Raw genomic sequence first — 55,968 nt, 5'->3', positions numbered from 1 at the left:
GATATCGCAACTGCCTTTTGAATTATATCTTCCGCATTTCTGACGTAGAGAACCCCATTCCCCTCCCCAAATTCCTTCATGATCCCCGGTAATTTCGTGGCAATCACCGGTCTCCCTGCTGCCATGTATTCATACATCTTGATGGGAACGATATTTCGCATGATCTCGTTATTACGCGCTGGAAGGATACAGATGTCAGCTGCAGAGAGGAAATCTGGTATCTGCGTGTAGGGTTGCCATCCGACGAGTATGATCTTTTCGGAGATATTTGCAGAATTCTTCAACCTCAGTAATTCCTCTTTCAGTTCACCTTCTCCCACTATGAGAAGTTTGAGGTGATAACTCTCGTCATGGTTCTGCATCATTGCTTGTGCGACTTCCTTCAGGCCGGAGAATTCGTACAACCATCCCATGAAGAAGAGAACGATGTCATCTGGAGCGATGCCGAGTTCTTTTCTTTTCTTTTCTCGATCTGCCTTGCTGAACCAATTGAGATCTATGCCTGCACGGATGACACATGTCTTCTCGGGAGCGGCTCCCATAACGACGGTGTATTCCCTGAGGGCCTCGTTGATGGAGAGAACGAGATCCGAATCCCTGTAGTTCATCTGTTCCACATATTTCGCAAAACTCTGAAGCCATTTCTGGGGAACCAGACGGAACAGTTCGTCGATGATATAGTAAACGAAAGGTATGTGATACTTTCTGCATTGCCTGATTGCGAGACAGGCATTGAGGATACCGAATCCCACGACGACATCGGGCCTGAATTCCTCGATCTGACGGATGATCTCCTTTCTGTGCGTGTAGAGTAGGGACAGATATTCGAGAACAGGCAACTGGATGATCCCCGGCCTTATAACCCTGATCTCTGCACCGGGAATGACCTTCGGAGTTGCTGTCATCTCCTTGCGCTCGGAGATGAGATGCCTGTCGTTATTTCTGCGCCACAGGATATCGAAATCTATCACGCGAACCTCATGACCTCTCTGTACAAGGCGTTCCATCAGGTGATGGCTCTGGTGAGGGCCTTTCGCGATCCAATTCGATTCCTGAACGACGAGAATCTTCATACTATATTCAGAATTCCGCGCTCTTCTCGATATTCTCCCAGTTCTTCACGAACCAGTCGTATGTCTCCTTCAGACCATCCTCGAATTTCATTTTTGGCTGGTATCCGATCAATCGTTGTCCCTTCGCGATGCAGGAGAGGAGATGCGTTTTTTTGTCCCAGTCGCGCCTCTCTTTGTAGACAATGCCCGCTTCGCTGCCGGTGAGCTTCAGGATGATATTTGCCATATCGATGACCCGGTGCTCTGTCCCTGAACCCAGATTGATCGCCTCGCCCACCGCTTCTTCTCTCACTCCCATTGCGAGCAGCCCTTCGACGATATCGCCCACGTAGGTCCAGTCTCTCGTCTCTGTTCCATCGCCTGTGATGGGAAGAGGCTCCCCTCTCATCGCCCAGTAGAAGAAATTGGGTATGACATTGCGGTACTTCCCGGGCACCTCCCCTGGACCATAGGAGTTGAAGAACCGTGCATTCACGATCGGCAGGTGGTAGAGGTTGTAGAAGTAATTGGTGTAAAGTTCGCCGAGCAGTTTCGTGACCTGATAGGGCGTGTGAAGGCGTATGGAGACATCGTGCTCTTCAAACGGCATCTTCGAGTCCAGACCGTAGACACCACAGCCGGAGGAGGAATAGACGAACCGCTTCACACCTACAAGCTGGGAGTACTGAAGTACTTTCAGAATTCCCAGACCATTCACCATCAGATCCGTCTCGGGGTTGTCGACCGAATTCTGATTTGCGAAATGCGCCGCGAGATGGAAGACGTATTGGGGTCTCTCCTTGAAGACGCGCTTCAGAGATTCTTCGTCGAGAATGTCTCCCTTGATAAAAATGATGTTCGGCGCTCTCGGAATATTCCACTCGTAGGAAGAGGTGAGGTTGTCGAGTATGATGACTTTCCTCGCATTCAATTCGGACAATCTTCGACAGAGATTTCCGCCGATCGCACCAGCTCCCCCTGTGACAAGTATAGTGCTGCCCTCGTATTCTTCGTATTCTGGATTCATCAATCATCCATCCCGTAATGTCTCTTCATCCATTCGACGGTTCTCCGGATGCCTTCTTCCGGGGGAACCTTTGGATCATGCTTTAAATCACGTATCGCCTTTGAACAATCGATGGTCTTCACCTTTGTGGTAAATGGTTCAGCATCTTGATAAGTGACCAATGAATCGTCACGGCCAACTGCAGAAAGCACGAGATCCGAATATTCCTTGATGTCCCTCTCCCATTCTGGCCTCCCTGCCACGTTATAGACCTCTCCCGGGATGAAATTGTCGAGGATATTCGCCCATGTCCGGCAGGAGTCCTCCACGTAATCGATGATGCGCCTGTGGCCCCTGTACACCGTATAGGGTTTGTTGAAAAGTGCATGGTAGATGAATTTCGGTATGAATCCCCTGTAAGGATTGTAGTGCTCGTGCGGCCCATAACAATTGACAGGTCTGACCCTGACCGTCTCTGTGCCGAACATCTTGGACGAGTTCATGCACATCAGCTCACCCGCCCATTTTGTGATCGCGTAGTCATTCATCTGATAGGTGTCGCGGATGGCGTTCTTCTCCATGACATCCTCTGTCATGATGCCGTCGTAGTCACCGTATACCTCCGCGCTGGAAAAGAAGATCATACGGAATTTGTGTTTCTCCTGCAAACGGAGCATGTGTTTCGTGCCGATGACATTCGTCTGCCAGAGATTCTCGTAGTAATCCTCACCGTTCCATCTGCCGTACTCGGCAGCTAGGTGATACACATAATCGAAGCTGTGGGATTCAAAGATCCGCTCCAGCTGACGGTAGTTCCTGACATCTGCCCGGATGTAATTCTCCCTGTGTGTATGGAAAATATCGCAGGCGATTACCTCGTGCCCCCTCGATTCGAGTTCTTTGATCAGATTCGTTCCGATGAATCCTGCGCCACCAGTAACTAGCACTTTTTTAGTGATCATTAAAATCGACTCCTTTTCCCTAGGAAAACGGACCATTTCGAATGATCTCGATGATTCTCTCACCCGCCTTTCCGTCCCCGAATGGGTTCTTCCAGTCACCTTTGATTTCGAGCATCCTTGCGACTCCGCCTTGAATCATGTAAGGATCAGTCCCGACAAGCATATTGCTCCCCACCTCGAGGGTCTCCTGCCTTTCGGTGTTCTCACGCAGGGTAACGCAGGGGACGCCGAGGATACAGGCCTCCTCCTGCACCCCTCCCGAGTCGGTCAGTATTAATTTTGCATGTTTCGCCAGCTGGAGGAATTCGAGATAGCCGAGAGGTTCGATCATGGTGATGCCATCAGGAGATATCCCGTAATTTAAGAGCATCTTTCTGGTGCGGGGGTGGACAGGATAGATGATGGGTATGTTGTACGCCTCGCGTATCAGGGAGAGCCCATCCATAATGCCTGCGAGTTTGTTTCTCTCGTCGACATTTTCCGCCCTGTGTGCGGTGACAAGGAAGTATTCTTTCTTTTTCAAACCAAATTGCGCCAAAGGATTTACCTTATGCTCCGATATTGCGAGGTTCTGGTGAACGGCATCGACGATGGTATTCCCTGTGATATGTATCTTCTCGCCGGATATGCCTTCATGTAAGAGGTTCTGTTCGGCTCTTTTTGTGGGGGCGAAAAGGAGATTGGAGACGTGATCGGCAACGATCCGGTTGATCTCCTCTGGCATCGTGCGATTGAAGGATCTAAGTCCCGCCTCGACATGGCCAACATGTATGTGGAGTTTCACGGCCGCGAGTGCAGCACCCATGACGGTGTTGGTATCTCCCTGGACGAGTACAACATCTGGTTGTTCTTTTTGGAGTGCCTCTTCAACGCATGTCATGATCTTCGCCGTCTGCTCTGCATGCGAACCTGAACCGACGTCGAGGTTGAATTTTGCCTCCGGCAATTCGAGCTCCTCAAAGAAAATCCGGTCCATCTCGTAGGAGTAATGCTGCCCGGTATGGAGGATGAAGTAATCGATGCCCCTGCGTTCGCACTCGCGGATCACGGGGGACATCTTGATGATCTCAGGCCTGGTGCCGAGGACGATCGCGATCATGCTTTGAATAGTATCTGAATCATTGTTTTTTCAACTGTGTTCTCACGGCGAAGGCGAGCGAGTTCGTGATGAAGGCAGATATACTAATCATGAGTTCCGGGAGGAGCATCATGATACCACCTACGAATACTCTCGGAGTGCTGGCATTGGGCCGGCGTATTGAGAAAAAAAGCAAAGTTCATGGAAAGACGCGGGTGCTCATTTTTGTATATCCGTCACGCCCTCCCCACCCTCACGACCTGCACGAGGCTGTTCAGGATGAGACCCGTCGTCACCAGCATCAGCCCGAGGATCAGGCACGTGATCCCCCCGATGAACAGGACAGAGTGGAATACGCCCCCCGCGTAAAGCTCCGTGACGGTATAGACCGAGAGCCCGGCACCAAGCAGGGTGAGAACAGCTCCTGGGATCCCAAAAAAGAGGAGGGGTCTCCGGTACCCGACGACCCCGATGATGTGACTGAGCACGTCGAGGCCGTGGGCGAGCGCGTGCTTCTTGTGGCCGTTCGCGACGGAGTAGTTCACGCCGATGGGCACCTCCTCGATGGAGAGCCCCCTCTCCGCGAAGTGGGCGAGCATGTCGGACTCGATGTTGTAGCCCTCGGAGTGGAAGTCGAGGTTGGCAAGCGCCCTCGGCCCGAGGACGCGGAACCCCGACTGGGAATCCGTGCAGCGGATCCCGCTCCTCGCCCACGTGGCAATGTCGAGCGCCTTCTGCCCGAGGACGCGGTACTTCGGGATCCTGTTGTTCCCCGAGAGGAACCGCGACCCGATGACCATGTCCGCGCGCCCGGAGAGGACGGGTTTTGCGAGCGAGGGGATCTCGGCGGGGTCGTGCTGGCCGTCGGCGTCGAGCATCACGACGGCCGAAGGGGAGTACGCGAGTGCTCGGGAGAAACCCGCCATGAGGGCCTGCGCCTTGCCGAGGTTGGTGGGGTTCCTGATGACCTCGGCCCCCGCGAGTTCCGCAATCCGTGCCGTTCTGTCCGTCGACCCGTCGTCCACGACGATCACGCGGTCGACGTGCGGGCGGGCCGCGAGGACCACCGTCCCGATCGTGAGCTCCTCGTTGTAGGCGGGGATGACGGCGACGAGGGGGGGGAAATGCCTCCCGGGGTGAGGGAGACCAGACGACCCGGTCTCGTCGTGTGAGGGAGCCACTTGGGAGTCCCTGTGGAGAGGGAGACGACGCATCGGCCCGGGTCGGGGCACGCGGGAGGGAACGACGACGCCCCTCGCGGTATTCATGCCGAGGGTCTCTTCGAACATTGAATAGTGGGCGAGGAGCGAGGAAACAGGGTCCTCTTCGATACGAATGTCGGGATCGTGGGGCGTGTCTGCCTTTTTCGCGTCTGGCTGCATTATCTCGTCCCCGGGGGCGGAATTCCGCGATCGAGGCGATCGGGGTACCCGGATTTCCGATCCGCCCGAGTACATCCGGTATTCTGTGGTGATGTATCAAAGCCAACAAATAAAAACCTTTCGCCCAATCCCTCGGTGAAAACGGAAAAATAGCGTTTCCGATCGGGAGATCCAGGTGTGTAACGGGAGGGATGAATCACTGGGGCGGGAAAAGAGGATTGACGGCCCTCAGAACTCATGTAATGCCTGGTCTCCCGGCGACGCCGGGGATTCCGGGCAGGGGAGGACACGGGCCCGGGGGAGCGGGGGATCGCGGTGACAGTGTGGTCTCCCCGGATCGCGGTCACCGGTACATCCTGCGCATCCCTCCCCGGAGGCGGGCGAATGGGAACCCCGGACTTTGCAGGCTGGCGGGGAGAGGAGTGCGCCATGGCTGTGGAAAGACGTGCGATCTCTCCCGCAATCAGGGGGACGGGCGCGGGAACAGGCCCCCCGCGCAGTGCCGGGCCTGACCATGTCCCTGGGTGCAGAATCGGAAATGGAATGGAATAAACGGCATTTCGGTCCACAGGAGGACGAGGGCGGGGACGAGGACGGGAACCGGAATGTGGAAGGACGAGAGAATCGCGGGGCTATCGGGGGTCCCGGGGTTTCACAGTTGCTCGGTTCGTCCTCCCCTCCGGGTCCCGCGCGGGGATCCCGGGAGCGAGGATTCCCTCGGAAAATGTGTATCCACTCCCAGGGATGACCAATTTTTTCGGATACACTCTTGTGTATTTTTTTGATTTGGAAGTTTCCGGCCCGTATTTTATACTGAGCGCGTGAATTCCATGGGGAGTGTGAATCAGGTGGATTATCATACAGGTTTATGATGGGGAAAATGGATGGAACTAGTGATAATTATTCACCGCGTTACCCTCGGAGGTGGTGAACAGTGCCAGGCCTCCAGGAACTGGTCAGAAAGAAACGTGATGACATATTAAAGCTCGCGGCACTCCATGGCGCAAGGAACGTGCGGTTGTTTGGGTCTGCCGGGCGGGGAGAGGACAGGGGGGGGAGTGATATCGACCTCCTCGTCGAATTCGAACCTGGCAGGAGCCTGTTGGACCACGTGGCACTTGTTCAGGACCTCGAAGAATTGCTCGGTTGTCACGTGGACGTGGTGACCGAGGGATCGCTGCACTGGTACATCAGGGAGAAGGTGAAAGGAGAAGCGAGGGCGCTGTGAAAGACGATCGGCTGTATCTGATCCACATCCTGGAGAGGATCAGGAGAGTTGAAGAGTACACCCGCGGAGGTCGCGAGGTGTTCTCCTCGTCACCCATGGTCCAGGACGCGGTGGTGAGAAATCTCGAGGTGATTGGCGAGGCAGTGAAGAATATCTCCCCCCGGCTGAAGGATGCGCATCCGGAAATACCATGGAGAAGAATCGCAGGGCTCCGTGATCTGCTGATTCATCGCTATATGGGTGTGGATCTTGAGGAAGTGTGGAATATCGTTGTGAAAGACCTGCCCGATTTGAAGGAGAGACTGGTAGCACTTGATCCATCCCTGCGCAGCATATGAATCTCTCCATTCCGTTCCGGGTATCTCCAAAGGGTATGCACGCGCACTCTTCCATCACCCTGCCTGAAAGGACAGTGCAAACATGGGGATTGTGACTCCTTTCTTGGGGGATTCCCTTTCCGGGATCACGGCGCGCGTCTTTGCCGGCGCGGTCTTTCGCCTGAATAATCGACTTCCCGCTCCATGTTTTCATGGAGTATTATTCCCCGACCCGCGGATCCCTGCGTTCATAATTGCGCCTTTCGCTGTGCCCCTCTCCACGATCGCTGTGCTACACTTCGGGAGGGAGCATTTCTTCACATCACGCTGCAGCGGCTGTGGTGAATAGCGGATATGGAAACAGCCAAGAGACCGCGAGGCCGTGGCAGGTGCCAATCCTCTTTAGTAGGATCGCGGCTGTGCCGATCCCCTTGTGGACCGTGGGAGGGAGGAGGAGAGTGAAGAATTTTTAATCATGGAGCCCGGGTCATGAAGCGGATACCTGTCCATGAGGCGACGATCCTGCGCGTCTCCCCGGGACTCGTCGAGCCGGTTTGGTTCAGAAGAGGGAATGGGGTGGGTTCGGAGGATTCCTGCAAATCCCCTCACCCCTGTGGGGATGATATGCCCGAAACATCGGTGTCCCTGCCGCGACGGGGACGTCATCGATCACCCCGGGGAATCCCCCGTCATGTCGCCCGGGATGGCCCGGAGAATGTGGGGGATGGAGGCATCCCGCAATAGGCTGGTCCACAGGTACGGGGCGACAGATGACCGGACAGCGTAGTGCCTCCTCGTCGAGGACTTCGGGGACTTCGGAGAGTTCCGGGACGAGATAGAAAAGTATCGCAGAACGGCGGGGTACTGACCGGGGTGTGTTTGAGGGAATTTCCGCGCCGGTCCGAGAGCGAATCGGTTCTTGAGGCGCATGCAAAACAACCTCTCTTAAACTCCTGGCGGTCTGCAACTCCTGGTCTGCGCAAGCCCCCCGCGCGGGGTGGGGACCGGTGGCGAAAAGGGCCTCACCTCCCCTGCCGGCGGGCGAGCACGGCGGCCGCGAATACCGCGAGTGCAGCGGCCGCGAGCGGGCCCTCCCTCGGGGGCGCGGGGGTCTCCGCGGGTGTCGGGGGCAGCGTGGGGGGAGACTGCGGCCCCGCGGGTGTGGCGGTCTCCACCGGCGCCGGTTCTGCCGCGGGAGACGGGGAAGTACGGTTCTCGGCGAACCCTTCAGCCCGCGCCTTCCCGTCCAGCGCCGGCGCGTACCCCGGCTGGATGAGGAGCGCGCGGTCGAAAGAGGCGGCCGCGGCGGCATAGTCACCGGTCGCGAGCAGCACCTCACCCCTCCGGACCCACGGGTCCGGGTCGGCCGGCTTTACCCGCGCGGCCTGCGCGAAGGAGGAGAGCGCGCTCTCGTGCAGCCCGAGGGCAGTCTCCGCGCTCCCCTTGCCCATCCACGCCGAAAACGACCCGGGGTCCGCGGCGACCGTCCGCTCGTACGCGGCGAGCGACTCGGTGTACCTGCCCTGCTGGAAGAGGCTCCTTGCCTCCCGGAGGAGGGATTCTGCGGGGGTCCCCGAGGCGCCGGTTGACGACGCTGAAGAGCTGTCGGTGCCTCCCGTATCCGGTCCTGCCCCTCCCGGAGTGTTCCCCCCGGAATCACCCCCGTCGGGGGTATCGCTCCCCTGATCCGGGGTGTCCGGTCCGTCGGAGACGCCGCCGCACCCGCAGTCGTCGGCAGTGGTCATCACCCCGCCGAGGAGGAGAACGACAAGGAGCACGGCACAGGCACGAGAGGGCATCATCAGAGGGATGTAGAATGGGGAGAATATAAAGAAATTCCCCCCTGTGCCTGGAAGACGGGAGATAGAAGGGAGGGCCACTGGCATGCATGGTTACGGGGGAATGAGCGCGTGGGAGAAGTAGCCCGGAACAGGGGTCATCTGCCCTTTCCCCCCTCTCCCACGAGTCCGTGGGGGATTTACCACAAGTGAGAGGAGAGGAGAAGGGTCTCCCGCGCACTCCCTCTCCCCGTCACTCGGTGTCCGGCGCGAATTTCGTCCCGTAGTGGATGGCGCCCGACTCCCCGTCTGCGGATATCCTGCGGAAGACGGGCCGGACACGCATCCCGATCCGCGCCTCCTCGGGCCTGCAGACGAGCTGCGCCGTCAGGCGCGGCCCCTCGTCGAGCTGGACGATCGCGAGCACGTACGGCGTCATCTGCTCGAACTGCTCGCTCGCCGTGCGGATCACCGTGTAGGTGACGACCGTCCCCTTCCCCGAGAACCTGTGCTCGCGGATCCTGCCCGCCCTCCGGCACTGGGGGCAGAGCGTCCGCGGCGGGTAGTAGTAACGCCCGCAGTTCTCGCACCGTGTCCCCACGAGGTTGTACCTCTGCGGGATCTTCCTCCAGAACCGTGCGACCGACGACACTCCTCACACCCCCAGGATGTGGACGGCGACCGTCGCGCCCGTCCCCCCGACGTTGTGCGTCATCCCGACCTCGGCCCCGTCCACCTGGCGCTTCCCGGCCTCGCCGCGGAGCTGCTGGACGACCTCCCAGACCTGCTTGATGCCCGTCGCACCGACGGGGTGGCCGCACGCTTTCAGACCTCCGGACGTGTTCACCGGCAGGTCTCCGTCAAGCGCGGTCATCCCCTCCCGCGTGAGCCTCCCGGCCTCTCCCTTCCTGCAGAACCCGAGATCCTCGATGGCGAGGATCTCCGCGATGGTGAAGCAGTCGTGGACCTCGACGAGGTCGATGTCGGCAGGCGTGAGTCCCGCCATCTGGAACGCTCTCTTCCCCGCGACGACCGTCGCGTCGAGCGTGCTGAGGTCGCGCCGGTCGTGGAGCGAGATCGTGTCGCTCGCCTGGGCACTCGCGAGGACGCGGACGGGGGTATCGGTGTACTCCCGCGCGCGATCGAGCGGTGCGAGCACGACCGCCGCGGCCCCGTCCGTGATCGGCGAGCAGTCAAAGAGGCGGAGCGGGTCCGCGACGAGCGGGGAGGAGAGGACCGTCTCGACCGTGATCTCCTGCGAGAACTGCGCGATCGGGTTCCTCGCCCCGTTGTAGTGGTTCTTCACGGCGACCATCGCGAGCTCTTCCCTCGTGAGGGGGTACTTGTGCATGTAGTCGTGTGCGATCATCGCGTAGAGGCCGGGGAACGTCGCTCCCACGAATCCCTCCCACTCCCTGTCGGCGGCCCCCGCGAGTGCATCCACGCTCGCCCCCGTCCCGACGTCCGTCATCTTCTCCACACCCGCCGCGACGACGATGTCCTCGATCCCCGACGCGACCGCGATGACTGCCTGGCGGAACGCGAGCCCGCCGGAGGCGCACGCCGCCTCGACCCTCGTGGAGGGGATGTGGGCCGTCGCGAGTCCGGAATAGTCCGCGATAAGCGCCCCGATGTGCTCCTGCTCGATGAACCTGCCCGCGCTCATGTTCCCGACGTACATCGCGCCGATCTCCTCGCCGGAGATCCCCGCGTCCTCGAGCGCGAGGGTGCCTGCCTGCACGAAGAGGTCCCGGAACGACGACCCCCACTTCTCGCCGAAGGGCGTGCACCCTATCCCGATGACTGCAACCTCCCTCATTTCTGCATCACGATCTTTCCCTTGTGCCGCGCGTACAGCGCGTAGTCGAGGTACACGGGGTTTGCGAGGAGCGCGCGGACCGATGGCGCCGCCCCCCTCCTGAAGGCGTCCGACTCTATCGCGTCGGTCACCTCGATGTCGAACGCGTCGCTGCCCGCGCCAGACCCGAACGACGCGACGAATATGGTGTCGCCGGGCCTCGCCTCGTCGAGGGTCGCGGCAAGCCCGATCATCGATGACCCGCTGTAGGTGTTGCCGAGTTCGGGGACGACGAGGCCGGGCCGGATCTGGTCCTGCGAGAATCCGAGCGTCTTTGCGATCCTCTGGGGGAACTTCGCGTTCGGCTGGTGGAAGACCGCGTACGTGTAGTCCCCCGGTCCCTTGCCCGTCTTCTCCATGAGGAGCCTGCTCGCACCCTCGATGTGCCGGAAGTACCCGGGTTCCCCCGTGAACCTCCCGCCGTGCCGCGGGTAGTCCTGCCCCTCCCTCCGCCAGAAATCGGGCGTGTCGGTGGTGAAGGAGCACGTCTCGTGGATGACTGCGACCGGGTCGCCGGCCCCAATCAGGAACGCGGCACCCCCCGCCGCGGCGGTGTACTCGAGGGCGTCGCTCGGTGCGCCCTGCGCGACGTCCGCGCCGATCGCGAACCCGTATTTTATCATCCCGCTCGCGACGAGGCCCATGCACGTCTGGATCGCGGCGGTCCCCGCCTTGCAGGCAAACTCGTAGTCCGCCGCGGTCATGACGGGCGTCGCGCCGATCGCCTCCCCGACGGTGCAGGCCGTGGGCTTGACGGCGTAGGGGTGCGACTCGCTGCCCACGTACACCGCGCCTATGTCAGCCGGGTCGATGTCCCTCCTCCGGAGGGCGTTGCGCGCGGCCTCGACCGCGATGGTGGCGGTGTCCTCGTCGAGGTCGGGGACAGACTTCGCGTGGACCCCGAGGCCCCCCTTGATCTCCTCAGCATTCGCCCCCCACACGCGGGCGATCTCCTCGACCTTTATCCGGAAACGCGGGATGTACACCCCGTACGTGACGATCCCTACCATTGTTCCTCCCGCAGCCTCTGCACGATCTGCTCGGCGTCCATCGTCGTGCAGAGGACCGTGATCCTGTCTTTCTCCGCCATCTTCGGGACGAGCGGGTGGACGAGTGCGGGTTCTATCCCCTGGAGGACGACCGCCCGGGGCTTGAATGGCGTCACACGGATCGCGACCATGGGCGACTTGCCCGACGTCACATCGGTGAAGATGAGTGCCCTCTCCGTGCTCCACCCATAGATCCTGTTGAACTCGTTCGAGGAGAGCTGCGTGATCGCGTTGATGCTGTTGATCACCGTGTACCCGTAGATCGACTGGGAGAGCGACCCGCAGACAGGCTGGCACCCTATCAGCTCTGCGAATCGCGTGAGGGGAACGGGGGAAGGGTAGTCGTGGATGTCGTAGATGACGTCGTCATCCACGTCGGAGTAGAGGATCTTTGCGAACTTCCGGATGTACTTCCCGCCGTTCGCCTCGTCGATCGCGAGGATCGTGTCCACGATCTTCCCGACGACCGCTGTCCCCGGGCTCTTGCGCCTCCCGCTCTCGTAGTCGCTTATCACGGAGGGGGAGACGTCGAGGTGCTCGGAGAGGACCGCCTGGGGGATGTTGAAGCTCATCCGCCACTTCTTCAGGGCCTTCCCCGGCGAGTCCGAGAGCGTGATCTCGCCCGCCATCTTCTCGGCGAGGCGATTCCGCAGGTCAGATTTCATGGCTCATTATGCGAACCGGAGGGTATTATAATTAACGAATAGACATTCGACATTTCACGAAATCTGCTGCGTGCCGCGGCGGCCGGATATCCATAAATAGTATGCATCTCAATCCTGATATGATGATCCTCCCCGAGGACCTCCAGTGCCTCAAGGCCATCGCGCGCATGGGCGGCTGCAGGGGACCGGTGCGCGTCTCGTCCCAGTCCCTCGGTGCAGCCCTCGGGATCAGTCCCCAGACGGCGTCGCGCCGGCTCCAGTCGCTCGAGAGGCAGAAGCTCGTCGAGAGGACGCTCACCCCCGAGGGACAGGACGTCGTGGTCACGCCGGCGGGAGAGGAAGTCCTCAGGAGGGAGTACGAGGAGTACTGCAGGATATTCGGCGGGGACCACGGGGGGTACACGCTCAGGGGCAGGGTGATCACGGGCCTCGGCGAGGGGAGGTACTACATGAGCCTCGAGCCGTACAGGGTGCAGTTCCGCCGCCATCTCGGGTTCGTCCCCTACCCGGGCACCCTGAACGTGAGGCTCGACCCGCGGTCCCTCCCGGTGCGCAAGAAGCTCGACGCCCTCGAGTGGATCCTCATCGAGGGGTTCGTCGCGGACGAGAGGACCTTTGGGCCTGCACGCTGCCTCCCCTGCAGGGTGAGGGGAACGGACTGCGCGATCGTCGTCCCGGGGAGGACCCACTACCCGGCCGACATCCTCGAGATCGTGGCGGCGGTAGGTCTCCGCGAGGCACTCGGCATAGAGGACGGGGACGAGATCGAAGTGGAGGTGGAGAAGTGATCCGAGACGCGCTGAGGGCGCTCCGGGAGGGGCAGTTCATCCTGCTCTATGATTTCGACGAGAGGGAAGGGGAGACGGACTTCGCGATTCGGGCCGACGCGGTCGGGCCCGCGCACGTCGCCCGGATGCGGAGGGACGGCGGCGGCCTCATTTGCACCGCGGTCCACCCGGACGCGGCCCGCGCGATGGGCCTCCCCTTCGCGTCAGACCTCCTCTCGCGCGACCCGCACCTCGCGCGCCTCAACGGCGAGGTGCCGTACGACCGGGAGAACCGGTCCTCCTTCTCGCTCTGGGTCAACCACAGGGACACGTACACGGGGATCACCGACAGGGACCGCGCGCTCACGATCAACGCGATCGCGTACCACGTGAAGAAGTCCCTCAACGGCGGGGGCGCCGATTTCTTCGCTGACTTTCGGTCCCCCGGGCACGTCGCGATCCTGCGGGCGGCAGACGGGCTCCTCTCGCGGCGGCGCGGGCAGACGGAACTCTCGATCGCGCTCGCCGTGATGGCAGGGATCCCGCCCGCGGTCACCATCTGCGAGATGCTCGACGACGCGACGGGGCTCGCGCTCGGCAAGGAGCCCGCGAGGGAGTACGCGAGGAGAAACGGGCTCGTGTTCGTGGAGGGGAGGGAAGTCCTCGAGGCGTGGGACGCGTACACCCGCGCGAAGGGGCGCACGGGACACTCTTAAATCTTCTTTTCCCCGGCTCCGCGCGGGAGGAAGCGGGCGGGGAGAGAACGGGAGAAAGGGGTCTTTCGGGAGACATAGGGGGCCGGTACCCATCCCGGTCACCCACAAGCCCCCTCGGGCCGGGATCCCGCGCGTGAGCCTCACTTGCCCGCGAGCTTCCGGAGGGTCTCCTCGGGGAGCATCTTCGCGATCGAGATCTTCGTCGGGCAGCGGCCTGGCTTGATCCCCGCGTTCTTGGCGGCTTCCTTCAGGGTCTTCAAGTCGATGTTCTTGATCAGCTCCTGGAGTTCCTCGTCTTTCATCCCACGATCACCAAGTGAATCGTATCCGTGGAAGGGGGATAATAAACATTGCCGCGGGGATCAGAGCCGGAGCTGGGCGAGGGCATCGTACACCATCCTCCTGAAGATGGCAGGGTCCATCCCGTACTCCTTCCGCGCCCTCTCCCCGTCCGCGGTCGAGGCTCCCCTCTCGATCCGGTCGAGCGTCGCCGCGGCGCAGTCGAGCACCCACTGGTCCCGGGTCTCCTTGTCGACCGGCGTGATCGACTCGCACCTCACCGAGACGAGGGCAGCGCCGTCGGGGGGCTGGTACACCGTGGGTTTCCCGACGACGGCGACGAAGGAGGGGACCTCGACGCGCGCCATCTGCTGCATGGCTTCCGGCTGGAAGCTCCCGGCCATCACGAAGAACGTCCCCGTGGGATCGACGACCCTCGCCCTGTAGAAGAGGTTCTGGTCCCCCTGCTTCTTCTTCTCGGTGAGTGTCCCGACGATGAAGACGCGGTTGCACCGCGCGCCTGTCGGGAGGAGGACGAATCCCGGGCTCTTCTCGTCCTGCCCGTCCTTGAAGTGGACCCTGCTCTCCCGCAACTCCGCGGCAAAGACCCTGCGGGCAGGCTCCCTCTCGAATCCCCCCTCCCTGCGCGGGGGAAATTGCGGGGCGGCCCCGTGGGCCATCAGGAACCCCCCGCCCTGTTGAGGAGGTCGGCCAGCCGTTCCGGCCGGTACCGGACCGGCGTGCAGGAGGAGACGAGGAGGCGCCCGTCGATATCGCGCCCCCTGCAGGAGAAGTAGCGGCCGAGGAGGGCGTCGCGGAACCGCAGGAAGATCTCGGTCATCCCGAGCGGGGTGTTCTCGGCGATCTCCCGCGCCTGGTCAAGCGTCATCCCCACGAGGGCCTCGGTCGCGGCCCGCGGGATGAGGATCTCCTTCGTCTCCTCGCCGTTGTCGAGCCACCCCTTAATCCTGAGGTCGTACTGGAAGTTCTGCTGGATCTCGTGGACAGGGCAGTAGTTCGTGGGGGAGAGGACCCGGCTGCACCCTTCCACGGGGCACCTCCTGATGAGCCCCGAGCCCTGCGCGATGTGGACGAGCGCGCCCTCGAAGGAGGTGTCCCCCACGCTCACCTCGATGTCACCCTCCTCGGGTACAACGGTCGCGGTGTTCAGGGTGAGGGAGAGCCTGCCACCGAACTCGTCGGCGACCGCGTAGAATATCGTGTAGACGACGCCGGGCGAGAGCCTCTCCCGCCCCTCCTCCTTCCACGTGACGAACCGGACAGAGCCTGTCTCGTCCGCGAGGATGCCGGACTGGAGGATCCGCTCGTGCGTCGTCTCCCACTCCTGGATCATCTTCCCGCGGACAGAAACGACGCCGGGGCGGATGGACGCGATGGGGGTCAGGACAGGCTTGATGATCCCTTTTTCCGGGATCTCGGTGACGGTCGTCCCGGTGGTGATCGTGAGGTTGGGGGCTCCCCTGTACTGGTCCACGACCGCGGACTCGATCCTGTACCACGCCCCTTCCCTCAAGGGGGGAGCGTTTGCCCGCGACCAGGCGACGAATCGGACGGCCGCTGTCTGGTCCGCGACGATCCCCGCCTGCGCGACCGAGGGGGATGGCGGGGCCGTGAGGGCCACGACCTTGCACTCGACGGTGACCCACTCGCCCGGCGCGAGGGCATCGAGTGTCCGCGGCTCGCCCGGCCCGCCGGGCAGGAGGCCCGGGATCGAGAATTCACGTGCGAGCTCGTTCGTGACAGTCCTCTCCGCCTCGTCGAGCGGGACACTGAATTCCTCCACGAGGCGGCGGAGCCTCGACTCTATCGCGGCTCTCTCCACGGCGTGCCCGCGGGATACCACTTTCTGGGAGATTCTCTCGACGGCCTGCGAAAAATTCATTCGTACATCTCCGGGTGATCGGTGGGCGGCGGAGGCAATTTAAACCATGCGGGCGGGTGGTGAAACTGGACGTGCAGGTGTTGCATATTTAATAGCCAGTGCCCCACAATATACACTGCATGGGAATCACCGCAGACAGCACGATCTACGACCTTTTGAAGGCGAAACCGGAATCCGCAGAGATCCTGTTCAAGTTCGGGATGGGGTGCGTCGGGTGCGCGATCGCGAGGGGAGAGACGATCAGGGAGGCCGCGATGGCCCACGGGATCCCCCTCGACGAGCTCCTCTCGGCGCTCGGTGTCGGGAAAGAGTAGGTCAGATCCTTTCCCTCGTTTTCTTTGCCTTCAGCTCCCGGAGCGAAGCCTCGGGGTGCGCGATCAGGTAGTCGGCGATCGCGGGCTCGTGGAGGAGGGTACAGTCACTGCAGCTCCAGACGGGGCCGTTCTTCGTCCCGCTCGTCACCCACTGCCCGAGGGTCTCGTCCCCGCAGGGATAGAACGGGCAGTAGCAGAAGTCGCACCTCTGCCCGGGGAAATGGCAGGGGTAGTACGGGCACTCCTCGGGCACCCACTCCGCCCAGTGGTCCCCCTGGTACCTGCTGTAGATGAAGAAGCGCGGTCTCTCCTTTCCCCCGCGCACTCCCCCCTCCCGCAGGGTCCTCGCCCCGAAGCGGACCGCCTCTGCGATCCGCGAGCCGAGCACGGAGGCGGGGGAGGCATCGGCATGGACGACGTCACCCTCGCAGGCGACGACGATGGTGTCGCGCGGGAGATCCCCGGGGCACCCCGCCTGGTACCGCTCGGCCGCGTGCGCCGCTGCCGCGGTCACCAGCGCGGAGAGGAGCGCAGCGTCGCTCAGCCCCTCCGACGAGTAGATCACGAGGGTGAGACCCCCGCCCGGCGCGGTCCCCGGCCCGGGGAACACGAAGGCCGCGAGAGAGTCGTAGTGGAGGATGCAGGAGCGGGAGACAGGCTCCCCTGAGAAGACCCCGAAGAACGCGGGGGGGAGCCCCTCCCTCCTCACGACCCCCTCGAGGACGCGGGGAAGGTCACCACACTCCCCCTCCCGTGGCGGCCCGTGCACGACGATGGTCGAAACATTCGAGAGTCCGCCGGGAATGCCCGTCCCCGCGGCGCGGAAGTGCCCGCGGAGGAAGAGGGTGCCGGAACGGATGTAGTACCTCATGGCGGGGAGCGCCCTGAACCGGCGCGAGGATCTTCATTTGGCAATGAAAGCGCGACCGCGGCCGCGGCAGCCGTCCGGCGGATCGGATGGAGGGGGGAGCTTGGCATCCTGATCAGGCTATACGTATTCGGCCTGCTTCAGAAATACCTTTGGGGATCTTCCGGAATCGAATTTCCCCCGCTCCGAGGGAAGGAATACCCCAAGGGGGATCTGGACACCGGAAATCCCCCCTCACCAATGGGCCGGCGGGCGTGCAGTCAGGGCGCGAGAACGGGATCGCGGGACCGGGGCAAAACGGTGTCCTTCACGCGACGGTGTACCGGACGCGGTCCCGCAGCTCCTGCTGCTTGCCCGCATTCCAGCCGGAAACCTCCTGCAGGTACCCCGTCACCCTACTGATTTGGACGACGTCGTGGCTCCCGCACTCCGGGCAGACGGGGGCATCGCAGAGCGGGCAGTACTCGATGCCCGAGACGATCTCGTGGGAGCAGTGGCAGTGGTCGAGGGGGCACATGATCTCGAGGTGGGAATCCCCGCAGACCGGGCAGGGGTTTTCGTCGACGACGAGGTGGCAGGTGTGGCACTTGTACCTCCGCTCGGCGGGGGGGATCTCCTGGAAGGACCTGTATGCCCGGGCAATTCTCAGTTGTTCCTCGCTCCATTGCATACATGACGGTTGTCCCGCCGCACATAAACGTTTGCGGGGGTCGGGGTTTGCCGCGGGATCCCGGGCGCGTCCCCCGTGGGGGGGGAATCACGCGGGGCGGACCGCTGGTCAGCGGAGGATGGTCCGGAGCCTCGCCGCCTCGGCGGCCGGGTCGGGGGACTGGTAGATCTGCCTTCCCACGATGAGCCCGTCGACGAGCGGGGCGACGGCCGAGGGGTCCCCTCCCTGGGCCCCCGCGCCCGGTGCCCAGACGAGGAGGCTGCCGACGATCTCCCGCAGGACCCTCACCCTCCCCGGCCGCGTCGCGGGCGCGATGATCCCGTCCGCGCCGAGGGAGACTGCGAGGCGCGAAATCCTCTCCGGGACGTCTCCAGAGAAGAACGCGAGTGCGCCGGGGTGGCTCATCTCGGCGACGACGAGGCACTTCCCCCCGTGGTCGCGCGCGGCCTCGACGCACGCGAGGACCGAGTCCTCGCCGCAGAACCCGTGGCATATGATCCCGTGGAATCCCGCGGAGAACGTGGCCTCGGCGATCAGCCGGTTCGTGTGGGGGATGTCGGCGACCTTGAAGTCGGCGACGAGGGGCAGCCCGAGGGGTGCGAGTTCCCGGGCAATGGAGAGCCCCGACCGGAGGACGAGGGGATAGCCGACCTTCACCGCGTCGATGTGCGGGGCGCAGGCCTCCGCGACCGCGACTGCCGCGGCAGGGTCGGTCACGTCGAGGGCAAGCACGAGGTCAGTCATACCCCGAGCCTCTCCCGTACCGCCGCGACGAGGAGGGGGAGCGTGATCGTCGCGTCCCCGTAGACGGTGACGGTCCTTGCGTCCGGCGCGACCTTCCCCCACGAGCGGGCCTCGTCGAGCGTCGCGCCCGAGAGCCCCCCGAGGTCGGGGCGGTCCCCCGTGAGCTGGACCGCGTACGAGAATCCCCGCGGCGCCATCAGCATCCCCTGGAGGATGAAGTTCTTCGGCACCCCTCCCCCGACGAGGAGCGCCCCCGCCGACTCGCACCCAAGGCAGATCGAGAGGAAATCCTTCATGTCCGAGAATCCGTCGAGGAGGGGGCGGGACGTCTGGGTGGAGAGCCAGTGCTGGAGGCCCACCATGGAGTCGGCGAGGGCGGGGCAGAAGACGGGGACGCCCCGCCGGGCCGCCGACGAGAGGATGCCCGAGGGGAGCTTGGACCCCACCTCCGCGAGGAACTGCCGGACGGGGAGGGGGGCGTCCGGGGAGAGGGAAGAAAACCTCTCCTGCATGAACTCCTCGAAACGGGCAAAGGCCTCGTTCGGGAGGAAGACGTCGTAGATCCTGTTGATCTCCGCCTCCCGGAGGGCAGTGTCGGCGCACGAGGCGGTCCCGTGGTAGTGCCTGCACCCGATGGCCTCGATGATGTCGTGGGTGATGTTTGCGCCCGTCATGACGAGCACGTCCACGAGGCCGCAGTCGACGAGGTCACTCACGATCCGGCCCATTCCGGCCGGGACCATGGCCCCCGCGAGACCGAAGAACAGCGTCACCCTCTCGTCCCTCGCCATCGCCTCGCAGATCTCGGCGGCACGCGCGAGGGCACCCCCGTTGTACGCCCCTGCCCTGCCCATCGCGGCGACGAGTTCCCCGACCGTCATGCCGGGCCGGATCACCACCTGCTCGACAGGATCCCCGCACTCCATCTGGAGGAGTGTATGGCGGGGACGGGAGATAGTCTTTGGCAGCACCGCGCTTCCGGGATTCTGCTCCGGGGCAAGCGCGCACCCGCGCGGGAAAAAAGAGTTGCAGCACTGTTCACTCGACGCGGAGGAAATCCTCCCGGACGCCCCTGCAGAGGGGCCGTGCGAGGTGGCGGCGGGCACACGGCGGGACCTCGTACCACCCGGGCGATACCCGGCGGGGGACGGTCACCTCCTCCGGTGCACCCTTCCTCCCCCCGCACTTCCGGCACTTGTACCCCTTGTCCCGGCCCGCGCTCGTCATCCGCTTCCCGCACCTCTCGCAGAGGGGCGGCCGGAGGAGACGGAGGGGCGGCGCGGCGACGACCTCGAGCTTCTCGAGGTTGAGGCTCCCCCCCTTGTAGCTGCCCGCGGCCCTCACCCTGTCTCCGGGGGCGAGCGCGCGGACGATCTCGCGGAATCCCTTCGTCGGCTCGTAGGCCATGCAGGAGAGGACCTCCCTCCCGTCGGTGAGAGGGAGGCAGACGTGCCCCCCGCGGATAGTGCGCGGGGGGGCGTGGACGGTCCCCCCCACAATGTAGGAATGGCCCTCCTCGAGCTGCCCGATCCTGCCCGGCACGATGTGGGCGTCGGTGCCCTGGTTCGTCACGAAGAGCTGCTCGCAGGCGGGGGCCTCGGAGATCACCTTCTCCCTCGCGAGCGCAAGCCACCCCGGCCGCTCCCCCCGTATCCCGTAGAGGACGGGGTCGGGCGTGTGGGGGACGCAGACGACCACATCGTTCTCCCTGTCGACGGTGTCCCACGTGTGGGGAAACGTCGCGGCGTCCGCGTCAAAGAGGCTCTGTCGGTCGACGGAGCGCGGCGTCCCGAACCGCGACCGCTTCCTGTAGACGAGGAGCTCGTAGGTGGAGTCATCGAAGTGGCTGCAGAGCGCTGCCGTCGCACCGATGAGGCCGCGCCCCTCCTTGTAGCCACGGTAGACGGCCCCCGAGGCCTCGAGGAGGGAGACCGCCTCGGGGAGCGTGCAGAAACCCCTCACGGCCTTTTGGTAAAAGTCCGGTGGCGGGACCTGCGCGCACGCGGCGACCCCGGGGTGGGTGCCCTCGTGGGACATCTCCGCGAGCTCTTCCACGGTCCCGCAGGCGAGGTGGAACGCGACGCGGAGCGACCCCTCGCACGCGAGGCACACCGCGGCGTTCCCCCGGGTCTTTTCCCGCACGTTGGGGTTCAGCCGCACGAGGCGCGTCTCGAGCACGCGGATCCCCGCGCGTGCGAGGCGCCGTGCGAGCACGGCGCAGAGGTACGTCGTGCACATCCCCTCCGGGGAATCCGTGTCGTCGATCCCGATCCGGAACATCCACCCACCTGAGTATTTTTATACATGGGAGCGAAAATCCATTCGTAGGTGGGATGTCGCAGGAACGACTCCTCTCGAGCATCACGACGGTCCTCATCATGGGGGGATTCCGGGTCTCGGAGAAGTTCAGCATGAGGCCGCGGAGCTTCGACATCGTGGCCCGGAAGAAGAACGTGATCCTCGTCATCAAGGCAGTCACCCACATCGACAGCGTGAGCGAGGAGATCGCCCGGGACCTCGACCACGTCGCGCGGTACCTGAAAGGGTCGCCCCTGATAGTCGGCGAGAGGGCGCGCGACGCCGAGCTCGAGAGGGGGGCGGTCTACATCCGCTACGGGATCTACGCGATCAGCGTCCCGACCCTCTACGACGCGTTCGTCGAGGGTATCCCCCCCCTCGTGTACGCGTCCCCCGGTGGGCTCTACGTGAACATCAACGGCGAGGTCCTCCGCGAGCTGCGAGAGAAGCGGAACCTCTCCCTCGGGGATCTCGGCTCGATGCTCGGCGTCTCGCGTAGGACGATCTCCAAGTACGAGAGCGGGATGGGTACGACGCTCGAGATAGCCCAGAAGATCGAGGAGATCTTCGATGCCCCGCTCGTGCAGGCGATCAACCTCCTCTCGTACAAGTCGATATTCCCCCCGGTCGAGGAGAGGCCGGAAGAGACGCCGATGGGGTTCCTCGAGAGGATAGGGGTGCGGCTGCACGCGATGCGCAGGGCCCCCTTCCAGGCACTCATTGAGATATCGGACGAGTCCATCCTCGCCGGGTACGGCTCGTCCCAGAAGGTCGTCAAGCGCGCGGCACTGATAGGGAACATATCGCAGGTAGCGGGGATGCACGCCATGTGCGTGCTCACCGACTACGAGAAACAGGGCAAGATCGGCAGGACCGTCCTCATCGGGGAACGGCGCCTGCGGCGCGTGAGGGACGGGGAAGAACTGATAGACCTCGTCTGCAAATAACAATTTTTATATAGAACCACAAACCAATTTTATCGCGACACGTGGTGAATACTATGGCACAGCAACTCGGAGGACAACCGATCCTGATCCTCAAGGAAGGGAGCTCGCGCACCCGCGGGCGCGATGCACAGGGCATGAACATCATGGCCGCAAAGGCGGTCGCGAGCGCCGTCAGGACGACGCTCGGCCCGAAGGGAATGGACAAGATGCTCGTGGACACCATCGGTGACGTCGTGATCACGAACGACGGCGTCACGATCCTCAAGGAGATGGACATCGAGCACCCGGCCGCCAAGATGATGGTCGAGATCGCGAAGACCCAGGACGACGAGGTCGGGGACGGCACCACGACGGCGGTCGTCATCGCGGGCGAGCTCCTCAAGAGGGCAGAGGACCTCCTCGAGCAGGATGTCCACCCCACGGTCATCGCGCACGGGTACAGGATGGCCGCGGAGAAAGCCCACGAGATCCTGCAGGAGATCGCGGTCACCATCAAGCCCGACGACACCGCGATGCTGAAGAAGATCGCCGAGACGGCGATGACGGGGAAGGGCGCCGAGGGGTCCCGCGACAAGATCTGCGACCTCGTCGTGAAGGCCGTCACGATGGTCGCCGACGAGGACGGCACCGTGGACAAGGACTACATCAAGGTCGAGAAGAAGGTCGGGGGCTCCATCGATGACTGCGAGATCATCGAGGGGATCGTCATCGACAAGGAGAGGGTCCACCCCGGCATGCCCAAGAAGGTGACAGACGCGAAGATCCTCCTCCTCAACGCGCCCGTCGAGTTCAAGAAGACAGAGGTCGATGCCGAGATCAACATCACGAGCCCCGACCAGCTCCAGGCGTTCCTCGACGAGGAGGAGCGGATGATCAAGAGCATCGTCGACAAGATCGTCGCCTCCGGGGCAAACGTCCTCTTCTGCCAGAAGGGGATCGATGACATCGCCCAGCACTACCTCGCGAAGGCGGGCATCCTCGCGGTCCGCCGCGTCAAGAAGAGCGACATGGAGAAGCTCGTGCGCGCGACCGGCGGGAGCATGGTCTCGAGCATCGACGCGATCTCGAAGGACGAGCTCGGGTACGCGGGCACCGTCGAGGAGCGGAAGGTCTCCGGTGAGGAGATGATCTTCGTCGAGGGCTGCAAGAATCCGAAGGCCGTCACTATCATGGTCCGCGGCGGGACCGAGCACGTCGTCGACGAGCTCGAGCGTGCCATCGAGGACGCGCTCCGCGTCGTCTCCGTCGTGTACGAGGACAAGAAGCTCGTCGCGGGTGGCGGCGCCCCCGAGATCGAGCTCTCCCTGCGGCTGCGCGACTACGCCGCGAGCGTCGGGGGCCGTGCCCAGCTCGCGATCGAGGCTTTCGCAAACGCGCTCGAGATCATCCCGCGGACGCTCGCCGAGAACGCGGGCCTCGACCCGATCGACATGCTCGTCGAGCTCCGCGCCGCGCACGAGAAGGGGAAGAAGACTTACGGCCTGAACGTGTTCGAGGGCAAGGCAGAGGACATGCTCAAGGCTGGTGTCGTCGAACCGCTCAAGGTCAAGACCCAGGCGATCGCGAGCGCCGCGGAGGCCGCGACGATGATCCTCCGGATCGATGACGTGATCGCCGCGTCCAAGGCTGCACCCCCGGCAGGCGGCCCGAAGGGTGGTCCCGGCGGCGAGTCGGGCGGTGCCGGCGGCGACATGGGCGAGTTCTGATCCGGAAACCCCCCAATCTCTACCCTTTTTTCGCTTCACTTCCCCGACCACCCCGGGGAGGATCCCTCGGGGAGAATTATATCCGCGGCTGCCGATACTCACACCATGCAGGACCGGTTCATCTTCACGCGCTACCGGACGACGTGCTACCACTGCGGGAAAGATGCCGACCAGGTCATCAAGGCAGTGCCGTACCAGGCCCAGGTCATCTGCGGGAACTGCGGTGCGACACGGATCTTCGTCCCCCGCATTCAGGACGTGAGCAGGCCGGGGAGTTACACGAGGATAGGGTGCTACGACCTCTGGACGCTCGTTGCGGACGCCCCCTGCAGGAACTGCGGGAAGGAGGGTCCCCACGACCTCGCCATAGGGTGCAACCACTTCACGGTCCGCTGCAGGAACTGCGGGTTCACGCACTTCTACAAGTTCAGCCTCGAGTACATCGCCCAGTGCCCTATCGAAGGGGAGGCGTGAGGGGGGAGGAGAATCCCTTTTTTTCGAAGGGGCCCGGCTACTTCTCTTCCCTCTCCATGGTGATGGCCTTCTTTGGGCACTCGTTCGCGCAGATGCCGCAGCCCTTGCAGAAGGCGTAGTCGATCTCGAGGTTCTCGTCTATCGCCGCGTCAGGGCAGTACATCGCGCAGATCCCGCAGGCATTGCACTTCTCCCGGTCGACCCGCGGGCGGAATACGCGCCAGGACCCTGTTTTGCCGCAGGCGCCGCTCACCGGCCGGCTGATTGCGAGGCGCTTCCTCTCCATCATGAGACCAGCTCCCTGTAGGCCGCCTCGGCGGCCGAGACGTTCCGCGGGTCGGGGAACATCTCGCGGATCGCCGACTTCGCCGATTCCATCGTGACGATCCCCATCCGCGCGAGCGCGCCGAGGACCGGCGTGTTGAGGATGGGACTCCCTGCGACCTCGAGCCCCTCGCGCAGCGCGATCCCGGTCAGGTCTACCGAGAACGTCCTGTAGTTCCCGAGGACACGGTGTTCCCTCGCGTTCACGAGGACGGAGCCCCCCTGCTTCAGCCCCTGGAGCACGTCGACGACGTCCATCACGGAGGGGTCGAGCACGATGACGAGGTCGGGCCTCCTGATCTGGCTCGCGACCCGGATGGGCGATTCGTCGATCCGGACGAACGAGACGACCGGAGCCCCGCGCCGTTCCGCCCCGTAGAACGGGAACGCCGTCGCGTACTTCCCGTCCCTGACCGCGGCGAGCGCGAGGAGGCGCGCGGCGGTGACACCTCCCTGCCCGCCCCGGGAGTGGATCCGGACCTCAAACATCGCCGGTCACCCCGAACCACGTCTCCTCGCCGGGCCGCCTGTCCCTCACGAATCCCGCGATGTCCTCGTAGCTGACCTCCTGCCCCCCGAGCCCCGCGATCACCGAGAACGGCCGCGCACCCGTCGTGGCAGCGATGCTCCGGGCGAGGATCCCCCCGAACCCGAACGAGTAATCGCGGTCGACCACCACGACGTCCCGGCCCGAGAGGTCGAGCCGCGGGAACGGCCGGAACCACCTCACCCGCATGCTCCCCGCGCGTACCCCCTCCTGCCGGAGGAGGTCGACTGCGACCTCTGCCTCCTTCCCGAGGGTCCCCATCGCGACGACGACGACCTCGGCGTCGTCGCACCTGTACTCCTCGACCATCCCGTACCTCCTCCCGAATCTCGCGAAGAACCGGTCCTCGGTCTCCCGTATCACCGCGACAGAGTCCCTCATGGACCGTTCGATGTCCCAGCGGAACTTGAAGTAGTCGTCGGGCCCCGTGAGGGTCCCGTAGCCCCCCGGGTTTCCGGGATCGATTTCGTGCGGGAGGCGGAGGGGAGGGATGAAGTCGCCGGCAGGGTTCATCTCGAGGGGCTGCATCGTGTGGGAGAGGAGGAAGCCGTCGAGGTTCACCATCACGGGGAGGAGGACGCGCTCGTCCTCCGCGATGCAGAACGCCATCAGGACCGCGTCGTACGCCTCCTGCACGGATCCCACGTAGACCTGCAGCCAGCCCGTGTCCCTCTCCTGGAGCGCGTCGGTGTGGTCGGCCCAGATGTTCCACCCAGGCCCCACGGCCCTGTTCACGTTCGCCATGACGATGGGGAGGCGTGCGCCCGCGGCCCAGTTGACCATCTCGTGCATGTAGTGGAGGCCGTGGGAGCTCGTCGCCGTGAACGCCCGTGCCCCGGTCACGCTCGCGCCGATGCAGGCTGCCATCGCCGAGTGCTCGCTCTCGACGGGGATGTACCTCGTGTCGAGTTCCCCGGACGAGACGTACTCGGCGATCTGCTCGACGATCTCGGTCTGGGGCGTGATGGGGTACGCGGCGACGACCGTCGGTCTCGCCTCCTTCACCGCGGCGGCGACGGCCTTGTTCCCGGTCGCGACGGTCAGCATGTCCCCTCTTCCTCCTTCTTGAGGCGCTCCGCGAGCGCCCTCGCGTCTGCCACCATCCGGGCGACAGCCTCGCTGCTGATCCCCCGGAACCTGCCCTGCGCGCGGAGGTACTCCTCGACGGGGAGGGGCCGGACCATCGCGGCCTTCGAGGGCCCGTTTATCGTTACCTTCCCCTGCTCGCGCTCGTACAGGATCCACATCCCCGTCCGGACGGCGAGCTTGCCCATCTCCACGGTCTTCTCCGCGGGGAACCGCCACCCCGGCGGGCACGGGGAGAGGATGTGGATGAACGTCGGCCCGCGGTAGGAGAGGGCCTTCTTCACCTTTGAGAAGAGGTCCTTTGGGTAGGCCGCGCAGGCGGTCGCCATGTAGGGGGGATCGTGGGCCGCCACTATCGCGTCGATGTCCTTCTTCTTCTGGGCCTTGCCCGCGGGAGTCGTCGTCGTCCGGGCACCGACGGGCGTTGCCCCCGAGCGCTGCATCCCCGTGTTCCCGTATGCCTCGTTGTCGTAGCAGATGTACAGGAAATCGGTGCCCCTCTCGAAGGCGCCCGAGAGCGCCTGGATCCCTATGTCGACGGTCCCGCCGTCGCCGGCGTAGACTATCACGTTCGTCTTCTTCCCCATCGCCCGGAGCGCCGCGCTCATCCCCGACGCGCACGCGGCGGCCGCGGCGAACGCCACGTTGTAGACGGGGACCTTGAACGCGGTGTTTGGATATATCCCCTGGATCACGCTCGTGCAGCACGCGGGCACGACGAGGATGGTGTCGGGCCCCGCGGCCTTCAGCACGTAGCGGAGCGCGAGGGAGTCGCTGCACCCGGCACACGCCGACGTGCACTTATGGAGGTATTCTTCCCGCGGGATCTCGGTCATCGGACTTCAGCCATTCAGGTTATCTGCCATGGATAATAAGGGTATTTTCACGAATCCGCGGCAGGAAAAGGGCTCTATCCCGGAAATGACACGGGAATGGGGAGAAAGTGCGTAACCCCGCGGGACTTATCCCGCGTCCCTAGGCCGCCTGCTTTGGGGCAACCGCGTGCCCGGCGGTGCCCCGCTCCTCTGGGGGCATCATCCCGAAAACTTCCGGGACGGTCCCCACGGCGACGATCTTGCCCCCTCTCATCCACGCGACCCTGTCGCAGATCTCCCTCACGAAGTTCATGTCGTGGGAGACCACGATGAAGGTCTGGTCCATCTCCTTGCGGGCGTGGAGGATGGAGTGCGCGACGTCCCTCTTCGTGAGCGGGTCCATCGTCCCCGTCGGCTCGTCGAGGATCACCATCCGCGGCTCGCGGATGAGGACCTGGGCGAGGGCCACCCTGTGTTTCTCCCCCGCCGAGAGCTGGTCGGGGTATCGCGAGAGGATCTCCTCCCCCCTCTCCTCGGAGAAACCGGCCATCGCGAGGGTCAGCTTCGCCTTCCGGACCGAGAGCTCCTTGGGGAATTCAAGCCCTATCGCGTCGGTGAGGTTGTCGAGGACTGTCCTGTGGGGGTAGAGGTCGTACTCCTGGTGGAGGAACCCGATGTATCCCCTCGCCCTCCCGCGGTTCTCGATCCCCGGCCTCGTCATGTCGATCCACTCGTCCCCGACGCGGAAGTTCATCTCGCCCTCTGTCGGCTCGACGAGCCCGGCGATGATGCGGGAGAGCGTCGTCTTGCCCGCCCCGCTCTTCCCCACGATCCCGAATATCTCCCCCTGTTTCACGCTGAAGGAGACACCGTTCACGGCCCGGATGAGCCCCCTGTCTGCGGACATGTACCGCTTGGCGATGTCCCGCGCGACGAGCACCTCCTCCCCGAACGCGGCGGGAGGTTCTGCCTCGTCCCCCTCCGAATCCTGCAGGAACCTCCCGATGACATCCTGCGGCGAGCCGATCTCCTCTACCCTTCCTTCGGAGAGGAGGATCGCGCGCGAGGCGGTGTCCTCGATGACGCCGGGGAAGTGGGAAGTGATCACCATGCCCATCCCCGTCTCTTGCGACGCGGAGCGGAGCATCCCGTGGACGATGTCCGCGGTCTGGGGGTCGAGCGTGCCCGTCGGCTCGTCGGCGAAGAGGAGGAGCGGTTCGCGCGCGAGTTGCCGGGCGAGGACGACCCTCTGCTTCTCGCCGCCCGAGAGGTCGCGCGCGATGTGCATCATCCGGTGGGAGAGGCGGACCCTGTCGAGGAGGTCCGCGGCCCGGGAGATCGCGCCATCGCCGTACCCGACGTCGTCGAGGGCACGCAGGACGTTCTCGATGACCCGGTCGTCCCCGTACAGGGCAAACGTCCTCTGGAACATGATGGCGGTGCGGCGCATGATGAGGCTCTTCTTCGCCTCGTTATCCGGGTTCCAGAAGTCGACGTCGGCACCCTCGAGGATGCTGCCGCACCGGGGGCATGCGGTGCCGGCATCGCTCTTTTTTCCGATGTAGGTGCAGCCGGGGCACTCGCTCACGTGGTATATTATCGATCCCCCGGTGGGGGGGTCCTCCACGCCCCGCAGGAGGTGGATGAGCACGCTCTTGCCCGCGCCGCTGCGCCCGATGATCCCGATGGTCTCGCCCTCGTAGATCTCGAAGGAGACGTCGTCGAGGATCTTCTTCCCCGAGTATTCCATTGAGAGGTTTCGGACAGAAACGAAAGGGTGTCTCATGGTATCCCCACAGGCAGTCATTCTCCCCCTGGTCCCCCGGCAGCACCCCGCGGGTCCATATTATGTCTCATAAGAGTAGAATAAGATAAACCTGTTGCATCGCGCCCGGCATGCCCACGGGAGCGCGGGTCAGAACTCGTTTTGGCCGCGGCAGCACCGCCGCGGGCAGGCCCCCTGCTCCATGCGGGGGCACCTTGCCAGCCGGAGGCGTTTCCCGGTCGTGAGCGCCTCGGCGACCTTCCTCCTCGCGGCGTGGAGGTCCCTCCACACCGTCCGCCGGGAGACACCGAGGAGGGATGCGGCCTCCTCCTGCTCGAGGCCCTCGAGGTCGATGAGCCTCAAGAGTTCCACCTCCTCGGGGAGGAGCGTGATGGCGACGTCCTCCCCTTCCGGCGCGCACTCCGGCGCGAAGCACCGGGACGCGCTCATCTCCCCGATTGCACGCGGCATCCTCGGTCTCCCCCGCCGGCGCGCCGGGCCGCCCGGGATGGCATCGGTCGACATGGTCCCGTGGTTCTTCTTTGGTCTCCGGGGATATGAGGTTAATCGGGAGGGGCCGGGCAGTGCCGGTCGCCCACATCGGGGGGAATTCGACGCCCCCGAGTGGGATCCCTCACGACCCCTCCACGTCCCTCATCATCCGGACGGTGTCGAGGTACCTCTCGGGGTCTTCCCCGAATATCTTCCGGCGGGACGACCGCGACCGCTGCCTCTCCCGCGCGACCCGGAGGGCGACCTGGAGGGGGACCGACCGGGGCCGCCGGTCTTTCTCTCGCGTGGACGGGGGAATGGGCGGGGGAGCACCGTCTCTCCGCCGGGAATCGTCTCCCATCACGTCACCTGCTCTGCTCGTCCCTGGGTGGACCGGTGCGGGCAGTCCCCTTCACCACGGGAACCCGCCGCACCTCCCCCTCCCGCAGCCCCGCGGGAGGCCCCCGCGGCCGCGCCCGTAGGTGAGGGGAGGACGCCCCTGTGCGGGGTACCCCGCGGGGCCCGCGGGGGCCGATTCCTGCGTGGGCCTCTCTTGCGGAGATGCCGCCTGCTCCTGCTGCTGCAAGGGAATGGGTGCCCACGCGGGCGGCCTGCCGGCAGGCGGCCAGCAGCGCCCCCTCCCCTACCCTGTCCCCGGTCCCCGTCCGAGGGGACCCGTTCCGTCAAGGCCTGGCATATCTCGCGTGCCTCCTGTGCACCTGCACTATTATTTCTCATATGAGCAAAAATACATAAATCTCGCGATCCCCGAACCGCCCTTCAGCCCTCGAATAGCTCGAGGGTGTACCCGCGCGGCTCGAGGATGCCGCGGCAGCGCGCGGCAAATTCCCTCTCCGGGAGGTTGGAGAGCGGCGCGATCTCCGCGCTCCAGAGGGACTGGAGGACCGGGTCGTCGGAGACGAGCGATGCCTTCCCCTTCACCCGCCCGGCTTCACGGCCCGCGGGACCGAGGATCCGCATCGTCACGCATTTGAATTCCCTGCAGATCCTCGGGCGGAACGGGTAGATCGTGCACGTGAAACGGTCATCCTCCCTCCGGAGGAAGGGGCACCACCCCTCCTCCCACGAGGGTGGTTCCCGCCGGGAGAAGAGGGGGACGAGGGAGGGGATGACCTGGACATGGAGGATCTCCCCCGTGACCTTCACGCGGGCGACGCAGGAGCGCGGGGACGTGCTCCGCACGACCTCGATGTGGCGGCCGAGGCTGACGCAGCACTTCCCGCAGCGCGTGCAGGGAAATGCGGTCATGGCAGTTCCCCCCGGGGCGCCTCCCCGCGTGGAACCCCCGCGTCCGCGAGGAGGCTCGCGGTGACGCGCGCCCGGACCCTCGCGGAGGAGTACTCTTCCCGGAGCAGGGAGAGGGCCTTCTTTCCGGGTCCGAGGGGGAGGAAGGGGAACCCGTACTCCACGTCCCAGAGGACGAGGCCCTCCGGGGGCGCGGGGGACAGCCGCGCGGATGGATCCCCACGGAGGCGCGACGCGACGAGATCCGTTCCCGCCTCGCCCGCGCCGACGAGGCGCAGTGCGGAGGCCATGTACCGCACCATGTGCCAGAGGAAGCTCTCCGCCCGGACCTCGAGGACGGCGGCCCCCGATTCCTCGAAGACCCGGGCCGAGAGGACCCTCCGGATGGGATCCCTCCCGTCAGGACGCGAGAAGAGGGTGAAGTCGTGGGTCCCCTCGAAGGAACGCGCGGCCAGGTCCATCGCGCAGGTGTCCAGGTCCTCCTCCCCGAAGAAGTACCTGTAGGTCCTGTGGAGCGCCCTGTGCCGGGGGTGGAATCCCGGGTCGACCTGCGCGTACCCCGTGACCCATAGGTCGCGGGGGAGGTGGTACCGGATGAGGGAAGTGGCCCTCCCCGGCAACGGCGTCGAGAGGGCGAAGACCTGGCACCGCGCGTGGACCCCCCTGTCCGTCCGCCCCGCTGCCTGGAACCGGGCAGTCCGCGGGTCGGAAAAGAGGGAGAGGCGGAGGCACGCCGCGATGAACTCCCCCTCGACCGTCCGCGCGTCGGGCTGCACCTGCGACCCTGCGAACCTGTCCCCGAGGTACCCGCAGCGGAACGCGAGCCTCGTCACCTCGGGATGATCCTGTGCGAGATCCTCTTCCATGTGTTCCGGAGAGATTGGCGGGTGTACGTCCGCAGGGGTGTCATCCTCCCGGTAACGACCGTTCTCCCGGCCCGGATCGCGCCGAGCACGGCCTCCACGGACCGGTCGCTCTCGACGAGCGTCCTCCCGAACCCCACGAACCGCGCGTTGTGCGCGTCCGATCCCCCCACGCTGGGTTTCCCGAGCCGGGCCGCGACCTTCCTTGCCTTCCTGTTCGCGGCACCGACGATGTAGCGGCTGTTGAAGACCTCGATTGCGTCCAGCTCGTGGACCCACGCCCCCATCCGCCTCCCCGCCCCGTGGCGCCAGAGGTGGAACGGGTGGGGGAGGACGACGAGCCCTCCCCGTTCCTTTGCAAGCGAGATGGTCTCCGCCATCCCGAGGCCCGGGGGGAGCGGCGCCGTGACCCCGAGGACGAGGAGGTGGCCCTCGCGCGTCGAGACCTCGGTCCCGGGGATCACGAGGATGCGCGTCGGGAGGGCGAGGGCATGGACCGCCCCGGCGACAGTGTCGTGGTCCGTGATCGCGATCGCATCGAGCCCGGCTGCCTCCGCCCTCCTGATGACCTCTTCCACGCTGCTCTCGCCGTCGCGCGAGTGACTGGTGTGGACGTGGAGGTCGCAGGCGAGCATTGTATCGTACCCTTTTTGACCTGCCTGATATTAAGGAGATTTATGCGAATCCTCCTGCCCACGGGCAGGGCGACCCGGGAGATGGTGGAGGAGGCCGCGAAGGGACTCAACGCCGGCATCGATGCGCGGGTCGTCGTCACGGGGGAGATCGCCTCGTTCCTCACGCCGGGCCAGCTGCGTGACCTCGTCGCGAGGGAGGAGCCGGACATGGTGATCGTCTCCGGGATGTGCGTCGCGTCGTTTCGCGGGGTGGAGGAGGAGACGGGGGTCCCGGTCTTCCTCGGTCCACGCCACGCCGCGGACCTCGCGGAGGTGCTCTCCCTCCTCCCGCACGTTGCGCTCTCCCGCACGGTTCCCGCCGACGAGTTCCTCGCGGGCAAGAGGAGGGAGGAGGCGGAAGCGAGGGTCGCCGCGGCGGAGGAAGCCTCCGACTTCTCCTTCATCGTGAGGGGGGTCAGGATCGGGGGCACGTCCCGGATGAAGGTCCTCGCGGAGATCATGGACGCCCACAGGGTCCCCGATATCCGGGCACGGGTCGAGGATTACTTCTCGCGCGGGGCAGACATCGTCGACCTCGGTTTCTCCTTCGACGCGACGCCGTCGGACGCGGAGAGGGTCTTCTCGGAGCTTGGGGATATTGAGGGCCCGCTCTCGGTGGACTCCATGGACCCCGGGATCATCCGCGCGGCCCTCGGGCGGGCGGACCTCGTCCTCAGCCTCCAGGAGTCGAACATCCCGCTCGTCGGGGGCGAGGTCGCGGACGCGGGCGCGGCGGCAGTCGTGGTCCCGGGCGAACGGGGACTCGCCGCGAACATCGGGGCAGCGCGGGACGCGGGAATCGAGTGCCTGCTCGCCGATCCCGTCCTCCCCCCCGCCGGCTCCGGCCTTGTCCGGGCCCTCTCCCGTTTCGCGGACCTCGACGTCCCCCTCTTCTTCGGGGCAGGCAACGTCGTCGAACTCCTCGACGCGGACTCGATCGGCCAGAACGCGCTCCTCGCCGCGATGGCCGCGGAAGTCGGGGCTGCCGTCATCTTCACGAGCGAGCACAGCGACAAGACGAGGGGGTCGATCGGAGAGGTCCGGAGGGCGACGGAGATGATGGTGCTCGCGAGGGACCGGCCGTACCCAAAGGACCTCGGGATCGACCTCCTCGTCCTCAAGGAGAAGCGGAGGAGGCGGGAGCCGCCCCTCGAGTACCGGGAGACCATACGTGCCGGGCCAGCACCCGCAGAGATCCAGTACGACCCGCGCGGGAACTTCCGGATCGGGATCGAGGGGAGGGAGATCGTGGCCGTCATCGAGGGGAGGGCCTACCGCGGGACGAGGTGGAACGACGTATTTCACGCGATCCTCTCGCGCGGCGACGTCTCCCTCCTCGACCACGCCGCGTACCTCGGCGCCGAGCTCTTCAAGGCAGAGCTCGCCATCCGGTTCGGCAGGAGCTATGAGCAGGACGGGCCGTTCTGACCATGGGCGGGTCCCGGGCCGGTCGTTTTTTGAGGCCGGCCGGCCCACCCATCTGGAGGGTTGCATGAAGGTGCAGGGGATCCGCAGGAAGCTGCTCGCACTCCTCCTCGAGCTCGGGAGGGAGAACCACCCCCAGGAATTCGCGGGGATCCTGCGCGAGGAGGGAGGGATCATCTCGGAGTTCACCCTCCTGCCCGGGACGGTGACGGGCGACGAGAGCGCGACCCTCCTCCTCGACATGATGCCGCTTGACACCCACGTCGCGGGGAGCGTCCACAGCCACCCTAACGGCGTCCTCTCCCCCTCCCTCGCGGACCTCTCGTTCTTCCCGCGGGCGGGGCGGTACCACATCATCGTGGGGTACCCCTACGACAGGCGGAGCTGGCGGTGCTACCGCGCGGACGGGACACCCTCGAGGCTGGAGGTCGTCCCATGAGGCGCGTCGTCGCGACCGGCACGTTCGATATCCTCCATCCCGGCCACCTGTACTACCTCGAAGAGTCCAAGCGGCTCGGCGACGAGCTCTACGTCATCGTCGCGAGGGACAGGAACGTGAGGCACAAGCCAAAGCCCGTCATCCCGGAGACGCAGAGGCTCAAGATGGTTGCCGCCCTGCGGGTGGTCGACCACGCGGTCCTCGGCGACCTCCACGACATGTTCCGCCCGATCATGGAGATTCGGCCCCACGTCATCACGTTCGGGTACGACCAGCACTTCGACGAGGAGAAGATCCGGCGGGAGCTCGAGGCGCGGGGGCTCTCCCCCCTCCTCGTCAGGATCGGGCAGTACAGGGGCGACCCGGTCTGCAGCTCGAGGGACATCGTGCGCACGATACGGGAAGGGACAGGGGAAAAAGGGTGACCCCCCGGCCCGGTCCCCCCTCCGTGCGTTTTCCAGCACGTTAAAATAAAATGAAGAAGATTGGGACACTATGGGTTTCTGCCCTCAAAGTCGCGAAGAGTGATCCGTATGCCAGAATTTGGGACAGCATTTTCCGTCAAGGCGAGCGACCGGAAGCTTTCGAGGTCCGAACTCGTCCGGGCAATCAGGCTGATGGTCGCGGCCGAGTACGAGGCAGTGCAGCTCTACACGCAGCTTGCGGAGTCCATCGATGACGAACTCTCCCGCGAGGTCCTCCTCGACATCGCGGACGAGGAGCGTGTCCATGCCGGCGAGTTCCTGAGGCTCCTCCAGGAACTCGCACCTGACGAGCCCGATTTCTACGCCCAGGGGGCCGCGGAGGTCGAGGCCGAGATCGCGAAGCTCGGCCAAGCGAAGGGGACTGCTGCAGGCGGGGAGAAGAGCGGGAACGCGCTCACGGTAGGGTCGCTGCGGGAGTGATGGGGCAATGTCCATGCATTACCTCGGGAGGGAGGATGCGCCGATCGGACCAGGGACCTGGAAGGTCCTCGACGGCGCGATGGTCGACGCGGCAAAGAGCGTCCTTGCCGGGCGCAGGCTCATCGGGATAGAGGGGCCGTACGGGCTCGGCCTCAAGGCAGTACCCCTGGAGGACTGCAGGGTGGACGAGTGCCTCGCGGTCAGCAGGTTCGTCCCCGTCCACATGATCTCGACGAGGTTCTCGCTCGGCCTGCGCGACATCATCGCCTACGAGGAGAACAGCCTCCCCTTCTCCGCGGCACCCGCCGCGCAGGCCGCAATCGAGTGTGCCCGCAGGGAAGACACCCTCATCTTCGAGGGCGCGGGCGAGACGCCCGGGCTCCTCACCCGCGGGGGAACAAACGAGATTGTACTCTCCTCGTGGAACACAGTGGGGAAGGCCGCAGACGACATCATCCAGGCGGTCATCGCCCTCGACGAGGCGGGGTACCACGGGCCCTACGCGCTCGCGCTCGCACCGTCCCGGTACAACCTCCTCTTCAGGAGGTACGTGCAGGGCCAGAGCACCGAACTCGAGCACATCAGGAGCATCGTGACTGACGGCGTCTTCAAGGCACCCGTGCTCAAGAGCGGCGGTGTCCTCCTCGCGACAGGGAAGAGGTACGCGTCAATCGTGATCGGACAGGACATGTCGATCGGGTTCGTCGGCCCGGCGGGGGACAGCCTCGAGTTCTCCATCACCGAGAGCCTCGCCCTCCTCCTCCGGGAACCCGCGTCCGTGTGCGTCCTCAAGGAGAAGAGGTAGGCCCGGCGGGATCCCCTCCTCCCGGTCCCCCCTTCTCCCCGTTTTTCCCCGCGACGAGGGCGAGGATCTCGCGCGTCGCCCCCTTGTCGAGGGGCTGGTTGTCGCTCCCGCACTTCGGCGAGAAGATGCAGGAGGGGCAGCCGTCGGTGCAGCGGCACCCCGCGACGAGAGCCTCGGCCGTCGCGAGGAGGGCCTCGCACATCCCAAATGCCTTCTCGGAGAGGCCGATTCCCCCCTCGTACCCGTCATACACGAAGACGGTGGGGTCCCCCGACATCCCCCCGCAGGGAACAGACAGCCCCCCGATGTCCCAGCGGTCGCACAGGACATGGAACGGCATCACGGCGATGAGGGCGTGCTCCATCCCGTGGAGCGCACCCGCGAGGTCGCCGGCGAGGGAGACCCTGGCGCACACCTCCGTGGGGATCTCGAGCCAGAACGCGCGCGTCGCGAACCGGGACGGGGGGAGGTCGAGCGGCTCGACGCCGATCACGCACTCCCTCTCGATCATCTTGTAGGCGGTGTAGTGTTCCGTCACCTCCACGTCCCCGAAGGAGAGGCGGGCGCCGGGGAGGTCCCGCGTGGCCCTCACCCCGAGGACCTTCACCTCCGCCGACCTGAGCGGGCGGGTATAGTAGTCTACGTCCACCGGCGTGACCCGGACGGTGCGCGATTCGAGGTCGAGCTCCTCCACGCGGTACTGCTCGCCCTGGTGGAGGAGGATCGCACCCCTGTGCGCCTCGCGGAAGGCCTGCGCGCGGTCGAGGGTCTCGAGGACACGCCCCCCGCAGACGACCGTGAAGGTCTCGCGGGAACCCCCGTCGAGCGAAACGAGGTCCGCAGCCCTCGCCCTCCCCGAGTATATCCACCCCCTCCGCGTCCTGCCGAGGAGGGACTGGGCGGAGAGCGTGGAGATGATCGCGGGGAGCGATGGCGAGAGGAGGTCTGCGTCCGCATCGGGATCGAGGGGGATCTCGGCCGCGGCGCAGAGGACCTGCCCGGAGAGGATGTAGGGATTCTCTAGGTCGATGATCGCGTGCTCGAGGGGTGCGCCGAAGAACGCGGCGGGATGGGACACGAAGTACTGGTCGAGGGGATTTGCGGACGCGACGAGGATCGCGAGTGCGTCCCGCCCGCCCCTCCCCGCCCTCCCCGCCTGCTGCCATGCCGCCATCATCGTGCCCGGGAACCCCGCGAGGATGACTGCGTCCAGTGTCCCGATGTCGATACCGAGCTCGAGGGCATTCGTCGAGACGACCCCCCTGATCGAGCCCGACTTGATGCCATCCTCGATCGCCCTCCGTTCCTCGGGGAGGTACCCGGCCCTGTAGGAGGCGATCCTCGGGCTGTCCCCGCTGCCCCGGGATCCGCCACCGTTCTCCCGTGCCCACGCGGCCACGAGTTCTGCCATGCGGCGCGACCCTGTGAAGCAGAGCGCCTGCAGCCCTTCTCCGACGCACCTCTCGAGGATCAGGGCCGCGTCGCGGTGCATGGACCGGTCCCCCGGCCACTCGCGGAACGGATTGTAGAGGGCAAACGTCCTGCGACCCGCGGGCGATCCGTCCTCCGCGATCTCGACGAACGGGACGCCGCAGAGTCTCCCCGCGAACTCCGCCGCGTTCGCGAGGGTCGCGGTGGATACCACGAAGAGGGGACGAGAGCCGTAAAACCTGCAGATCCTCCGCAGGCGGCGGATGAGGAGTGCCACGTGGGAGCCGAAGACCCCCCTGTACCTGTGCGCCTCGTCGATCACGACAGCGGTGAGGCCGGAGAAGAACCTGCTCCACTGGTGGTGCCAGGGAAGCACGTGGTGGAGTTCGTACGGGTTGGTGAGGATGATGCGGGATTCCTGCCGGATCTTCCCGCGCGCGGAAGCGGGCGTGTCCCCGTCGTAGACGGCGCTCACCGCCCCGGTCCGCAAGCCCTCCTCGAGCGCCCGGATCGACCGGTGCTGGTCGCGGGTAAGTGCCTTTGCCGGGTAGACGAAGAGGAAAGTGGACCGCGGATCCGAGAGGATCTTCTCGAAGACCGGGAGCGCGAATGCGAGGGTCTTTCCGGACGACGTGGGGGTGGTGATCACGAAGTTCTTGCCCCCGCGGAAGGCGCGGACGGCCTCGCACTGGTGGGTATAGAGGCGAATCCCGCGGGAATCGAGGAAGTCCCTGACGGGGGCCGGGAATGGCGGGTTCACTTCCCCGAAGGAGGGTTCCCTCGGGGGAATCTCCTCCACGTGGACCCACCCGTCCCGCAGGCGCGGGTCGCCGGAGAGGGCCAGGAGGACATCGCGGTGTGCGGTCATGGAGCCTCGAGGAGGGAGAAGAAGAGCATTGCCAGGGAGACGAGGTCCTGGCAGTTGTGTTCGACGACGGGCACGAGGGGTCCGGGGTTTGAGTGGGTCACGTACGCCTCGTAGAACTCCGGGACCATCATGGAGGGGATATCCTCCCAGCGGGTGATCCCGAGGAGGCCCCGCTCGAGGGTGGCGAGGCGGCAGTCAGGGTACCTCTCGGAAAACAGCCTCCGGACCGGGTGGAGGAGGTCGTAGTGGATGGGACAGGGTGAAAACGCCTCGCCGTACAGGGCGCACCTCTCCCGAAGGTAGGGAACGTCAAAGGACCTCCCGTTGTAGGTGACGAGGGCGCGGTATCCCTGCAGGGCCCCTCTCGCGGCGAGGAGCGCGGGAAGTTCCTCCTCCATCGAGCAGACGAGGTACTGGTCGGTGACGAGGCGGGACCCCTCCACGCGGGCAAGGCCCGCGAGGATGATGGGCCTCTGGAAGATCCCCAGCGTCTCGATGTCGAGGAAGAGGAAGTCGGCGGGGTCGAGGAGGCGGGCAGAGGAAAGGTGGCGCACGTGGGAAGAAGGGTACCACCTCGCGACGAGGGAGATGACCTCTCCTGTCGTCCCCTCCTCGAGGACGCGGAGGCACTCCCTCGCGGGGGCCGAGAACCTCCTGTGGTGGAGGAGGTCGGGGATCGTCCTGTAGCCCCTCGCCCGGAGGATCTCCCCCGTCCGCTTCCCTATCCCGCGGACGAGCGAGAGGTCGGAGAGCAGCGACCTGCGGAACGACTCCCTGTCCCACCGGGGGACGCGGAGGGCGTGGCCGCGGGTGATGCAGTACACCTCGCCCTCGGGTGTCCCGACGTGCCGGCCGGGGAAGACCTCCTCGAGGGTCCTGTCCGCGTACTGCCGGATGAGGCTCGCGCGGTACGCGAGTGCCGCGCGGTACTCGGACTCGGGGAGGGGCGAGCGCGAGAGAAATGCACGCGAGACCCTGTCGTTCCGGACGACGGAGTACTCGCGGGACGCTGCAGTCCGGTCACGCCAGAGCTGGGCCGCCGTCTCGAAGACCACGGTCATTGGTCCGACACGATAGCATCGGGGGTGGGCCACTTGAGCGCTCACCGCGCGGGGCGAAAGTGGGGAGGTGCGGAATCCTCAAGGGAGAGGGAGGGCAAGGAGTACATGCACTCTCCCGGCACGAAACATCCCGGTTGTCCGGCGGTGCACCGGGCATGAGAGAACAGGGAACGGGGCGGTGGGAGGGATGGCAGGAATCCGCGGGCTCCTGATCGATCTCGACGGCGTCATCTACACGGGTGACAGACCCATTACGGGGGCAGCAGAGACCATCTCGTGGCTGCAGGCGGAGGGGTACCCGTTCAGGTTCGTCTCGAATAGCACGAGGAGATCCGTGCGGGGAATCGCGGAAAAGCTCGCCGCGATGGGGATCCCCGCGGGGCCGGGGATGATCGTCACGCCGGCGGTCGCAGCCGCCGCCCTCGCGCGGCAGAGGGGCTGGTCCCGTGTCTTCCCCGTCACCACGGCCGAGGTCGCGGAGGACTTCCGCGCGGCCGGCATCGAGCCCTGCGGGGACTCGTGCGACTTCATCGCCGTGGGCGACTGCGGGGATTCTCTCACCTACTCCCTCCTCAACAGGGCATTCCGCCTCGCGCTCGACGGCGTGCCCATCCTCGCCCTCGAGAAGGACCGCTTCTTCCGCGATTCAGACGGCCTCTCTCTCTCCGCGGGGCCCTTCGTCGCGGCGCTCGAGTACGCGACGGGCAGGCAGGCCGAGCTCGTGGGGAAACCGAGCCCCCAGTACTTCCTCGGGGCCCTCTCCGCCATCGGGATCCCGCCAGGGGAGGCAGCGATGGTGGGGGACGACCCCGTCTCGGACGTGCAGGGCGCAATGGAGGCAGGAATGGCCGGGATCCTCGTGCTCACGGGGAAGTCCTCGTCCGGCGTGCTCGCATCGATCCGCAAACCCCCGACGGCAGTCCTCCCGTCCATCGCTGCGCTGCCGGGGTACCTCTCGGGACTTGAGGAGGGGTGAGACCGCGTGGGTGCACGCCTGGCCGTGCCCGTCCTCGCCGTGCTCGCGCTCGCGCTCGCCGCGGGAGGCTGCCTCGATGTCCTCCCGTGGGCACACCCCCCCGTGGTCTATCCCTCCATAAAGCCGGTCAAGGACGCGTCGCTCCCGCGGGTTCCCACGTACACGTTCCCCTTCCAGGATTTCTCCGTGAGGATCGAGGTGCCCGTGGACCCGGCCGTCTACGTGGGCGCAAAGGTCGCCGACAAGAGCGCCCGGGTCTACGACAGGAACGTCGGGGAAGCGGAGTGGAGGGCAGGGATCTACCGCGCGCTCATGGAGGATCCCGCGCAGGAAGGGTTCTTTTCCTCGCTCCTCTCCGCCCTCCGCGCCGTCAGGGACGCGCGTTCCCTCGACACCGACGAGTACCTCGAGCTCCTCGCGGTCTTCGTCCAGTCGATCCCTTACGAGACGGACAAGGCAGTCGACCCGCGGTTCCCCGTCGAGGTCTTCGTCGACGGGGCAGGCGACTGCGACGACAAGAGCCTCCTCCTCGCGTCGCTCCTCGCGCGCGAGGGGTACCGCGCGGCCCTCCTCTACTTCGGCCTCGAGGGCCACATGGCCGTCGGCGCGGGATGCGATGGGCCGGGGTACCGGGGGACGGGATACGCGTACATCGAGACGACGAACGTCACGTACGTCGGGGTACCCCCGCGGGAACTCGCGGGGGGCGTCCGCCTCGTCTCGGAACCGGAGGTCATCCCGGTGGGAACGGGAACCCTCGCCTACACCCGGTGCGGCGAGACGGGAGAACTCGCGCGCGCGATGGAGAAGCTCCGCGGCGACGCGGACGCGCTCAAGGCGAGGATATCCGCGCTCGAAGAGGATCTCTCCCGGAGGCGGGCCACGCTCGACGCGATGAGGCGGGAGATGGACGCCCTCCTGCGAGGGGGACACGTCGCGGAGTACAACTCACGAGTCCCCCGGTACAACGCGGGGGTGGAGGAGTACAACTCCCTACGGTCTTCCCTTTCCGGCGCAATCACGCGCTATAACCGTCTGGTGGAGCTGTACAACACGTTCGCGACCCGCCAGTACGACAGGGAGGGGATGTACCGCTACCTCAAGTCCCTCCGGGACGTGTAGGCGCTGGACGGGGTGGACGTTCACAACCGTTTAATCCCCGCTGCCCGAGATATACTGGTGGGATGCAAGGGAGGAGAGAGATGCTGGATATAGAAGACCTGCACGTGAGGATAGGGGACAGGGAGGTCCTCCGCGACATCAATCTCCACATCGGGGAGGGGGAGACACACGTCCTCATGGGACCGAACGGCTCGGGCAAGACGACACTCCTGCGGGCGATCATGGGGTTCTCGGGGCTCGAGGTGACGAGCGGGAGGATACGGTTCAAGGGCAAGGACATCACCCACCTCCCCATCCACGAGCGCGCGAAGATGGGAATCGGGATGCTCTTCCAGCGACCCCCCACCATCTCCGGCCTCAAGCTCGGCAAGCTCCTCGCGGTCACGTCGGGGGACAGGGCGGGGATGGTGAGCGAGTACGCGCGGTTCCTCAAGATGGACGGGTTCCTCGACCGCGCGATCAACCTCGGGTTCTCCGGGGGGGAGATAAAGAGGAGCGAGGTCCTCCAGCTCTTGGTCCAGCAGCCGGACTTCGTGATGCTGGACGAGCCGGAGAGCGGCGTCGACCTCGAGAACATCTCCCTGATAGGAAACGCGATCGCCCGCCTCCTCGAGAAGGACGTCCACATCGTGAACAGGAAGAAGAGCGGGCTCGTCATCACGCACACGGGCTACATCCTCGATTACCTCGACGCGGACTTCGGGCACGTGATGTGCGACGGGGAGTTCAAGTGCCACGGCAATCCCCGCGAGATCCTCAAGGTGATCAAGACATCCGGGTACAAGGAGTGCCTCGCATGCCAGAAGACGATGTAGGGCAGATGGCAGACCTCTCCCCCGAGGACCGGGAGAGACTCACCCTCACGGGGCTCGAGGTCGAGATGAAGAACCGGTCGGGGAGCTTCTTCCAGGTCGACCAGGAGATCAGGCAGTGGACCTCGCTCCACGAGGGGATCGAGATCCTCCCGATCGCAGAAGCCCTCCGGAAGTACGACTGGCTTTCCGATTACTCGTGGAACCTCGTGGAGAAGGACAAGGACCAGTACACGAGGTTCGTCGCGGCACAGGGGGATCCCCGCGGGTTCGTGGTGATCGCCCGGGAAGGGAGCAGGACGATATACCCCCTCCAGGCATGCCTCTTCCTCTCGCGGACGCCCGTCCAGCACGTGCACAACATCGTGATCGCGGAGGAGGGGGCAGAGCTCCACCTCATCTCGGGGTGCGCGAGCGCGTCGCACACGCGGACGGGATCGCACATCGGGGTCTCCGAGTTCTACGTGGGGAAGGGTGCGCGCGTCACCTCCACGATGATCCACAACTGGGGAGAGGAGATCAGCGTCTTTCCCCGGTCCGCCGCCCGCGTCGAGGAGGACGGCGTCTTCATCTCGAACTACGTCTGCATGCAGCCGGTAAAGAAGGTCCAGATGGCCCCCTACTTCGAGCTTTCGGGGAAGAACGCGGTCGGGAGATCGAGCAGCATCGTCGTCTGCACGCCGGGCTCGCACATGGACCTTGGGTCCGTCGCGCGCCTCTCTGCCGAGGGCTCGAGCGCCGAGCTCGTCACGCGGGCGATCACGACCGGGGGCACGATCATCTCCCGGGGGATGATCGAGGGGGCATCACGACACACGCGGGGGCACATCGAGTGCAGGGGCCTCATCCTCCGCGACGGCGTCATCCACGCGATCCCGGAGATCAAGGGCAACGTGGTGGACACGGAGCTCTCCCACGAGGCGGCGGTCGGGAAGATCGCCCGCGACGAGATCGAGTACCTCATGTCCCGCGGCCTCGACGAGGACGTCGCGACATCGACCATCATCAGGGGTTTCCTCGACGTGAGGATCGCGGGTCTCCCCCCCGTGCTCCAGGCCCAGATCGACGCGGCGATCGACTCGGCCGAGAAGAGCGGGTTCTAGGCGGGGAGAATCCCATGGTGCAGCCAGCCGCGGGAGGAGGCGCGCGCCGCGAGGCGGAATTAAGAGGAGAGGATGTCCCCGCGGGAGGCGGTGGGTGGAATGCCCGGTGACCGCCACGAGGCCGAGAGGGAGGCGATGGTCGCGCACCAGATCGCGGCCCGCGGCGTGCGCGACGCCCGCGTGCTCGAGGCGATGAGGAAGGTCCCGCGCCACCTCTTCGTCCCGAGGGAGTACGAGAGCGCGGCGTACGCGGACCACCCGCTCCCCATCGGGCACGGGCAGACGATCTCCCAGCCGTACATCGTTGCCCTCATGACGGAGCTCCTCTCCGTCTCGCCGGGCGACCGCGTCCTCGAGGTGGGATCCGGGAGCGGGTACCAGGCCGCGGTCCTCGCCACGATCGGGGCGGAAGTGTACACGGTCGAGAGGATCCCGGAAGTGGCGAGGATCGCCGAGGAGAACCTCCGGAGGGCAGGCATCGTGAACGTGAAGGTGATCGTGGCCGACGGGACCCTCGGTTACCCGCCGGCCGCCCCCTACGACGGGATCATCGTCACCGCGGCCGCCCCCTCGGTTCCCCCGCCGCTCCTCGACCAGCTCTCCGAGGGCGGGCGCCTCGTCGCCCCGGTCGGCGGCCGCGACGTCCAGGAGCTCGTCAGGATCGAGAAGAAGGGGGGGAAGACCACGCGCGTCTCCTACGGCGGGGTCGTCTTCGTCCCCCTCGTGGGGGAACACGGCTGGGAGGAGTAGGGGGTCTTTCCGGATGGCCTGGTACGACGTCACGCGCCCGCTGCGGGAGGGGATCGCGATCTACCCCGGGGACATCGAGCCCTCGTTCCACCCGCAGGACAGGGGATCCTACGTCCTCACGGCGATGCGCCTCTCCACGCACAGCGGCACCCACGTCGACGCCCCCTCGCACTACATCAGGGGGGCACCGGGCGTGGACGGGATCGATCCGGGGGCGCTCATCGGGGAGTGCCGCGTGGTCAGCGTCGGGGGGTCGGGGTCCCTGATCGAGGCACGCGACCTCGGTGGCGCGACCGGGGAGAGGCTCCTCCTCCGGACATGGTACTCGGGGGAAGAAGGGTTCCGCGAGGATTACCCGGGGCTCTCGCCCGCGTGCGCCCGCGCGCTCGCCGATGCAGGCGCAAGGTGCATCGGGATCGACTCCCCCTCCATCGAGCCATACTCCGGGGACGGGACGGTTCACCGGGCGCTCCTCTCGCGCGGGGTTGCCGTCATCGAGTTCCTTGACCTCTCGAGCGTCCGTCCCGGGGAGTACTGGATGGCCGCGCTCCCCCTGCGGCTCCCGGGGCTCGACGGCTCCCCGTGCAGGGTGATCCTGCGGGACGCTTGGGAGGCGGGATGACGAGAGACATCGTGAAGGACGCGGTGCGGAGACTCGAGGAGATCGTCCGCGGGTGCGGGTACGAGGACGGGAACATCGTCCTCTCCGTCAACCCGGACAGGAGAGTCTGCCAGTTCGAGAAGGGTGCCTGCATGGAGGCCGCGTTCGGGGGGAGGGTCGCGGAGTTCGTGACCTTCGAGCCGACGCGGGCGACAACGCGCCTCTCCTTCCTCTTCCCGGCGGCACTCGAGAAACCGGCCCACAGGGCCGCCGCCTGTGCCATCCTCAACGTGGTGGCGAGGTTCCTCTGCATCTCCCGGGTGGGGCGGTCCTGCGACCCCCGTTGCCACGCGGCGTGCATGGCAGAACTCGTCGCGCACGTGGGCGGGAGAAAAGCAGGCGGCCTCCACGTCCCGCCCCCCACACTCGCCGCGTTCCCGCGCCGCGCGGACGTTGCCGGCGAAGGGGAGATAGTCCTCGTCAACGGGGAAGGACTCATCTCGGAGGAGTTCGCGCGGCTCGCTGGCGAGGGTGGCGCGGGAAGGGTCCTCCTCGTGGGACCGTCCACCGCCGGCGTCGCGAGCCTCGAGAACCTCCCGCACTGGTGCCCCTACGGGAAGGGATAGGACCCATGTACCCCCGTTCCGACCGTTCCGCGATGGAGTTTGGCTCGTCGGGCATCCGCGCGGTCTTCGGCCGCGACCTCGTCGCGTGTGCCCTCGCCCTCGGGGGCGTGCTCGGCGGGGAGGCGGGGACGGTCCTCGTGGGACACGACACGCGGACGACCTCGCCCGCCCTCGCGCACGCGCTCGCGGCGGGGGTACTCTCCCGGGGCGCGCGCGTCGCGTCCGCGGGCATCGTCCCCACGCCTGCCGTCGGGTATTCCGTGCAAGGGGGGACCGTTGGCTGCATGGTGACGGCGTCCCACAATCCCCCCGAGTACAACGGGCTGAAGGTCTTTTTGCCCGGAGGCGCGGCACTCCCGCGGTCGCGGCAGGACGAGATCGGGGAACGCCTCGCGGAAGCATCGTTGCAGGGACCCGGGAGCATCTCCTCCCGGTTCGGGCGGGTAGCGAGGGCAGACATCCTCCCGGGCTACGTGGGGAAGATCGTGGACGAGGTGGAGTGCGGGAGGAGCGTGCGGGTGGTCCTCGACTGCGGCGGTGGCGCCGGGTCGGTCGCGAGCCCCGCGATCCTCAAAGGGATAGGGGCAGAGGTCCGCGCGATCAACTGCACTCCCACGGGGCGGTTCCCGCGGCCCTCCGAGCCATCCGGGGAGGCACTCCCCTACATCGGCGCGCTCGTCCGCCGGTGGGGCGCCGACGGGGCGATCGCCCACGACGGTGACGCCGACAGGATGGTTGCGTGGGACAGGAGGGGGAGGATCATCCCCGGCGATTCCCTGCTCGTCCTCTTCGCGAGGTACCTCGGGGCCCGCCGAGTGGTCACGACGGTGGACGCGAGCATGGTCGTCGAGGAGTGCGCGGAGGTGGTGCGGACACCGGTCGGGGACAGCTACGTCTCCGAGGCACTCCTCGCCGGGGGGGAGTTCGGCGGGGAGCCCTCCGGGGCGTGGATCTTCCCCCGGCACTCCCTCTGCCCCGACGGCCCTTACGCGGCGGCCCTCTTCTGCCAGATGGTATCCGAGTGGGACGTCGCGGCGGAGGTCGACGCGCTCCCCCGTTACCCCATCCTCCGGGAATCCGTCCCCTGCACGCGGGCGGGGGACGTGGTGCGGGCGCTCGGCGCCGCGGTCCCCACGGACGGGATCAGGGTCGAGAGGGACGAAGGTTGGTACCTCGTCAGGGCCTCGGGGACAGAGCCGAAGGTGAGGGTCACGGCAGAGGGAAAGACGCGGGAGGCCGCGAGGTCCCTCCTCGAGGAGGGCCTCGAGCGCGTGGTGAGGAAAAAAAGGGAGATATCCGGGGAGTGAGAGAGGTACACCGCATGCAGTGCGTCATCCTCGCCGCGGGGGAGGGCAAGAGGATGCGGCCGCTCACGGCCACCCGCCCGAAGGTCATGCTCCCGCTCGCGAACCGCCCCATGCTCGAGCACCTCGTGCGCGCCGCGCGCGACGCCGGGATATCCGAGGTCCTCCTCGTCGTGGGGTACATGGAGGAGGCGGTCCGGGAGCACTTCGGGGACGGGAGGGACCTCGGCGTCCGCATCGAGTACGCGGTCCAGCGGCACCAGCGGGGCACGGCGGACGCCCTCGAGACCGCCCGCGAGTGGGTGAGTGGCGATTTCCTCCTGATGAACGGCGACATGGTCCTCTCCCACGAGGACATATCTCGGGTCGCGGCGTCCGACCCGCCGTGCCTCGGCGTTGCCCCCTCGGACCACCCGGAGGACTACGGGGCCGTCGTGCTCGAGGGGGACCGCGTCGCGCGCCTCGAGGAGAAGTCTCCCCGCCCCGCGGGGAACCTCGTGAACGCCGGCATCTACCACTTCGACGACGATATATTCTCCGTCCTCGAGGGCGTCGGGGTCTCGCCGCGGGGCGAGCGTGAGCTCACGGACGCACTCTCCGGGTACATCGCGGCGCGGGCACTCCGGGCAGAGAGGGTGGACTCGTGGCTCGACGTGGGCTACCCCTGGGACCTCCTTTCGGCGAACGAGAGGATGATGGGGGGAATCTCCCGCTCGGTCAGGGGCACACTGGAGGAGGGCGTGATCCTCCACGGCGCGGTCATCGTGGGGGAAGGGACCATCGTCAGGGCGGGCACGTGCATCGAGGGACCGTGCATCGTCGGGAGGGATTGCAGGATCGGCCCCCACGCGTACATCCGCGGGGCGACGGCCATAGGCGACGGGTGCCACGTCGGCCACGCGACCGAGGTGAAGAACTCGATCATCCTTCCGGGGACGAACCTCCCGCACTTCAACTACCTCGGTGACTCGGTCGTCGGGAGCGGCTGCAACATCGGCGCGGGGACGAAGGTCGCAAACCTCCGGCACGACCGCGCGGAGGTCCGGGTCGGCGGCATCCCCACGAAGAGGAAGAAACACGGTGCGATCATCGGGGACAACGTGATGATCGGCATCAACTGCTCCCTCAACGTGGGGACGGTGATAGGAACGGGTGCATCCATCGGCCCGCACTGCCTCGTCGAGGGGTATATCGCGCCGGGGACAAGGATAAGGTAGGTGCAGGCATGCAGGCAGTCATACTCGCGGCGGGCGAGGGGAGGAGGCTCCGGCCACTCACGCGGAGCCGCCCAAAGGCCCTCATCCCGGTCGGAAACGTGCCCATCATCGACTACGTGGTGGAGGCGCTCCTCTCGTGCGGCATCCGCGACATCACGGTGGTCGTGGGGTACCGCAGGGAGAAGGTGACGAGCCACCTCGGGAAAGCCGGGTACCCGGTCAGGATCGTCGTACAGGAGAGGCAGATAGGGACGGCCCACGCGCTCCTGCAGGCAAGGGAACACATCACGGGGCCGTTCCTCGTCCTCCCGGGCGACAACTACATCGACGGTGCCTCCATCGCGCGCATCGTGGGCACGAAAAACGCGGTCCTCGTGAAGGACCACCCCTACCCCTCCAACTTCGGCGTCGTGGAGGTGAGGAGGGGACTCGTGACCCGGATCGTCGAGAAACCGCGGCAGGCACCCAGCTTCACCATCTCGACCGGCATATTCTCGTTCGATCCCGGCATCTTCGATTACATGGATACCCCAGACCTCACCGACGCGGTCGCGGCATTCATCGCGGCCGGGGGGAAGATCAAGGCCATCCGCGCCGTCGACTGGCAGGACGCGGTCTACCCCTGGGACCTCCTCCCGATGAACCGCCTCCTCGTCGGGAAGGGCCGCGCGGAGAAGGCGGGGGAGATCGCGGCGGGCTCGGTCCTCCAGGGGAACGTCCGCGTCGGTGCCGGGACACGGATCCACCCGGGGTGCACGATCGTGGGTCCCGCCGTCATAGGATCGGACTGCGAGATCGGCCCGCACGCCTGCATCATGCCCCACGTGAGCATCGGGGACCGAGTGCAGGTCGGCCCGTTCTCGCTCGTAGCGGACAGCATCGTCTTCGACGACGCGGTCATCGGGCCCCACTCCCTCGTCAGGGAATCGGTCATCGGCGAGGGTTGCCGCCTCGAAGACCACGTGAGCACGGTCCCGGACGCACCGCTCCTCGAGATCGGGGACGAACAGGCGAGGGGGAGGTTCGGGGCGGTCACAGGGGAGAAAGCGAGGATCGGCCCGTTCTCGATCCTGCGCGCTGCCATCGTGGGCAACGGCGCGACGGTGAGGGGCGGGAAGGAGGTATCGTCCACGGTCGCATTCGATGACGGGAGCACGGTGGTGTAGGGGTGTGCGGGATATTCGGGTACACCGGGGAGAAGAGGGCTGCCCCCCTCGTCATCGAGGGGCTGCGGCGGCTCGAGTACAGGGGGTATGACTCGTTCGGACTCGCGGTCCTCGATGACAACGGCATCTGGGTCTGGAAGAAGAAGGGGAAGATATCCCGGGAGCGACCCCCGGTCACGCGGCAGAAGGGCAGGACCGCGATAGGTCACACGCGCTGGGCGACCCACGGGGAACCGAGCGACCGGAATGCACACCCCCACACGGACTGCCGCGGGAAGATAGCCCTCGTGCACAACGGCATCATCGAGAACCACGCGTCGCTCCGGCGGGAACTCGAGGGGAGGGGGCACGTCTTCCGGTCCGAGACAGATACCGAGGTGATCGTGCACCTCGTCGAGGAGGAGTACCGGGGAGGGGACCTGCCGGCCGCGGTGAGGGCAGTCCTCCCGAGGCTGGAAGGGAGCTACGCAATCCTCGTGGTCGCGGATGGTTACGGGGGGATCGTCGCGGCGAGGAACGGGAGCCCGCTCGTCATTGGCCTTGCCGACCGCGCGTGCGTCGCCGCATCGGACGTGACGGCCCTCCTCGGTCACACCGACAGGGTCATCTTCCTCGAGGACGGGGACGTCGCCGCGATCCACCCTTCCGGCCCCGTCGTGTGGAACGGGACCGGGAAGGTCGAAAGATCGGTCCAGGTCGTGGACTGGTCCGCCGAGGAGGTGACGCTCGGGGGTTTCTCGCACTACATGCTCAAGGAGATATTCGAGCAGCCGTCGGTCTTCGCGGCCACCGCGCGCTCGGTCCTCTCCGCGGACCTCGGGGAGATCCTCGATGGCGTCACCGGGATCACGTTCGTCGCGTGCGGGACGTCGTACCATGCCTGCCTCCTCTGCCAGTACCTCGTCGAGGGATACGCCGGCATCCCCGTCCGTGCGGAGATCGCCTCGGAGTTCCGGTACCGGTCGCCACCCCCCGACGACCTCGTGGTGGCGGTGACGCAGTCGGGGGAGACGGCGGACACGCTCGCCGCGCTGAAGAGGGCGAGGATGCGCAACCACCCGACGCTCGCGGTGACCAACGTCCTCGGGAGCAGCGCGACGCGGATCGCAGACCACACCCTCTACATGCGGGCGGGTCCGGAGATCAGCGTCGCCGCGACGAAGTCGTTCACCGCGGAGGTCGCTGTCCTCCTCTCCCTCGCGGACCACCTGTGCGGGGGAATCCTGCGGCAATCGATCCTCTCCGGGCACACGGCAATCGAGGACGCGCTCCTCCAGGATCTCTCTCCCGCCGTGGAGGTATGCAGGAATGCACCCTCGATATTCTTCGTAGGGAGGGGACCGTTCTTCCCCCTCGCGCTCGAGGGGGCACTCAAGATGAAGGAGATCTCGTACATCCACGCGGAGGGCTACGCGGCCGGCGAGATAAAGCACGGGCCGTTCGCCCTCCTCTCGGCGGAGGTCCCTGTCGTCGCACTCTGCCCGCCGGGGGAGACGTTCACCCCGATGCTCTCCAACGCGAGGGAGATGAGGGCGAGGGGTGCACCGCTCGTCGTCGTCGGCGACGGGAGCTCCCCGGACCTCGCAGAGGTCGCAGACGTGCTCGTGCCCCTCCCCCGCGGGGATACAGTCTCCCATATCCTCGCCAGCACGGTCATCCTCCAGCTCCTCGCCTTCAGGACCGCGGAGGCACTGGGACGGGAAATCGACCAGCCGAGGAACCTCGCGAAGAGCGTGACCGTGGAGTGACGAACGGTGCGTGCAACGCGCTCGGTCCCCTCTTCCCGCGTGAATGCTGTGACACGTGGGAGGACATGCGCAACGGGCGGACCCCCCACCATCGTCGTCGTCGGGCCGTCGAGCAGGTTCCTCTCCGGCATAAGCTACTACACGGTCCGCCTCGCAAACGCCCTCTCCCGCCATTTCCGCGTCAGGGCAGTCCTTTTCCGGCACATGCTGCCGAGGAGGTTGTTCCCGGGCTGGAGGCGCGTGGGGGAGGACCTCTGCTCCGTGGCATTCGAGGGCGGCGTGGACGCGGCAGAGCTGCTCGACTGGTACAACCCGTTCACGTGGATAAAGGCAGCAACCATCGCGCGGGAAGCCGACGTCGTGATCCTCCAGTGGTGGACGTCGAGCGTTGCACACATGTACGTCGCGATCCTGTGCCTCCTCCCGCGGCGAGTCCCGGTCATCGTCGAGTACCACGAGGTGGTCGACCCCCTCGAGCAGTCCCTCCTCCCCGCGAGGATGTACGCGCGGTTCCTGGGCAGGATCGTCCGGGTGCGTGCCACGCACTTCGTCGTCCACTCGGACGCGGACAGGGACCTCGTCGCGGCCTCCTACGGTGTCCGGCGGGAGAGGATCACCGTGATCCCGCATCCCCTCTACGACCAGTACCCCCGCGTGGACAAGGAAAAGGCAAGGGAAAGCCTCGGAATCGCAGAGGAGAACGTGATCCTCTTCTTCGGGCTCCTCCGCCCCTACAAGGGCGTGAAATACCTCGTCCGCGCGTTCGAGGAACTCCCCGACGACGTGGCACGGGACACGAGGCTGCTCATCGTGGGGGAGGCGTGGGAGGACAGGGAATCCCTCGCGAGGGTGCGGGAATCTCCCCGGCGCGAGAGGATCACCGTCGTGGACAGGTATGTCCCCGACAGGGAGGTCCCCCTCTACTTCTCGGCCGCGGACATGCTCGTCCTCCCGTATACCCGGGCATCCCAGAGCGGCGTTGCGCACATCGCGATGGCATACGGGCTGCCGGTGGTCGCGACGAGGGTCGGCGGGCTCGCCGAGGGGATGGGCTCCTATCCGGGTGCCTTCCTCGTCAGCCCGGGATCGGTGGAAGAGCTGAAGGGAGAAATCCTCCAGCACCTCCCGGAGAAGAAGACGTATCCACCGCCCACGGAACTCGCGTGGGAATCGGTAGGGGAAAAGTGGATGGATCTGTGCGAACGCGCGAGGAGGTGCCATGCGGATAGGGATCCTCACCGGCTCTGAGTTCGCCGTTCCGGGCGGGGCAGAGAGGCTGGTCGTCGACCTTGCCCGTGCACTGGACGCCGAAGTGGTCGTCCCGGCGTACAGGGAGGATGTCGTCTCTCTCTACGACCCGGGGAGGCGCGTCCGGTTCTGCTCCCTCGGCCACCGGCTCCCCGCGGAACCGTTCCGGCAGGTCGAGGGAATGCGGCTCTTCCGCTCCGCCTCGCTCGAGTACGATTTCGTCGTCTGCATCGACGACATGGCAGTCCGCTACCTCGTCCACGCGGTCCCCCACCTCTACTACGTGCTCACGCCGCGCAGGGCACTCTACGACATGTACTACCACTTCCTCGCGGGAAAGAGCATCCCCGAGAGGGCGGTGTACGTCCCTGCACTCGCGGCCGCGCGGTATTTCGACCGGCGCTTCGTCTGGAAGTACGTGAGGAACATCGCTGCCATCTCCCACACCGTCCGGAACCGCATCCAGAAGGTGTACCTGAGGGACGCGCACGTCCTCTACCCCCCCGTCCACGCCGACCGGTTCACGTGGAGGCCCTCCGAGGGGTATTGGCTCTCCCTCGGGAGGGTGGACAAGTGGAAGAGGATAGACCTCCAGGTCGAGGCGTTCCGGTCCATGCCGGAAAAGACCCTCGTCGTCGTGGGGAGGGTGTACCCGGGGTTCGAGCGGGTCGTGGAGAACGCTCCGCCGAACGTGATCTGGAAGCACGTCCTCGGGGAGGAGGAGATCCGCGACCTCTACTCCCGGTGCGAGGGATTCCTCACCACCGCGATCGACGAGGACTTCGGGATCACGCCGGTAGAGGCGATGGCGAGCGGAAAACCGGTCGTCGCGGTGCGCGAGGGGGGGTACCAGGAGACGGTCCTCGACGGCGTGTGCGGGCGGCTCGTCGCACCGGACCCGCGGGAGATACGCGACGCGGTGAGGGAGGTGGGGGCACGGTCCGATGAGTTCCGCGACGTGTGCCGGAGGAGGGCAGTGCTCTTCGACTACCCCGTCTTCGCGGAAAGGGCCCGCGAACTCGTGGAAACGTGCCTCGGTGCGTCCCGTGGAGGGGCGCAGGACCGGTGACCACGCAGGACCGCCCCCAGGAAAAACGAATTTAAACGTTATTTTTTGGAAAAGGCGTTGTACAAGGTGTTATCCCAAAGGATTAAACGATGGAAAGGCAAACATCACCGTAGGGAAAAACGGGACACGATACCATGGAATTTTCCGGTTTGACGCGATACAGGAAGTACATCGTCATCCTCCTCCTCGCGGCGATGACTGCCTTCTCCGTGTGGGTCCGGATGCTCCCCTCGGCGGCCGCGGGCACGACCGACATCCTCAACCTCGTCGGGAGCGACGACCCGATGTACAACCTCCGCCAGATCGAACAGATGAACCACAATTTCCCGGCATACTCGTGGTTTGAGGCGATGACCCTGTACCCCACCGGGCAGGTCATCCACTGGGGTCCCCTCTTCATCTGGATCTGCTCTGCCCTCTGCCTCCTGGCCGGCGCGACCACGAGGCCCGAGATAATCGCGGTCTCGCTGGCCGTGCCGCCCGTCATGGCCGGGCTGATGGTTCCCCTCATGTTCCTCCTCGGGAGGAGACTGCACGGGACGCTCGCGGGACTCTTCTCGGCACTCGCGGTATCGGTGGTGAGCGGCCAGTTCTTCTTCCGGTCGCTCTACGGGTACCTCGACCACCACGTCGCCGAGGTCCTGTTCAGCACGCTCTTCGTCTTCTCGTACGCGTGGGCGCTCTCGGCCCTCCGGGAGAACCCGGTCGACTTCTCGCGCCGGGAGACGCTCCGCACTCCACTTCTCCTCTCCGTCCTCTGCGGCACCACGTACGTCCTTGGCCTCCTCGTGATGCCGACTATGGTCCTCTTCGCGTTCATCGTCGCCGTCACGACGTTCTTCTTGCTCGTGTGGGGATTCTTCAGGAGGGAGAGGGGCGAAGGGATCCTCCTCCTCAACGCGGTGACGTTCGGGATCGCGGCGGCGAGCTTCGTTTTCCTCGGAATCCACAGGGAAGGTTTCCAGTTCGATTACTACACCCTCGGCCATCCCCTCGCGTACCTCCTCGTCGTCGCGGGCACGGCGGTCCTCTACATCCTCGGGAGGTTCTCGCGGGGGAAGGGCGACGCGTACTACCTCGCGGGCCTCGGGTGCCTCTTCGCGGCGACACTCGGGGTCTTCGCGGTCGCACTCCCCGGCCTTTTTTCCACGTTCGTCGCGAGCATCGACCAGTTCTTCGGCCAGAACCCCTTCTACCTGACCATCCAGGAGGCGCGGTCGTGGACGGTGGGAGAGGCGTGGGAGAACTTCGGCGTCGGCCTCCTCCTGATGGCAGGGGGATTCGGTGTCCTCTGCAAGTACGTCTGGAATGAGAAGAGGGCTGAGCTCCTCTTCGTCCTCGTCTGGACAGTCACCCTCACATTCGCGACGTGGCAGCACATCAGGTACGAGTACTACTTCGCCGCGCCCCTCGCCCTCCTCTCGGGGCTCCTTGCGGCCTGGGCCGTGGAGTGGGGGTGGAGGGACGTCCAGAGACTGGCCGCGTCCCGCCTTGGCATGACGAAGGGTGGAGAACAAGACCGCGAGAGGGTGGATTCGAAGCAGAAGGCGAAGAAGAAGCCAAAACCCGGGGGTGCGCACGCGGCGGTCGATCCCCTCAGGATCGGTGTCCTCGCGCTCGTCCTCGTCGCGTTCTCGGTCTTTGTGTATTCTCAGGTCACGTACGAGCTGCGGGTGGCAACCTCCGGTGCCATCCGCCTGAACCCCGACTGGCGGGAGGCGCTCGAGTGGATGGGGACGCACACACCGGACCCCGGCGTCGACTACCTCCGCATCTACGAGAAAGAGACCTTCAGGTACCCCCCCGAGTCCTACGGGGTGATGTCGTGGTGGGACTACGGCCACCTGATCACGTTCATCGCAAAGCGCATCCCGAACGCAAACCCCTTCCAGTCGGGCGTGGAGGGGGAGAACGGCGCGGCCGCCTTCTTCATGACGGCCGACGAGGAGAGGAACGCGGCGATCGCGCGGAACCGCGGTGTCCGGTACGTCGTCACCGACATCGAGATGGATACCGGGAAGTTCTGGGCGATGGCCACGTGGTACAACGTGAGCGCGGGGATATCGCCCTACACGGAGTACGTGTTCGCACCCGCGCAGGAGGGGGCAGGGACGTACACCGCGGTCGAGCTGTACGAGGCACCTTACTTCGCGACGATGGTCTCCCGCCTCCACAATTTCGACGGCTCGCACGTTTCGGCCGGGAAGGTCTACTACGTCGAGGTGGAGGACGGGCGGGCCGCGTACCCGGTCGTGCGGGGGGCACAGGTGATGGACGCGGCGGCCGCGAGGGAGGCAGCCGCTGCCTTCAACAGGAACGCTCCTGCCGGCAGACGCGCACTCGTCCTCTCCCCGCACATCCTCTCCCCTGTCGAGGACGTCCCCGCGCTGCGGCACTACCGGCTCGTCCACGAGTCACCGACGAACGTCTTGTCCCCTCGTGAGGGCGAGAGCGCACCCGACCTGAAGTACGTCAAGGTCTTCGAGTTCGTCCCCGGGGCGCGGATCGCGGGGGAGGGCACCATAGAGGTCGACATCGTGACGAATACCGGGAGGGAGTTCACGTACCGGCAGGAGAGCCGGGACGGCCTCTTCGTCGTCCCATACGCCACGTCCGGGTCGCCCTACGAGGTGAGGGCGAAGGGGAAGTACCGCATCGCGGGCACGGGGAGGGAGATCGACGTCCCCGAGGAGGCGGTACTGGGAGGCCTTCCGGTCGGCTGAATGAGGGCGCGGTGCTCGGTCATCACCGGGGGTGAATTCGCGCGGCACGACCTCGGGTTGCACGAGGAGAACGCCCGCAGGCTGCAGGATGCACTCGCCGCCGTGCCCCCGCACGTGAGGGTTTACCCTCCGCAACCCGCGTCGTTCGAAGACCTCGCGCGGGTCCACGAGGAGAGGCACATCCGCATGCTCGAGGAGCTCTGCAGCTACGGCGGCAGGAGGTACCTCGACCTCGACACGTACGTGACGGAGGATTCCTTCCGCGTCGCGACACTCGCGGCCGGCGCGGCGATCGGGGCGGTCGGGCGTGCCCTCGGTGGGGAACCGTGCTTTGCCCTCGTCCGCCCGCCGGGGCACCACGCCGAGCCGTGCCGGGCGATGGGGTACTGCCTCTTCAATAACGCCGCGGTCGCGGCGGCGTGGGCCCTCGAACGGGTGGAGCGCGTCGCGATCGTCGACTGGGACCTCCACCACGGGAACGGCACACAGAAGATATTCTACGGGACGGACCGGGTCCTCTTCTGTTCCATCCACCAGGCAGACATATTCCCGTGGACAGGCTGGATCGACGAGGTGGGGGAGGGGAGGGGCAGGGGGTTCACCCTGAACGCCCCGCTCCCGGCCGGCGCGGGGATCGCCGATTACCACCATGTCTTCTCGACGGTGTTCTGCGAGG

Annotated in this window: 58 protein-coding genes (2 of these 58 only partly in view); 28 read left to right on the top strand and 30 right to left on the bottom strand. The window is 65.7% G+C overall.

Going from position 1 to position 55,968, the window contains the following annotated elements; genetic code table 11:
• From QFX32_04200 to QFX32_04180, 5 genes are all read right to left on the bottom strand, one after another.
• On the bottom strand, window positions 1-1,073 hold the 5' portion of the coding sequence (locus tag QFX32_04200; protein ID MDI9633241.1) for a glycosyltransferase family 4 protein. 121 nt of this gene lie to the left of the window's left edge; the window shows 1,073 of its 1,194 coding nt (coding positions 1-1,073); the start codon lies at window positions 1,071-1,073; its stop codon lies beyond the left edge, outside the window.
• A 7-nt stretch (window positions 1,074-1,080) separates the two neighbouring features.
• On the bottom strand, window positions 1,081-2,079 hold the full coding sequence (locus QFX32_04195) for an NAD-dependent epimerase/dehydratase family protein (protein MDI9633240.1): 999 nt from the start codon (window positions 2,077-2,079) through the stop codon (window positions 1,081-1,083).
• Window positions 2,079-3,020, bottom strand: a complete 942-nt coding sequence (locus tag QFX32_04190) for an NAD(P)-dependent oxidoreductase (protein MDI9633239.1) — start codon at window positions 3,018-3,020, stop codon at window positions 2,079-2,081. Before QFX32_04190 ends, QFX32_04195 begins: the two co-directional genes overlap by 1 nt.
• Window positions 3,021-3,039: 19 nt before the next feature.
• The gene (wecB, locus tag QFX32_04185) at window positions 3,040-4,119 is read right to left on the bottom strand and encodes a UDP-N-acetylglucosamine 2-epimerase (non-hydrolyzing) (GenBank protein ID MDI9633238.1); all 1,080 of its coding nucleotides are present in this window, start codon (window positions 4,117-4,119) and stop codon (window positions 3,040-3,042) included.
• 215 nt (window positions 4,120-4,334) lie between these two features.
• Complete coding sequence (locus QFX32_04180) at window positions 4,335-5,480, bottom strand: glycosyltransferase family 2 protein (GenBank protein ID MDI9633237.1); 1,146 nt, start codon at window positions 5,478-5,480, stop codon at window positions 4,335-4,337.
• Between the two features lie 934 nt (window positions 5,481-6,414).
• Here QFX32_04180 and QFX32_04175 point away from each other — a divergent pair.
• Together QFX32_04175 and QFX32_04170 are read left to right on the top strand one after the other, a co-directional pair.
• Window positions 6,415-6,708 carry a nucleotidyltransferase family protein gene (locus QFX32_04175; GenBank protein ID MDI9633236.1) on the top strand — a complete coding sequence of 98 codons (294 nt, stop codon included), beginning with the start codon at window positions 6,415-6,417 and terminating at the stop codon, window positions 6,706-6,708.
• Complete coding sequence (locus QFX32_04170; protein ID MDI9633235.1) at window positions 6,705-7,046, top strand: DUF86 domain-containing protein; 342 nt, start codon at window positions 6,705-6,707, stop codon at window positions 7,044-7,046. The genes QFX32_04175 and QFX32_04170 overlap by 4 nt, the downstream gene beginning before the upstream one ends.
• A gap of 1,001 nt (window positions 7,047-8,047) precedes the next feature.
• Here QFX32_04170 and QFX32_04165 read toward each other — a convergent pair.
• The 5 genes from QFX32_04165 to QFX32_04145 all read right to left on the bottom strand — a co-directional run bounded on the left by QFX32_04165 (window position 8,048) and on the right by QFX32_04145 (window position 12,375).
• The gene (locus tag QFX32_04165) at window positions 8,048-8,803 is read right to left on the bottom strand and encodes a tetratricopeptide repeat protein (GenBank protein MDI9633234.1); all 756 of its coding nucleotides are present in this window, start codon (window positions 8,801-8,803) and stop codon (window positions 8,048-8,050) included.
• 253 nt (window positions 8,804-9,056) lie between these two features.
• Window positions 9,057-9,455 (bottom strand): Zn-ribbon domain-containing OB-fold protein, encoded by a 399-nt coding sequence (locus QFX32_04160; protein ID MDI9633233.1) that lies wholly within the window; start codon window positions 9,453-9,455, stop codon window positions 9,057-9,059.
• A 3-nt stretch (window positions 9,456-9,458) separates the two neighbouring features.
• Complete coding sequence (locus QFX32_04155) at window positions 9,459-10,622, bottom strand: thiolase domain-containing protein (protein ID MDI9633232.1); 1,164 nt, start codon at window positions 10,620-10,622, stop codon at window positions 9,459-9,461.
• Window positions 10,619-11,671, bottom strand: a complete 1,053-nt coding sequence (locus QFX32_04150; protein MDI9633231.1) for a hydroxymethylglutaryl-CoA synthase — start codon at window positions 11,669-11,671, stop codon at window positions 10,619-10,621. Before QFX32_04150 ends, QFX32_04155 begins: the two co-directional genes overlap by 4 nt.
• Window positions 11,665-12,375 (bottom strand): helix-turn-helix domain-containing protein, encoded by a 711-nt coding sequence (locus QFX32_04145; protein ID MDI9633230.1) that lies wholly within the window; start codon window positions 12,373-12,375, stop codon window positions 11,665-11,667. The genes QFX32_04150 and QFX32_04145 overlap by 7 nt, the downstream gene beginning before the upstream one ends.
• A gap of 122 nt (window positions 12,376-12,497) precedes the next feature.
• Here QFX32_04145 and QFX32_04140 point away from each other — a divergent pair, with 122 nt between their 5' ends.
• Both QFX32_04140 and ribB read left to right on the top strand, forming a co-directional pair.
• The gene (locus QFX32_04140; protein ID MDI9633229.1) at window positions 12,498-13,163 is read left to right on the top strand and encodes a DUF120 domain-containing protein; all 666 of its coding nucleotides are present in this window, start codon (window positions 12,498-12,500) and stop codon (window positions 13,161-13,163) included.
• Entirely contained in the window at window positions 13,160-13,858 is a 699-nt protein-coding gene (gene ribB / locus QFX32_04135; protein MDI9633228.1) for a 3,4-dihydroxy-2-butanone-4-phosphate synthase, read from the top strand. The genes QFX32_04140 and ribB overlap by 4 nt, the downstream gene beginning before the upstream one ends.
• Window positions 13,859-13,998: 140 nt before the next feature.
• Here the strand turns inward: ribB and QFX32_04130 are convergent, their stop codons facing one another.
• Genes QFX32_04130 through QFX32_04120 form a run of 3 tightly spaced genes read right to left on the bottom strand, consistent with a single transcriptional unit; the run spans window position 13,999 to window position 16,040 of the window.
• Window positions 13,999-14,160, bottom strand: coding sequence for a hypothetical protein (locus QFX32_04130; protein ID MDI9633227.1), 162 nt, complete (start codon window positions 14,158-14,160; stop codon window positions 13,999-14,001).
• Window positions 14,161-14,220: 60 nt separating this feature from the next.
• The gene (locus tag QFX32_04125) at window positions 14,221-14,817 is read right to left on the bottom strand and encodes a nucleic acid-binding protein (protein MDI9633226.1); all 597 of its coding nucleotides are present in this window, start codon (window positions 14,815-14,817) and stop codon (window positions 14,221-14,223) included.
• Window positions 14,817-16,040 (bottom strand): nucleotide-binding protein, encoded by a 1,224-nt coding sequence (locus QFX32_04120; GenBank protein MDI9633225.1) that lies wholly within the window; start codon window positions 16,038-16,040, stop codon window positions 14,817-14,819. The genes QFX32_04125 and QFX32_04120 overlap by 1 nt, the downstream gene beginning before the upstream one ends.
• 119 nt (window positions 16,041-16,159) lie before the next feature.
• Between QFX32_04120 and QFX32_04115 the strand changes: the two genes are divergently transcribed.
• Window positions 16,160-16,354 carry a DUF1858 domain-containing protein gene (locus QFX32_04115; protein ID MDI9633224.1) on the top strand — a complete coding sequence of 65 codons (195 nt, stop codon included), beginning with the start codon at window positions 16,160-16,162 and terminating at the stop codon, window positions 16,352-16,354.
• Window position 16,355: 1 nt separating this feature from the next.
• Here the strand turns inward: QFX32_04115 and QFX32_04110 are convergent, their stop codons facing one another.
• The 5 genes from QFX32_04110 to QFX32_04090 all read right to left on the bottom strand — a co-directional run bounded on the left by QFX32_04110 (window position 16,356) and on the right by QFX32_04090 (window position 20,916).
• On the bottom strand, window positions 16,356-17,225 hold the full coding sequence (locus QFX32_04110; GenBank protein ID MDI9633223.1) for a cysteine-rich small domain-containing protein: 870 nt from the start codon (window positions 17,223-17,225) through the stop codon (window positions 16,356-16,358).
• Window positions 17,226-17,529: 304 nt separating this feature from the next.
• Complete coding sequence (gene nrdD, locus QFX32_04105; protein ID MDI9633222.1) at window positions 17,530-17,892, bottom strand: anaerobic ribonucleoside-triphosphate reductase; 363 nt, start codon at window positions 17,890-17,892, stop codon at window positions 17,530-17,532.
• Between the two features lie 108 nt (window positions 17,893-18,000).
• Window positions 18,001-18,636 carry an orotidine-5'-phosphate decarboxylase gene (gene pyrF / locus QFX32_04100; protein ID MDI9633221.1) on the bottom strand — a complete coding sequence of 212 codons (636 nt, stop codon included), beginning with the start codon at window positions 18,634-18,636 and terminating at the stop codon, window positions 18,001-18,003.
• A complete protein-coding gene (locus QFX32_04095) occupies window positions 18,633-19,562 on the bottom strand; it encodes a deoxyhypusine synthase (GenBank protein ID MDI9633220.1) in 930 nt (309 codons plus the stop codon). Before QFX32_04095 ends, pyrF begins: the two co-directional genes overlap by 4 nt.
• A gap of 112 nt (window positions 19,563-19,674) precedes the next feature.
• On the bottom strand, window positions 19,675-20,916 hold the full coding sequence (locus QFX32_04090) for a tRNA(Ile)(2)-agmatinylcytidine synthase (GenBank protein ID MDI9633219.1): 1,242 nt from the start codon (window positions 20,914-20,916) through the stop codon (window positions 19,675-19,677).
• A 53-nt stretch (window positions 20,917-20,969) separates the two neighbouring features.
• Between QFX32_04090 and QFX32_04085 the strand changes: the two genes are divergently transcribed.
• From QFX32_04085 to QFX32_04075, 3 genes are all read left to right on the top strand, one after another.
• Window positions 20,970-21,881, top strand: a complete 912-nt coding sequence (locus tag QFX32_04085) for a transcriptional regulator (protein ID MDI9633218.1) — start codon at window positions 20,970-20,972, stop codon at window positions 21,879-21,881.
• Between the two features lie 53 nt (window positions 21,882-21,934).
• Window positions 21,935-23,587 (top strand): thermosome subunit alpha, encoded by a 1,653-nt coding sequence (gene thsA, locus QFX32_04080; protein ID MDI9633217.1) that lies wholly within the window; start codon window positions 21,935-21,937, stop codon window positions 23,585-23,587.
• A 105-nt stretch (window positions 23,588-23,692) separates the two neighbouring features.
• Window positions 23,693-24,061: a hypothetical protein gene (locus QFX32_04075; protein ID MDI9633216.1), complete on the top strand. Its 369-nt coding sequence runs from the start codon at window positions 23,693-23,695 to the stop codon at window positions 24,059-24,061.
• A 37-nt stretch (window positions 24,062-24,098) separates the two neighbouring features.
• Here the strand turns inward: QFX32_04075 and QFX32_04070 are convergent, their stop codons facing one another.
• The 10 genes from QFX32_04070 to QFX32_04025 all read right to left on the bottom strand — a co-directional run bounded on the left by QFX32_04070 (window position 24,099) and on the right by QFX32_04025 (window position 31,854).
• Window positions 24,099-24,350: a 4Fe-4S binding protein gene (locus tag QFX32_04070; GenBank protein ID MDI9633215.1), complete on the bottom strand. Its 252-nt coding sequence runs from the start codon at window positions 24,348-24,350 to the stop codon at window positions 24,099-24,101.
• Complete coding sequence (locus tag QFX32_04065) at window positions 24,347-24,874, bottom strand: 2-oxoacid:acceptor oxidoreductase family protein (protein MDI9633214.1); 528 nt, start codon at window positions 24,872-24,874, stop codon at window positions 24,347-24,349. Before QFX32_04065 ends, QFX32_04070 begins: the two co-directional genes overlap by 4 nt.
• Entirely contained in the window at window positions 24,867-25,979 is a 1,113-nt protein-coding gene (gene porA / locus QFX32_04060) for a pyruvate ferredoxin oxidoreductase (protein MDI9633213.1), read from the bottom strand. Before porA ends, QFX32_04065 begins: the two co-directional genes overlap by 8 nt.
• Complete coding sequence (locus tag QFX32_04055; GenBank protein MDI9633212.1) at window positions 25,973-26,854, bottom strand: thiamine pyrophosphate-dependent enzyme; 882 nt, start codon at window positions 26,852-26,854, stop codon at window positions 25,973-25,975. The genes porA and QFX32_04055 overlap by 7 nt, the downstream gene beginning before the upstream one ends.
• Before the next feature lie 139 nt (window positions 26,855-26,993).
• Window positions 26,994-28,619 (bottom strand): methyl coenzyme M reductase system, component A2, encoded by a 1,626-nt coding sequence (atwA, locus tag QFX32_04050; GenBank protein ID MDI9633211.1) that lies wholly within the window; start codon window positions 28,617-28,619, stop codon window positions 26,994-26,996.
• Window positions 28,620-28,748: 129 nt separating this feature from the next.
• Entirely contained in the window at window positions 28,749-29,123 is a 375-nt protein-coding gene (locus QFX32_04045) for a DUF134 domain-containing protein (GenBank protein ID MDI9633210.1), read from the bottom strand.
• A gap of 109 nt (window positions 29,124-29,232) precedes the next feature.
• The gene (locus QFX32_04040) at window positions 29,233-29,451 is read right to left on the bottom strand and encodes a hypothetical protein (GenBank protein MDI9633209.1); all 219 of its coding nucleotides are present in this window, start codon (window positions 29,449-29,451) and stop codon (window positions 29,233-29,235) included.
• Between the two features lie 419 nt (window positions 29,452-29,870).
• A complete protein-coding gene (locus tag QFX32_04035; GenBank protein MDI9633208.1) occupies window positions 29,871-30,359 on the bottom strand; it encodes a YkgJ family cysteine cluster protein in 489 nt (162 codons plus the stop codon).
• The gene (gene truA, locus QFX32_04030; GenBank protein MDI9633207.1) at window positions 30,356-31,222 is read right to left on the bottom strand and encodes a tRNA pseudouridine(38-40) synthase TruA; all 867 of its coding nucleotides are present in this window, start codon (window positions 31,220-31,222) and stop codon (window positions 30,356-30,358) included. Before truA ends, QFX32_04035 begins: the two co-directional genes overlap by 4 nt.
• Entirely contained in the window at window positions 31,186-31,854 is a 669-nt protein-coding gene (locus tag QFX32_04025; GenBank protein ID MDI9633206.1) for a PHP domain-containing protein, read from the bottom strand. The genes truA and QFX32_04025 overlap by 37 nt, the downstream gene beginning before the upstream one ends.
• 42 nt (window positions 31,855-31,896) lie before the next feature.
• Here QFX32_04025 and QFX32_04020 point away from each other — a divergent pair, with 42 nt between their 5' ends.
• The 5 genes from QFX32_04020 (at window position 31,897) to QFX32_04000 (ending at window position 35,467) form a co-directional block, all read left to right on the top strand.
• The gene (locus QFX32_04020) at window positions 31,897-33,321 is read left to right on the top strand and encodes a dihydropteroate synthase-like protein (GenBank protein MDI9633205.1); all 1,425 of its coding nucleotides are present in this window, start codon (window positions 31,897-31,899) and stop codon (window positions 33,319-33,321) included.
• A gap of 64 nt (window positions 33,322-33,385) precedes the next feature.
• Window positions 33,386-33,757, top strand: coding sequence for a Mov34/MPN/PAD-1 family protein (locus QFX32_04015; protein ID MDI9633204.1), 372 nt, complete (start codon window positions 33,386-33,388; stop codon window positions 33,755-33,757).
• A complete protein-coding gene (locus tag QFX32_04010) occupies window positions 33,754-34,182 on the top strand; it encodes an FAD synthase (GenBank protein MDI9633203.1) in 429 nt (142 codons plus the stop codon). Before QFX32_04015 ends, QFX32_04010 begins: the two co-directional genes overlap by 4 nt.
• Window positions 34,183-34,290: 108 nt before the next feature.
• Window positions 34,291-34,662, top strand: a complete 372-nt coding sequence (locus QFX32_04005) for a ferritin family protein (GenBank protein ID MDI9633202.1) — start codon at window positions 34,291-34,293, stop codon at window positions 34,660-34,662.
• A 7-nt stretch (window positions 34,663-34,669) separates the two neighbouring features.
• On the top strand, window positions 34,670-35,467 hold the full coding sequence (locus QFX32_04000) for a family 1 encapsulin nanocompartment shell protein (GenBank protein ID MDI9633201.1): 798 nt from the start codon (window positions 34,670-34,672) through the stop codon (window positions 35,465-35,467).
• On the opposite strand, the gene QFX32_03995 is transcribed toward QFX32_04000, so the two are convergent.
• Together QFX32_03995 and QFX32_03990 are read right to left on the bottom strand one after the other, a co-directional pair.
• Window positions 35,451-37,766 (bottom strand): DEAD/DEAH box helicase, encoded by a 2,316-nt coding sequence (locus QFX32_03995; protein MDI9633200.1) that lies wholly within the window; start codon window positions 37,764-37,766, stop codon window positions 35,451-35,453. The genes QFX32_04000 and QFX32_03995 overlap by 17 nt on opposite strands.
• Window positions 37,763-38,827 (bottom strand): ribonuclease H-like domain-containing protein, encoded by a 1,065-nt coding sequence (locus QFX32_03990; GenBank protein ID MDI9633199.1) that lies wholly within the window; start codon window positions 38,825-38,827, stop codon window positions 37,763-37,765. Before QFX32_03990 ends, QFX32_03995 begins: the two co-directional genes overlap by 4 nt.
• Before the next feature lie 187 nt (window positions 38,828-39,014).
• On the opposite strand from QFX32_03990, the gene QFX32_03985 reads away from it, so the two are divergent.
• From QFX32_03985 to QFX32_03915, 15 genes are all read left to right on the top strand, one after another.
• Window positions 39,015-39,803: an HAD-IIA family hydrolase gene (locus QFX32_03985; GenBank protein MDI9633198.1), complete on the top strand. Its 789-nt coding sequence runs from the start codon at window positions 39,015-39,017 to the stop codon at window positions 39,801-39,803.
• A gap of 6 nt (window positions 39,804-39,809) precedes the next feature.
• Window positions 39,810-40,925, top strand: coding sequence for a hypothetical protein (locus tag QFX32_03980; protein MDI9633197.1), 1,116 nt, complete (start codon window positions 39,810-39,812; stop codon window positions 40,923-40,925).
• Between the two features lie 80 nt (window positions 40,926-41,005).
• Window positions 41,006-41,740 (top strand): ABC transporter ATP-binding protein, encoded by a 735-nt coding sequence (locus QFX32_03975; protein MDI9633196.1) that lies wholly within the window; start codon window positions 41,006-41,008, stop codon window positions 41,738-41,740.
• Window positions 41,722-42,840, top strand: a complete 1,119-nt coding sequence (locus QFX32_03970; protein MDI9633195.1) for a SufD family Fe-S cluster assembly protein — start codon at window positions 41,722-41,724, stop codon at window positions 42,838-42,840. Before QFX32_03975 ends, QFX32_03970 begins: the two co-directional genes overlap by 19 nt.
• 72 nt (window positions 42,841-42,912) lie before the next feature.
• Complete coding sequence (locus tag QFX32_03965) at window positions 42,913-43,590, top strand: protein-L-isoaspartate(D-aspartate) O-methyltransferase (GenBank protein ID MDI9633194.1); 678 nt, start codon at window positions 42,913-42,915, stop codon at window positions 43,588-43,590.
• Between the two features lie 13 nt (window positions 43,591-43,603).
• A complete protein-coding gene (locus QFX32_03960; GenBank protein MDI9633193.1) occupies window positions 43,604-44,212 on the top strand; it encodes a cyclase family protein in 609 nt (202 codons plus the stop codon).
• Entirely contained in the window at window positions 44,209-44,817 is a 609-nt protein-coding gene (locus QFX32_03955; GenBank protein ID MDI9633192.1) for a hypothetical protein, read from the top strand. Before QFX32_03960 ends, QFX32_03955 begins: the two co-directional genes overlap by 4 nt.
• Window positions 44,818-44,822: 5 nt before the next feature.
• Window positions 44,823-46,124 carry a phosphopentomutase/phosphoglucosamine mutase gene (locus tag QFX32_03950; protein ID MDI9633191.1) on the top strand — a complete coding sequence of 434 codons (1,302 nt, stop codon included), beginning with the start codon at window positions 44,823-44,825 and terminating at the stop codon, window positions 46,122-46,124.
• 14 nt (window positions 46,125-46,138) lie between these two features.
• Window positions 46,139-47,338 (top strand): sugar phosphate nucleotidyltransferase, encoded by a 1,200-nt coding sequence (locus tag QFX32_03945; protein MDI9633190.1) that lies wholly within the window; start codon window positions 46,139-46,141, stop codon window positions 47,336-47,338.
• Window positions 47,339-47,346: 8 nt separating this feature from the next.
• Complete coding sequence (locus QFX32_03940; protein ID MDI9633189.1) at window positions 47,347-48,504, top strand: sugar phosphate nucleotidyltransferase; 1,158 nt, start codon at window positions 47,347-47,349, stop codon at window positions 48,502-48,504.
• A gap of 2 nt (window positions 48,505-48,506) precedes the next feature.
• Window positions 48,507-50,252, top strand: a complete 1,746-nt coding sequence (gene glmS / locus QFX32_03935; GenBank protein MDI9633188.1) for a glutamine--fructose-6-phosphate transaminase (isomerizing) — start codon at window positions 48,507-48,509, stop codon at window positions 50,250-50,252.
• 48 nt (window positions 50,253-50,300) lie between these two features.
• Window positions 50,301-51,500, top strand: a complete 1,200-nt coding sequence (locus tag QFX32_03930) for a glycosyltransferase (GenBank protein MDI9633187.1) — start codon at window positions 50,301-50,303, stop codon at window positions 51,498-51,500.
• Window positions 51,472-52,569: a glycosyltransferase gene (locus tag QFX32_03925; GenBank protein ID MDI9633186.1), complete on the top strand. Its 1,098-nt coding sequence runs from the start codon at window positions 51,472-51,474 to the stop codon at window positions 52,567-52,569. The genes QFX32_03930 and QFX32_03925 overlap by 29 nt, the downstream gene beginning before the upstream one ends.
• Before the next feature lie 149 nt (window positions 52,570-52,718).
• Entirely contained in the window at window positions 52,719-55,292 is a 2,574-nt protein-coding gene (locus QFX32_03920; GenBank protein ID MDI9633185.1) for an oligosaccharyl transferase, archaeosortase A system-associated, read from the top strand.
• On the top strand, window positions 55,293-55,968 hold the 5' portion of the coding sequence (locus QFX32_03915; GenBank protein ID MDI9633184.1) for a histone deacetylase. Its footprint extends 308 nt past the window's final position; 676 of the gene's 984 nt are visible here — the first part of the coding sequence; the start codon lies at window positions 55,293-55,295; its stop codon lies off the right edge, out of view.

Source organism: Methanolinea sp. (assembly GCA_030055515.1).
GTDB lineage: Archaea > Halobacteriota > Methanomicrobia > Methanomicrobiales > Methanospirillaceae > Methanolinea_A.
The sequence above is the reverse complement of the archived record's forward strand: the minus strand, read 5'-3'. Positions and strand labels throughout refer to the sequence as shown.

Bases quoted from the DNA above. Each gene is read 5' to 3' on its own strand.
- QFX32_04195 (MDI9633240.1), bottom strand. From the start codon at position 2,079: ATGAATCCAGAATACGAAGAATACGAGGGCAGCACTATACTTGTCACA.
- QFX32_04190 (MDI9633239.1), bottom strand. From the start codon at position 3,020: ATGATCACTAAAAAAGTGCTAGTTACTGGTGGCGCAGGATTCATCGGA.
- wecB (MDI9633238.1), bottom strand. From the start codon at position 4,119: ATGATCGCGATCGTCCTCGGCACCAGGCCTGAGATCATCAAGATGTCC.
- QFX32_04180 (MDI9633237.1), bottom strand. From the start codon at position 5,480: ATGCAGCCAGACGCGAAAAAGGCAGACACGCCCCACGATCCCGACATT.
- QFX32_04155 (MDI9633232.1), bottom strand. From the start codon at position 10,622: ATGAGGGAGGTTGCAGTCATCGGGATAGGGTGCACGCCCTTCGGCGAG.
- QFX32_04150 (MDI9633231.1), bottom strand. From the start codon at position 11,671: ATGGTAGGGATCGTCACGTACGGGGTGTACATCCCGCGTTTCCGGATA.
- QFX32_04145 (MDI9633230.1), bottom strand. From the start codon at position 12,375: ATGAAATCTGACCTGCGGAATCGCCTCGCCGAGAAGATGGCGGGCGAG.
- QFX32_04140 (MDI9633229.1), top strand. From the start codon at position 12,498: ATGATCCTCCCCGAGGACCTCCAGTGCCTCAAGGCCATCGCGCGCATG.
- QFX32_04130 (MDI9633227.1), bottom strand. From the start codon at position 14,160: ATGAAAGACGAGGAACTCCAGGAGCTGATCAAGAACATCGACTTGAAG.
- QFX32_04125 (MDI9633226.1), bottom strand. From the start codon at position 14,817: ATGGCCCACGGGGCCGCCCCGCAATTTCCCCCGCGCAGGGAGGGGGGA.
- QFX32_04120 (MDI9633225.1), bottom strand. From the start codon at position 16,040: ATGAATTTTTCGCAGGCCGTCGAGAGAATCTCCCAGAAAGTGGTATCC.
- QFX32_04115 (MDI9633224.1), top strand. From the start codon at position 16,160: ATGGGAATCACCGCAGACAGCACGATCTACGACCTTTTGAAGGCGAAA.
- QFX32_04110 (MDI9633223.1), bottom strand. From the start codon at position 17,225: ATGAGGTACTACATCCGTTCCGGCACCCTCTTCCTCCGCGGGCACTTC.
- nrdD (MDI9633222.1), bottom strand. From the start codon at position 17,892: ATGCAATGGAGCGAGGAACAACTGAGAATTGCCCGGGCATACAGGTCC.
- pyrF (MDI9633221.1), bottom strand. From the start codon at position 18,636: ATGACTGACCTCGTGCTTGCCCTCGACGTGACCGACCCTGCCGCGGCA.
- QFX32_04095 (MDI9633220.1), bottom strand. From the start codon at position 19,562: ATGGAGTGCGGGGATCCTGTCGAGCAGGTGGTGATCCGGCCCGGCATG.
- QFX32_04090 (MDI9633219.1), bottom strand. From the start codon at position 20,916: ATGTTCCGGATCGGGATCGACGACACGGATTCCCCGGAGGGGATGTGC.
- QFX32_04085 (MDI9633218.1), top strand. From the start codon at position 20,970: ATGTCGCAGGAACGACTCCTCTCGAGCATCACGACGGTCCTCATCATG.
- thsA (MDI9633217.1), top strand. From the start codon at position 21,935: ATGGCACAGCAACTCGGAGGACAACCGATCCTGATCCTCAAGGAAGGG.
- QFX32_04075 (MDI9633216.1), top strand. From the start codon at position 23,693: ATGCAGGACCGGTTCATCTTCACGCGCTACCGGACGACGTGCTACCAC.
- QFX32_04070 (MDI9633215.1), bottom strand. From the start codon at position 24,350: ATGATGGAGAGGAAGCGCCTCGCAATCAGCCGGCCGGTGAGCGGCGCC.
- QFX32_04065 (MDI9633214.1), bottom strand. From the start codon at position 24,874: ATGTTTGAGGTCCGGATCCACTCCCGGGGCGGGCAGGGAGGTGTCACC.
- porA (MDI9633213.1), bottom strand. From the start codon at position 25,979: ATGCTGACCGTCGCGACCGGGAACAAGGCCGTCGCCGCCGCGGTGAAG.
- QFX32_04055 (MDI9633212.1), bottom strand. From the start codon at position 26,854: ATGACCGAGATCCCGCGGGAAGAATACCTCCATAAGTGCACGTCGGCG.
- atwA (MDI9633211.1), bottom strand. From the start codon at position 28,619: ATGAGACACCCTTTCGTTTCTGTCCGAAACCTCTCAATGGAATACTCG.
- QFX32_04045 (MDI9633210.1), bottom strand. From the start codon at position 29,123: ATGTCGACCGATGCCATCCCGGGCGGCCCGGCGCGCCGGCGGGGGAGA.
- QFX32_04040 (MDI9633209.1), bottom strand. From the start codon at position 29,451: ATGGGAGACGATTCCCGGCGGAGAGACGGTGCTCCCCCGCCCATTCCC.
- QFX32_04035 (MDI9633208.1), bottom strand. From the start codon at position 30,359: ATGACCGCATTTCCCTGCACGCGCTGCGGGAAGTGCTGCGTCAGCCTC.
- truA (MDI9633207.1), bottom strand. From the start codon at position 31,222: ATGGAAGAGGATCTCGCACAGGATCATCCCGAGGTGACGAGGCTCGCG.
- QFX32_04025 (MDI9633206.1), bottom strand. From the start codon at position 31,854: ATGCTCGCCTGCGACCTCCACGTCCACACCAGTCACTCGCGCGACGGC.
- QFX32_04020 (MDI9633205.1), top strand. From the start codon at position 31,897: ATGCGAATCCTCCTGCCCACGGGCAGGGCGACCCGGGAGATGGTGGAG.
- QFX32_04015 (MDI9633204.1), top strand. From the start codon at position 33,386: ATGAAGGTGCAGGGGATCCGCAGGAAGCTGCTCGCACTCCTCCTCGAG.
- QFX32_04010 (MDI9633203.1), top strand. From the start codon at position 33,754: ATGAGGCGCGTCGTCGCGACCGGCACGTTCGATATCCTCCATCCCGGC.
- QFX32_04005 (MDI9633202.1), top strand. From the start codon at position 34,291: ATGCCAGAATTTGGGACAGCATTTTCCGTCAAGGCGAGCGACCGGAAG.
- QFX32_04000 (MDI9633201.1), top strand. From the start codon at position 34,670: ATGTCCATGCATTACCTCGGGAGGGAGGATGCGCCGATCGGACCAGGG.
- QFX32_03995 (MDI9633200.1), bottom strand. From the start codon at position 37,766: ATGACCGCACACCGCGATGTCCTCCTGGCCCTCTCCGGCGACCCGCGC.
- QFX32_03990 (MDI9633199.1), bottom strand. From the start codon at position 38,827: ATGACCGTGGTCTTCGAGACGGCGGCCCAGCTCTGGCGTGACCGGACT.
- QFX32_03985 (MDI9633198.1), top strand. From the start codon at position 39,015: ATGGCAGGAATCCGCGGGCTCCTGATCGATCTCGACGGCGTCATCTAC.
- QFX32_03975 (MDI9633196.1), top strand. From the start codon at position 41,006: ATGCTGGATATAGAAGACCTGCACGTGAGGATAGGGGACAGGGAGGTC.
- QFX32_03970 (MDI9633195.1), top strand. From the start codon at position 41,722: ATGCCAGAAGACGATGTAGGGCAGATGGCAGACCTCTCCCCCGAGGAC.
- QFX32_03965 (MDI9633194.1), top strand. From the start codon at position 42,913: ATGTCCCCGCGGGAGGCGGTGGGTGGAATGCCCGGTGACCGCCACGAG.
- QFX32_03960 (MDI9633193.1), top strand. From the start codon at position 43,604: ATGGCCTGGTACGACGTCACGCGCCCGCTGCGGGAGGGGATCGCGATC.
- QFX32_03955 (MDI9633192.1), top strand. From the start codon at position 44,209: ATGACGAGAGACATCGTGAAGGACGCGGTGCGGAGACTCGAGGAGATC.
- QFX32_03950 (MDI9633191.1), top strand. From the start codon at position 44,823: ATGTACCCCCGTTCCGACCGTTCCGCGATGGAGTTTGGCTCGTCGGGC.
- QFX32_03945 (MDI9633190.1), top strand. From the start codon at position 46,139: ATGCAGTGCGTCATCCTCGCCGCGGGGGAGGGCAAGAGGATGCGGCCG.
- QFX32_03940 (MDI9633189.1), top strand. From the start codon at position 47,347: ATGCAGGCAGTCATACTCGCGGCGGGCGAGGGGAGGAGGCTCCGGCCA.
- QFX32_03925 (MDI9633186.1), top strand. From the start codon at position 51,472: ATGCGGATAGGGATCCTCACCGGCTCTGAGTTCGCCGTTCCGGGCGGG.